The organism is Streptomyces sp. NPDC060027, from assembly GCF_042737005.1.
Classification (GTDB): domain Bacteria; phylum Actinomycetota; class Actinomycetes; order Streptomycetales; family Streptomycetaceae; genus Streptomyces.
In genome coordinates this window covers 1-56,640 of the sequence record NZ_JBHWVI010000016.1, presented here as the reverse complement: position 1 = coordinate 56,640, position 56,640 = coordinate 1, and the positions used below count along the sequence as shown (strand labels likewise).

The 56,640-nt window shown below is 70.6% G+C and carries 48 protein-coding genes, 1 tRNA gene, 1 other RNA gene and 5 pseudogenes; 29 read left to right on the top strand and 26 right to left on the bottom strand.

Going from position 1 to position 56,640, the window contains the following annotated elements; translation table 11 throughout:
• Positions 1-109: 109 nt before the first annotated feature.
• Positions 110-568 (bottom strand): cupin domain-containing protein, encoded by a 459-nt coding sequence (locus tag ACFWBT_RS06660; RefSeq protein ID WP_385696740.1) that lies wholly within the window; start codon positions 566-568, stop codon positions 110-112.
• Between the two features lie 81 nt (positions 569-649).
• Between ACFWBT_RS06660 and ACFWBT_RS06655 the strand changes: the two genes are divergently transcribed.
• On the top strand, positions 650-1,591 hold the full coding sequence (locus tag ACFWBT_RS06655) for an FkbM family methyltransferase (RefSeq protein WP_385696738.1): 942 nt from the start codon (positions 650-652) through the stop codon (positions 1,589-1,591).
• 105 nt (positions 1,592-1,696) lie between these two features.
• Here the strand turns inward: ACFWBT_RS06655 and ACFWBT_RS06650 are convergent, their stop codons facing one another.
• From ACFWBT_RS06650 to modA, 3 genes are all read right to left on the bottom strand, one after another.
• Positions 1,697-2,782 (bottom strand): ABC transporter ATP-binding protein, encoded by a 1,086-nt coding sequence (locus ACFWBT_RS06650; RefSeq protein WP_385696736.1) that lies wholly within the window; start codon positions 2,780-2,782, stop codon positions 1,697-1,699.
• 109 nt (positions 2,783-2,891) lie between these two features.
• Positions 2,892-3,785 (bottom strand): molybdate ABC transporter permease subunit, encoded by an 894-nt coding sequence (gene modB / locus ACFWBT_RS06645; RefSeq protein WP_385696734.1) that lies wholly within the window; start codon positions 3,783-3,785, stop codon positions 2,892-2,894.
• A 173-nt stretch (positions 3,786-3,958) separates the two neighbouring features.
• A complete protein-coding gene (gene modA, locus ACFWBT_RS06640; RefSeq protein ID WP_385696731.1) occupies positions 3,959-4,795 on the bottom strand; it encodes a molybdate ABC transporter substrate-binding protein in 837 nt (278 codons plus the stop codon).
• Between the two features lie 219 nt (positions 4,796-5,014).
• Here modA and ACFWBT_RS06635 point away from each other — a divergent pair, with 219 nt between their 5' ends.
• The gene (locus tag ACFWBT_RS06635; RefSeq protein ID WP_385696729.1) at positions 5,015-5,512 is read left to right on the top strand and encodes a molybdopterin-dependent oxidoreductase; all 498 of its coding nucleotides are present in this window, start codon (positions 5,015-5,017) and stop codon (positions 5,510-5,512) included.
• Positions 5,513-5,642: 130 nt separating this feature from the next.
• Positions 5,643-6,815 (top strand): NAD-dependent formate dehydrogenase, encoded by a 1,173-nt coding sequence (locus ACFWBT_RS06630; RefSeq protein WP_385696726.1) that lies wholly within the window; start codon positions 5,643-5,645, stop codon positions 6,813-6,815.
• A 63-nt stretch (positions 6,816-6,878) separates the two neighbouring features.
• On the opposite strand, the gene ACFWBT_RS06625 is transcribed toward ACFWBT_RS06630, so the two are convergent.
• Complete coding sequence (locus ACFWBT_RS06625; protein WP_385696723.1) at positions 6,879-7,274, bottom strand: molybdopterin-binding protein; 396 nt, start codon at positions 7,272-7,274, stop codon at positions 6,879-6,881.
• Positions 7,275-7,652: 378 nt separating this feature from the next.
• On the opposite strand from ACFWBT_RS06625, the gene ACFWBT_RS06620 reads away from it, so the two are divergent.
• Together ACFWBT_RS06620 and ACFWBT_RS06615 are read left to right on the top strand one after the other, a co-directional pair.
• A complete protein-coding gene (locus tag ACFWBT_RS06620) occupies positions 7,653-9,737 on the top strand; it encodes a molybdopterin cofactor-binding domain-containing protein (RefSeq protein ID WP_385696785.1) in 2,085 nt (694 codons plus the stop codon).
• A gap of 113 nt (positions 9,738-9,850) precedes the next feature.
• Positions 9,851-10,309 carry a (2Fe-2S)-binding protein gene (locus tag ACFWBT_RS06615; RefSeq protein ID WP_385696720.1) on the top strand — a complete coding sequence of 153 codons (459 nt, stop codon included), beginning with the start codon at positions 9,851-9,853 and terminating at the stop codon, positions 10,307-10,309.
• Between the two features lie 81 nt (positions 10,310-10,390).
• Here the strand turns inward: ACFWBT_RS06615 and ACFWBT_RS06610 are convergent, their stop codons facing one another.
• The 3 genes and pseudogenes from ACFWBT_RS06610 to ACFWBT_RS06600 all read right to left on the bottom strand — a co-directional run.
• Positions 10,391-11,755 (bottom strand): dipeptidase, encoded by a 1,365-nt coding sequence (locus ACFWBT_RS06610; protein WP_385696718.1) that lies wholly within the window; start codon positions 11,753-11,755, stop codon positions 10,391-10,393.
• A complete protein-coding gene (locus ACFWBT_RS06605; protein ID WP_385696715.1) occupies positions 11,752-12,189 on the bottom strand; it encodes a hypothetical protein in 438 nt (145 codons plus the stop codon). The genes ACFWBT_RS06610 and ACFWBT_RS06605 overlap by 4 nt, the downstream gene beginning before the upstream one ends.
• Positions 12,186-13,106: pseudogene (locus tag ACFWBT_RS06600) on the bottom strand (APC family permease); the annotation flags it as partial. The gene ACFWBT_RS06605 and the pseudogene ACFWBT_RS06600, both read right to left, overlap by 4 nt.
• Positions 13,107-13,493: 387 nt before the next feature.
• Here ACFWBT_RS06600 and ACFWBT_RS06595 point away from each other — a divergent pair.
• The gene (locus tag ACFWBT_RS06595) at positions 13,494-14,312 is read left to right on the top strand and encodes a hypothetical protein (protein ID WP_385696712.1); all 819 of its coding nucleotides are present in this window, start codon (positions 13,494-13,496) and stop codon (positions 14,310-14,312) included.
• A 46-nt stretch (positions 14,313-14,358) separates the two neighbouring features.
• Here ACFWBT_RS06595 and ACFWBT_RS06590 read toward each other — a convergent pair whose 3' ends face one another.
• A complete protein-coding gene (locus tag ACFWBT_RS06590; protein ID WP_385696783.1) occupies positions 14,359-15,804 on the bottom strand; it encodes a hypothetical protein in 1,446 nt (481 codons plus the stop codon).
• 318 nt (positions 15,805-16,122) lie between these two features.
• Between ACFWBT_RS06590 and ACFWBT_RS06585 the strand changes: the two genes are divergently transcribed.
• Positions 16,123-17,406, top strand: coding sequence for a molybdopterin-dependent oxidoreductase (locus tag ACFWBT_RS06585; protein ID WP_385696709.1), 1,284 nt, complete (start codon positions 16,123-16,125; stop codon positions 17,404-17,406).
• 370 nt (positions 17,407-17,776) lie between these two features.
• Here ACFWBT_RS06585 and ACFWBT_RS06580 read toward each other — a convergent pair whose 3' ends face one another.
• From ACFWBT_RS06580 to ACFWBT_RS06570, 3 genes and pseudogenes are all read right to left on the bottom strand, one after another.
• Positions 17,777-18,634, bottom strand: a complete 858-nt coding sequence (locus tag ACFWBT_RS06580) for a class I SAM-dependent methyltransferase (protein ID WP_385696707.1) — start codon at positions 18,632-18,634, stop codon at positions 17,777-17,779.
• Positions 18,635-18,873: 239 nt separating this feature from the next.
• A pseudogene (locus ACFWBT_RS06575) lies at positions 18,874-19,479 on the bottom strand (DUF2064 domain-containing protein); the annotation flags it as partial.
• 176 nt (positions 19,480-19,655) lie between these two features.
• Positions 19,656-20,354: pseudogene (locus ACFWBT_RS06570) on the bottom strand (glycosyltransferase family 2 protein); the annotation flags it as partial.
• 103 nt (positions 20,355-20,457) lie between these two features.
• Here ACFWBT_RS06570 and ACFWBT_RS06565 point away from each other — a divergent pair.
• Entirely contained in the window at positions 20,458-21,354 is an 897-nt protein-coding gene (locus tag ACFWBT_RS06565) for a response regulator transcription factor (RefSeq protein ID WP_385696705.1), read from the top strand.
• Between the two features lie 14 nt (positions 21,355-21,368).
• The gene (locus ACFWBT_RS06560) at positions 21,369-22,463 is read left to right on the top strand and encodes a sensor histidine kinase (protein WP_385696781.1); all 1,095 of its coding nucleotides are present in this window, start codon (positions 21,369-21,371) and stop codon (positions 22,461-22,463) included.
• A gap of 100 nt (positions 22,464-22,563) precedes the next feature.
• Here the strand turns inward: ACFWBT_RS06560 and ACFWBT_RS06555 are convergent, their stop codons facing one another.
• The 3 genes from ACFWBT_RS06555 to ACFWBT_RS06545 form a co-directional block, all read right to left on the bottom strand.
• A complete protein-coding gene (locus ACFWBT_RS06555; protein ID WP_385696702.1) occupies positions 22,564-23,565 on the bottom strand; it encodes an NAD-dependent epimerase/dehydratase family protein in 1,002 nt (333 codons plus the stop codon).
• A gap of 95 nt (positions 23,566-23,660) precedes the next feature.
• The gene (locus tag ACFWBT_RS06550; protein WP_385696700.1) at positions 23,661-24,008 is read right to left on the bottom strand and encodes a hypothetical protein; all 348 of its coding nucleotides are present in this window, start codon (positions 24,006-24,008) and stop codon (positions 23,661-23,663) included.
• Between the two features lie 332 nt (positions 24,009-24,340).
• Positions 24,341-24,685 (bottom strand): MerR family transcriptional regulator, encoded by a 345-nt coding sequence (locus ACFWBT_RS06545; protein ID WP_385696697.1) that lies wholly within the window; start codon positions 24,683-24,685, stop codon positions 24,341-24,343.
• 441 nt (positions 24,686-25,126) lie between these two features.
• Here ACFWBT_RS06545 and ACFWBT_RS06540 point away from each other — a divergent pair, with 441 nt between their 5' ends.
• Positions 25,127-25,501, top strand: coding sequence for a hypothetical protein (locus tag ACFWBT_RS06540; protein ID WP_385696695.1), 375 nt, complete (start codon positions 25,127-25,129; stop codon positions 25,499-25,501).
• A gap of 95 nt (positions 25,502-25,596) precedes the next feature.
• Here ACFWBT_RS06540 and ACFWBT_RS06535 read toward each other — a convergent pair whose 3' ends face one another.
• The 4 genes from ACFWBT_RS06535 to ACFWBT_RS06520 all read right to left on the bottom strand — a co-directional run bounded on the left by ACFWBT_RS06535 (position 25,597) and on the right by ACFWBT_RS06520 (position 28,644).
• A complete protein-coding gene (locus tag ACFWBT_RS06535; RefSeq protein ID WP_385696692.1) occupies positions 25,597-25,911 on the bottom strand; it encodes an SCO5918 family protein in 315 nt (104 codons plus the stop codon).
• Between the two features lie 70 nt (positions 25,912-25,981).
• A complete protein-coding gene (locus ACFWBT_RS06530; RefSeq protein ID WP_385696690.1) occupies positions 25,982-26,269 on the bottom strand; it encodes a CBS domain-containing protein in 288 nt (95 codons plus the stop codon).
• Positions 26,270-26,450: 181 nt separating this feature from the next.
• A complete protein-coding gene (locus ACFWBT_RS06525; protein ID WP_385696688.1) occupies positions 26,451-27,947 on the bottom strand; it encodes a DEAD/DEAH box helicase in 1,497 nt (498 codons plus the stop codon).
• A gap of 493 nt (positions 27,948-28,440) precedes the next feature.
• Positions 28,441-28,644: a cold-shock protein gene (locus ACFWBT_RS06520; protein WP_103550103.1), complete on the bottom strand. Its 204-nt coding sequence runs from the start codon at positions 28,642-28,644 to the stop codon at positions 28,441-28,443.
• A 758-nt stretch (positions 28,645-29,402) separates the two neighbouring features.
• Here ACFWBT_RS06520 and ACFWBT_RS06515 point away from each other — a divergent pair.
• Positions 29,403-30,032: a hypothetical protein gene (locus ACFWBT_RS06515; protein ID WP_385696683.1), complete on the top strand. Its 630-nt coding sequence runs from the start codon at positions 29,403-29,405 to the stop codon at positions 30,030-30,032.
• Positions 30,033-30,292: 260 nt separating this feature from the next.
• Here ACFWBT_RS06515 and ACFWBT_RS06510 read toward each other — a convergent pair whose 3' ends face one another.
• Positions 30,293-31,762, bottom strand: coding sequence for an integrin-like protein (locus ACFWBT_RS06510; RefSeq protein ID WP_385696681.1), 1,470 nt, complete (start codon positions 31,760-31,762; stop codon positions 30,293-30,295).
• Between the two features lie 462 nt (positions 31,763-32,224).
• Here ACFWBT_RS06510 and ACFWBT_RS06505 point away from each other — a divergent pair, with 462 nt between their 5' ends.
• From ACFWBT_RS06505 to ACFWBT_RS06495, 3 genes are all read left to right on the top strand, one after another.
• On the top strand, positions 32,225-34,504 hold the full coding sequence (locus tag ACFWBT_RS06505) for an Ig-like domain repeat protein (protein WP_385696678.1): 2,280 nt from the start codon (positions 32,225-32,227) through the stop codon (positions 34,502-34,504).
• Between the two features lie 931 nt (positions 34,505-35,435).
• The gene (locus ACFWBT_RS06500) at positions 35,436-36,116 is read left to right on the top strand and encodes an adenylate kinase (protein WP_385696676.1); all 681 of its coding nucleotides are present in this window, start codon (positions 35,436-35,438) and stop codon (positions 36,114-36,116) included.
• A gap of 748 nt (positions 36,117-36,864) precedes the next feature.
• Positions 36,865-37,404, top strand: coding sequence for a hypothetical protein (locus tag ACFWBT_RS06495; RefSeq protein ID WP_261709020.1), 540 nt, complete (start codon positions 36,865-36,867; stop codon positions 37,402-37,404).
• 361 nt (positions 37,405-37,765) lie between these two features.
• Here the strand turns inward: ACFWBT_RS06495 and ACFWBT_RS06490 are convergent, their stop codons facing one another.
• Complete coding sequence (locus tag ACFWBT_RS06490; RefSeq protein WP_354388036.1) at positions 37,766-37,957, bottom strand: hypothetical protein; 192 nt, start codon at positions 37,955-37,957, stop codon at positions 37,766-37,768.
• A gap of 465 nt (positions 37,958-38,422) precedes the next feature.
• Here ACFWBT_RS06490 and ACFWBT_RS06485 point away from each other — a divergent pair.
• Positions 38,423-39,148: pseudogene (locus tag ACFWBT_RS06485) on the top strand (tyrosine-type recombinase/integrase); the annotation flags it as partial.
• Positions 39,149-40,202: 1,054 nt separating this feature from the next.
• On the opposite strand, the gene ACFWBT_RS06480 reads toward ACFWBT_RS06485, so the two are convergent.
• The 4 genes and pseudogenes from ACFWBT_RS06480 to ACFWBT_RS06465 form a co-directional block, all read right to left on the bottom strand.
• A complete protein-coding gene (locus tag ACFWBT_RS06480) occupies positions 40,203-41,090 on the bottom strand; it encodes a DUF4157 domain-containing protein (RefSeq protein ID WP_385696779.1) in 888 nt (295 codons plus the stop codon).
• A 761-nt stretch (positions 41,091-41,851) separates the two neighbouring features.
• Positions 41,852-42,049 (bottom strand): annotated as a pseudogene (locus ACFWBT_RS06475) (GNAT family N-acetyltransferase); the annotation flags it as partial.
• A gap of 961 nt (positions 42,050-43,010) precedes the next feature.
• The gene (locus ACFWBT_RS06470; RefSeq protein WP_385696672.1) at positions 43,011-43,820 is read right to left on the bottom strand and encodes a hypothetical protein; all 810 of its coding nucleotides are present in this window, start codon (positions 43,818-43,820) and stop codon (positions 43,011-43,013) included.
• A 2-nt stretch (positions 43,821-43,822) separates the two neighbouring features.
• A complete protein-coding gene (locus ACFWBT_RS06465; protein ID WP_385696669.1) occupies positions 43,823-44,668 on the bottom strand; it encodes a sigma factor-like helix-turn-helix DNA-binding protein in 846 nt (281 codons plus the stop codon).
• A gap of 424 nt (positions 44,669-45,092) precedes the next feature.
• Between ACFWBT_RS06465 and ACFWBT_RS06460 the strand changes: the two genes are divergently transcribed.
• From ACFWBT_RS06460 to ACFWBT_RS06405, 12 genes are all read left to right on the top strand, one after another.
• The gene (locus tag ACFWBT_RS06460; protein WP_385696667.1) at positions 45,093-45,362 is read left to right on the top strand and encodes a DUF6284 family protein; all 270 of its coding nucleotides are present in this window, start codon (positions 45,093-45,095) and stop codon (positions 45,360-45,362) included.
• Entirely contained in the window at positions 45,359-46,213 is an 855-nt protein-coding gene (locus tag ACFWBT_RS06455) for a protein spdB (protein ID WP_385696665.1), read from the top strand. Before ACFWBT_RS06460 ends, ACFWBT_RS06455 begins: the two co-directional genes overlap by 4 nt.
• Positions 46,213-46,551: an RRQRL motif-containing zinc-binding protein gene (locus ACFWBT_RS06450; protein ID WP_385696662.1), complete on the top strand. Its 339-nt coding sequence runs from the start codon at positions 46,213-46,215 to the stop codon at positions 46,549-46,551. Before ACFWBT_RS06455 ends, ACFWBT_RS06450 begins: the two co-directional genes overlap by 1 nt.
• Positions 46,552-46,580: 29 nt before the next feature.
• Positions 46,581-46,799, top strand: a complete 219-nt coding sequence (locus ACFWBT_RS06445) for a hypothetical protein (protein WP_385696659.1) — start codon at positions 46,581-46,583, stop codon at positions 46,797-46,799.
• A gap of 15 nt (positions 46,800-46,814) precedes the next feature.
• On the top strand, positions 46,815-47,132 hold the full coding sequence (locus tag ACFWBT_RS06440) for a hypothetical protein (RefSeq protein WP_385696656.1): 318 nt from the start codon (positions 46,815-46,817) through the stop codon (positions 47,130-47,132).
• Positions 47,129-47,302, top strand: coding sequence for a pRL2-8 (locus tag ACFWBT_RS06435; protein ID WP_385696653.1), 174 nt, complete (start codon positions 47,129-47,131; stop codon positions 47,300-47,302). Before ACFWBT_RS06440 ends, ACFWBT_RS06435 begins: the two co-directional genes overlap by 4 nt.
• 97 nt (positions 47,303-47,399) lie before the next feature.
• The gene (locus tag ACFWBT_RS06430) at positions 47,400-49,517 is read left to right on the top strand and encodes an FtsK/SpoIIIE domain-containing protein (RefSeq protein ID WP_385696650.1); all 2,118 of its coding nucleotides are present in this window, start codon (positions 47,400-47,402) and stop codon (positions 49,515-49,517) included.
• 203 nt (positions 49,518-49,720) lie between these two features.
• Positions 49,721-50,185, top strand: coding sequence for a hypothetical protein (locus ACFWBT_RS06425; RefSeq protein ID WP_385696647.1), 465 nt, complete (start codon positions 49,721-49,723; stop codon positions 50,183-50,185).
• A gap of 86 nt (positions 50,186-50,271) precedes the next feature.
• A complete protein-coding gene (locus ACFWBT_RS06420) occupies positions 50,272-51,141 on the top strand; it encodes a bifunctional DNA primase/polymerase (RefSeq protein WP_385696645.1) in 870 nt (289 codons plus the stop codon).
• Entirely contained in the window at positions 51,134-52,615 is a 1,482-nt protein-coding gene (locus ACFWBT_RS06415; RefSeq protein WP_385696642.1) for an ATP-binding protein, read from the top strand. Before ACFWBT_RS06420 ends, ACFWBT_RS06415 begins: the two co-directional genes overlap by 8 nt.
• A 470-nt stretch (positions 52,616-53,085) precedes the next feature.
• The gene (locus ACFWBT_RS06410) at positions 53,086-53,304 is read left to right on the top strand and encodes an excisionase family DNA-binding protein (RefSeq protein WP_205069121.1); all 219 of its coding nucleotides are present in this window, start codon (positions 53,086-53,088) and stop codon (positions 53,302-53,304) included.
• A gap of 77 nt (positions 53,305-53,381) precedes the next feature.
• Positions 53,382-54,659, top strand: a complete 1,278-nt coding sequence (locus ACFWBT_RS06405) for a tyrosine-type recombinase/integrase (RefSeq protein ID WP_385696639.1) — start codon at positions 53,382-53,384, stop codon at positions 54,657-54,659.
• Positions 54,660-54,721: 62 nt separating this feature from the next.
• Here ACFWBT_RS06405 and ACFWBT_RS06400 read toward each other — a convergent pair.
• Positions 54,722-54,809, bottom strand: a tRNA-Ser gene (locus ACFWBT_RS06400).
• 71 nt (positions 54,810-54,880) lie between these two features.
• On the opposite strand from ACFWBT_RS06400, the gene ffs reads away from it, so the two are divergent.
• Positions 54,881-54,979, top strand: an RNA gene (gene ffs / locus ACFWBT_RS06395) — signal recognition particle sRNA small type.
• 107 nt (positions 54,980-55,086) lie between these two features.
• On the top strand, positions 55,087-56,640 hold a 1,554-nt coding region (locus ACFWBT_RS06390; RefSeq protein ID WP_385696637.1), incomplete at its 3' end, for a DNA polymerase III subunit gamma and tau.

Below are 56,640 nucleotides of genomic sequence, written 5' to 3'. Positions count from 1 at the left end.
CGCGCGAGTCGGTGCGCGGCCGGTCCTGCCCTCGGGTGATGCCCCTCCCGGGCGATCCGCAACCAACGACCTACGTCACAAAGCCGCCACACGTCCGCGCGTGGCCCCTTCAGCGCCCCGAGTCCAGCAGGTGGAAGTCGTCGTAGTCGAACCCGGGCGCCACCACACAACTGACCAGAACCTCCTGGTCGCCGGCCGGTCGGGCGGCCTGCCAGATGCCGCCGGGGACGAGGGCCTGGGGGCGTTCCCCGGCCTCGACACGGGGACCGAGACGGACGACTTCCGGGGTGGACTGGGGGGAGTTCCCGTCGCCGCCGAGCAGCACGTCGAGGGCACCGCCGCGGTGCCACAGCCAGAGTTCGTCGGAGCGGACGGTGTGCCAGGCGGAGGTGTCGCCCGGGGCAAGGAGGAAGTAGATGGCGGAGGCGGCGGCGCGGGGGCCGGGGTAGCCGTCGGGGTGGAAGGCCTGCGGCGCGGTCCAGGTCTCGACGAACCAGCCGCCTTCCGGGTGGGGTTGCATGTTCAGGGCTGCGGCCAGTTCCGGAATCCCGGTGTCAGAAGAAGTCACCCCCTGCCTGTACCACGCGAGTTGGAAGGGGTTCAAGCAACACCCGGTGGACACCCGGGTGAGTCTGGAAAGGTGTCGGTCATGGTGACCCTTCACAGAAAGCTGCTCGGTCTGCTTCCCCGCCTCGGGGTGCGGGTGCTGGATCTCGGAGCGGGTGCCGCGGTGGTCTACCGGCGCGGTGTGCGCAGACGCGTCGCGCTCGGCCAGGGCGCGGATCTGGTGCTCAGCGGACGGACCGCGGCCTTCCGGCATGTGCCGCTCGGTGACACCGGCGCCCGGCTGCTGCTCGACGAGAAGGGGACGGCGGCCGACGAACGCAAGTTCCAGCTGGCCGCCGCGGCCTATCTCTGCGGCCAGCACGTCACCGCCCTCCTCGACCGGTACGCGGTGAACTGCGTCTTCGACGTGGGTGCCAACTCCGGCCAGTACGGGCGCCAGTTGCGCCGCTTCGGCTACACCGGCCGGATCGTCTCCTTCGAGCCGACCACGGACGCCTTCGCCAAGCTCCGGCAGGCGGCCGAGGGTGACCCCGAGTGGCAGGTGCACCAGGTCGGTCTCGGCCGGGAGGACGCCACCCGGTCGATCCATGTCGGCTGGAACAGCATGAACTCCCTTCTCCCGCCCAGTGATTACGGCAAGGGGCGCTACAAGCGCTTCGCCAGGACCCGTACCGAGGAGATCGAGGTCCGCCGTCTCGACGGGATGATGGACAAGGCGCTCGCCGGGATCACCGACCCCCGCCCCTATCTGAAGATGGACACCCAGGGCTACGACCTGGAGGTGTTCGCGGGCGCCGGAGACCGGGTCGCGGAGTTCGTCGGGATGCAGTCGGAGGTCGCGACACTGCGGCTGTACGAGGGCAGCCCCCGGATGAGCGAGGCCGTCGCGGTGTACGAGGAGAACGGGTTCGAGATCTCCGGCATGTACCCGGTGACGCGGGAGCCGGCGACCGGGCGGGTGGTGGAGTTCGACTGCGTGATGGTCCGCGCGGCGGCCGTCCCGCCCGGCTCGTCCTGGGAGTAGTTCCGGGGGCCTGCGGTCCGGGGGTGCCATGGTCCGGGGTCCCGTGGTCCGTCGGCCTGGGTCTGGAGGTCCGTCGGTCCGCCGGTGCCGCGGACCGGACAGGGGCTAGGCCGGATAGGCGTGTGTCTGGGTGGCCTTCACCGTCGCCCAGACGCCAGCGCCCGGACGCAGGTCGAGTTCCGCCGCGGCGACCGTCGTCAGGTCGGCGGCGAGCGGGAGTTCGCCGGTGAGGTCCGCGCGGATCTGGTCGCCGTGGGTCTCCAGACCGCCCACGCGGCACTGCCACAGGTTGCGGGCGCTGGAACCGGTGGGGCGGTCGCGGTGGAGCGTGACGGCGCTCGGCGGGAACGCCACGAAGACGGGTCCGTCGAGCTGCTCGGTCGTGGTGATCGCCGGGCCCGCCTCCAGCCGCACGGTGTGGCCCTCGGCCTCGCCCCGGTAGAGGTTGAGGCCGACCAGCTGGGCGATGTAGTCGGTGCGCGGGCGGCGGGCGATGTCCGAGGGGCTGCCCTCCTGGACGATCCGGCCGTGCTCGACGACCACGAGCCGGTCGGCCAGCACCATGGCGTCCAGCGGGTCGTGCGTCACGAGGACGGCGACGGCCTCGAAGTCGGCCAGGTGGTGCCGGAGCTGGGCGCGCACGTCCAGCCGGGTACGGGCGTCCAGCGCGGCGAGCGGTTCGTCGAGCAGCAGCAGCCGGGGGTGGGTGGCGAGGGCGCGGGCGACGGCGACCCGTTGCGCCTGACCGCCGGACAGCCGGCGCGGTTTGGCCCCGGCGTGCTCGGCGAGGCCCATGCGCTCCAGCCACGTGGCGGCCTGCGCCCGCGCCTCGGCCTTGGGCACGCCCTGACAGCGCGGCCCGAAGGCGACGTTGTCGAGCGCGGAGAGGTGCGGGAAGAGCAGGTAGTCCTGGAAGACGACGCCGACGGGGCGGGACTCGGGCGGCGTGCCGTCCAGCGAGGCGCCGTCCAGCCGCAGTCGGCCGCCCTCGGACAGGGGGGTGAGCCCGGCCAGCGCCCGCAGCGCGGTGGTCTTGCCCGCGCCGTTCGGCCCGAGCAGCGCGACGACGTCACCGGGGGCGGCGGAAAGCTCGATGTCGAGGTGGAACGAGCCGCGCCGGACGACGAGACGGGCGTCCAGGCCCTTGTCGGACGGTGCTGCCGTGGCCGCCGGGGTCGCGTCCGCCGTCACGCGATCACCTCACCCTCGTCGCCGGTCACCCTCGTCCGCACTTCCGTCACCCTCGTCCGGACCTCCGTCACCCTCGTCCGGACCTCCGTCATGATCGTATGGCTGTCCGTCATGAGACCGCCGTCATCCAGCGGTCCCGCAGACCCGCGAGCACCGCGATCGACACCGCAAGCAGCACGAGGCTCAGGGCGATCGCGGCGGCGGGGTCGCTCTGCAGGGCCAGGTAGACGGCGAGCGGCATGGTCTGGGTACGGCCCGGGAAGTTGCCCGCGAAGGTGATCGTCGCGCCGAACTCGCCGAGCGCGCGGGCCCAGGCCAGCACGGAACCGGCGGCGATGCCCGGCGCGATGAGGGGCAGGGTGACCCGGCGGAACGCCGTGAAACGGGAGGCGCCGAGGGTCATGGCGGCCTCCTCGTAGCGCGGGTCGGCGGCCCGCAGGGTGCCTTCCACGCTGATCACCAGGAAGGGCATCGCCACGAAGGCCTCGGCCACGACCACCCCGGCCGTGGTGAAGGGCAGCGTGATCCCGAACCACGCGTCGAGCAACTGCCCGACGACGCCGTTGCGGCCGAGGGCCAGCAGCAGCGCCACACCGCCCACCACCGGAGGCAGGACGAGCGGCAGCGTGACCAGCGCCCGGACGAGCCCGCGTCCGGGGAAGTCGGTTCGCGCCAGCAGCCAGGCGAGCGGCACACCGAGCACCAGGCTCACCGCGGTGGCCGCCGTGGCCGAGAACAGGGACAGCTGGAGGGCCTGCCAGACCTCGGGCTTGGTCAGCTGTTCCGGCAGGCTGCGCCAGGGCGCCCGGACGAGCAGCGCGACCAGCGGGAGGAGCAGGAAGACGAGCCCGACGAGGGCCGGCAGCAGGAGGGGAAGCGGCGCCCCGCCCCGCATCCGGCCACCCGTCCGGCCCCGCGTCCGGTCGCGTCCGCGCCGCGGCCCACCCGTCAGGGTGTCGGCCGGGGCGTCGGACTTGTCGAGCGAGGTCACGGGATCACTCATGGCTTCAGGAGACGGGATTCGGGGCGTCGGCTTCAAGGGCCGGCCGCTCACGAGGCGGGTGCCGGCCCGTGGGCGCCGGAACCGGCTGCCGGGCGCCTGACGTCAGGAGCCCGGCAGTCAGGAGCCGGATGTCAGGTGCCGGATGTCAGGTGCCGGATGTCAGGAGGCGGATGTCAGGAGGCGGGCTGGAGGAACCCGGCCGCCGTCAGCACCTTCTGGCCTTCCGGGGACTGCACCAGCGCGATGAACGCCTTGGCCGCGGCCGCGTTGGGCGCGTCCTTGAGCAGGGCGATCGGGTAGTCGTTGATGGCGTCGGCCGACTCGGGGAACTCCACGCCCTCCACCCTGTCACCCGCGGCCTTCACATCGGTCTTGTACACGACCGCCGCGTCGGCCTCCTTCAGCTCCACCTTGGTCAGGGCGCTCTTGACGTCCTGCTCGTAGGAGACGGGGGTGAGCTTCAGCTCGCTCGCGTCCAGGGCCTTCTGCGCGGCGGCGCCGCACGGCACCGTCTTGTCGCACAGGACGACCTTGAGGCCGGACTTGGTGAGGTCCTTCAGGGAGGCGATCTTGTCCGGGTTGCCGGGCAGGGTGGCGATCTCCAGCTGGTTGCGCACGAACGTGGCGGGCGCGGTCGCCGCGTCGTTCCTGTCGGTCACGATCGCCATCGTCCTGGGGCTGGCAGCGGCGAACACGTCCGCCGGGGCGCCGCCCGTGATGCTCGCGGCGAGGGTGTCACTGCCGCCGAAGTTGAAGGTGACCTTGGTGCCGGGGTGGGCCTTCTCGAAGTCCTGGCCGAGTGTCGTGAAGCTCTCCTTGAGGGAGGCGGCGGCGAAGACGGTCACCGTGCCGGAGAGCTTCGCCGAGGACGACGACTTCGGCGTGCCCGAGGAGTCGGACGTGTCGTCGGAGGAGGAGCAGGCGCTCAGGGCCAGCAGCGCGGCGGCACCGACGCCGGCCACCCGCAGGGTCCGGGTGGTGCGGCGGGTCCGGCGCGCGGATCGGGTCATCACGGATCTACTCCCTCGGAAACTCTGAAGCCCGCTGAAGCCTCCGTCGTGCTCTTCAGTCATGGGCTCTCGTCCTGCGTACGCCGATCATACTTCCGCATATGCAAGCCGAAAGTCCCCTGTGGTATCGCATGAGCTGTGCGTACAGGCTGGGGATGTCCGCATGTGCGTTTGTACGGGACCGTCCGCTGGGTACGGTCTTCCGGGAGGTGCTGCCCAGTGAGCCAGTCCCTGACACAGCCGACGCCACCGGCTCCCCCGCTCGCGGAGCTAGCCCTGACCGGCGACCTCGCCCGGCCGGCCCGGCTGACCGTGCCCGACCTGTTCGCCTGGCCGCAGCGCCGGGTCCGGGTCAGCTTCGAGTGCGCCACCAGCGGCGTACGGCACCACGGTTTCCAGGGCCCGCTGCTGCACGACGTGCTGCGGGACGCCGGGCCCCGGTTCGATCCGGCCCGCCGCAAGGACCGGCTGCGCTTCCTCATCGCGGTGGCGGGCGCGGACGGCCATCACGCCCTGCTCACCTGGGCCGAGATCGACCCCGACTTCGCGGACGCTCCGGTGCTGCTCGCGGTCGGCATCGACGGCACCCCGCTGGACCGGGCGGGCCCGCAGCTGGTCCTCCCGCAGGACCGGTGCGGGGCCCGGCACATCAGCGGCATCAACGTCATCCGGGTGGACGGCCGTTACCCGTCCTGGTCCGCCGAAGGCCCCGGTTGACCCTCCGCGCCGCCCCGGCGAGTGTCCGCCCGGTGGCGTGGGGTGCGGGGCCGGCCGGTGCGGGGCGTGCGACGGGCCGTGACAGGGCGCCCGGTGTCTGCGAGCCTGGCCCGCCGACGGGAGGTGGCGCGTGCTGCTGCGTCAGTTGGAGTATCTGGTCGCACTCGCCCGGGAGCGGCACTTCGCGCGGGCAGCGGCGGCCTGCTTCGTCTCGCAGCCGTCGCTGTCCGCCGCGATCCGCCGCCTCGAACACGAGCTGGACGTGCCGATCGTGCGGCGCGGCAGACGGTACGAGGGGCTGACCCGAGAACTCGGCCTGCGCCGCTTCCTGGAGGAGCGCGGCCACACCCTCGTCGTGACCTCCGACAAGGACGGCGCCGGATCGGTCTTCGACCGTGAGCTGCCGGACGCGGACGTCGTGATCTCGCAGCCGTTCTGGCCCGCGTACCTCACCCCCGAGCGCATCGCCGCCGCCAGGAACCTGAAACTGGCGGTCACCGCCGGCATCGGCTCCGACCACGTCGACCTGGACGCGGCCATCGAGCACGGTGTGACCGTCGCCGAGGTGACGTACTGCAACAGCATCAGCGTCGCCGAACACGTGGTGATGACGACGCTCTCGCTCGTCCGCAACTACCTGCCCTCGCACCAGGTGGTGCTCGACGGAGGCTGGGACATCGCGGACTGCGTGGCCCGTTCGTACGACCTGGAGGGGATGCACGTCGGCAAGGTCGCCGCCGGACGGATCGGTCTCGCGGTGCTGCGGCGGCTCGCGCCCTTCGACGTGAAGCTCCACTACACGGACCGGCACCGGCTGCCGGAGGCCGTCGAGCGGGAGCTCGGGCTCACCTTCCACCCGACCGCCGCCGACATGGCCCCGCACTGCGACGTCGTCACCGTCAACGCGCCGCTGCACCCCGAGACCGAGGGCCCGTTCGGTGACGAACTGCTCGCCACGATGAAGCGCGGGGCGTACCTCATCAACACGGCCCGGGCCCGGATCGTGGACCGGGACGCGGTCGAACGCGCCCTGGTCAGCGGGCAGTTGGCAGGGTACGCGGGTGACGTCTGGTATCCGCAGCCGGCGCCCGCCGACCACCCCTGGCGCACCATGCCGCACCACGGGATGACCCCGCACATCTCCGGTTCCTCGCTCTCCGCGCAGGCCCGCTACGCGGCGGGCACCCGGGAGATCCTGGAGTGCTGGCTGGACGGCACCCCGATCCGCGACGAGTACCTGATCGTCGACGGGGGCGCGCTGGCGGGGACGGGAGCCCACTCGTACTCGACGACGGTCTCCTGACCTCGGCCGGGCGACGGTCTCCTGACCCCGGCCGGGCGACGGTCTCCCGAACCCGGCCGTTCCTCAGGTGCGGTCGATGTGCACGTTGGTCGACTTGACCCTGGCCGTGGCCTCCACGCCGACCTCCAGGCCCAGTTCCTCGACGGCCTCCCGGGTCAGCAGGGAGACCAGCCGGTGGGGTCCCGCCTGGATCTCCACCTGGGCCGCGACATCGCCGAGCTTGACGGCGGTGACGATGCCGGGGAAGGCGTTGCGGACGGACGTGGAGGAGGTGACGCCCTCCTCGCCGCCGGTTCCGGCCAGCTCCACCGAGAACGCGGCGAGATCGCGCCCGTCGATGAGCCGCCGTCCGCCCTCGTCCCGGTGTGTGGCCACCCGCCCGGCGTCCGCCCAGCGCCGGGCGGTGTCGGGGCTCACCCCGAGGAGCCGGGCGGCCTGGCCGATGGTGTAGGACTGCATACGCGCGACGATAGGCAGGCGGTCCTCGCACCTGCAAGCCGAACCCCGGGAGGGCGCCGGCCGCCCCGGGCAGGGCGAAGGCCCCCCGGACCGTCGCCGCCGTCAGTCGAGTCCCGGCCGCCCCGTGTCGCCGCCCGACCCCTGAACCGCCACGAGCGCCACGGCACTTGCCGCCACGACGCCGCCGGTCGCCCTGATCCTGCTCCGCTTGCTCATGGGGTCCTCCCCGTCCGCCATCCGGTCGTACGGGGACGCGGCAGACGCCGCATCCGTTCAGCGGGAACCTCACGGCCGATCCGCCCCTCCTACCAGTCGTACGCCCCCGGACGGCTCGGAGAGGAGCCTTCGTTGGCCCGTCAGCTGTCCCGCCGCAGATTCATCGTCCACACACTGGCCGCGTCCACCCTGACCGTCGCCGCGCCGCTCGGCTGCGACGCCTCCCCCGCGGAGGGCGCCGAGCCCACCGCGGAACCCTCCGACGTCCTGGTGACCGGCACCGACGACGAGATGCTGGTCCTGGAGGTCACCACGGCCAACAAGGTCGTCGTCCGGCTGCCGAGGGTCGAGGTCGGCCAGGGCATCACCACCGCGGTCGCCATGATGATCGCCGAGGAGCTGGACGCCCGGCTCGCCGATGTCGAGATCCCGCTCGCCGAGGCCCGGAGGCGCGGCAACCAGTTCACCGGCGGCTCGAACTCGGTCGGTTCGCTGTACGGGCCCGCCCGCGCGCTGGCCGCCACCGCGCGCGCCAAGCTGGTGACCGCCGCCTCCCGGCGCTGGCACCTGCCCCCGAAGACGCTGCGCACGCGGGACACCATGGTCGTCGCGCCCGACGGCCGTACCGCCACGTTCGGATCGCTGACCGCGGCTGCCGCCCGGATTCACCGGCCCGCCGTGTCCACCGACCCCAAGCCGGCCTCCCGGCACCGGGTGATCGGGCGGTCGACCTCCCGGATCGACGCGCGGGACATCGTGACCGGCAGGGCGAAGTACACCGGCGACCTGGCGGTGGCCGGGGCGAAGCCGACCGTGGTGGCCAGGCCGCCGACGCTCGGCGGGAAGGTCCGCTCGCTCGACGACCGGGCGGCCCGCGCGCTGCCCGGCGTCCACGCCGTCGTCAGGATCGAGGGAGGTGTCGCCGTCGTGGCGGACACCTTCCACCACGCCTTCAAGGCCCGGGACGCCCTGCGGATCACCTGGTCGCCGGGCCCGCTCGCGGCCCTGTCCGACGCGGCGGTACGAGCCCGGCTGCGGGCCGCGGTCCCGCCGCTCGGCACTCCGCCGCTCGGCACCCTCCAGGTGGGCGGCGAGTTCGAGTTCGCGTTCGTCGGGCACGCCCCGATGGAGGTGCTGACCGCGGTCGCGGACGTACGGGCGCACAGTGCCGAGATCTGGTTCTCCTCCCAGACTCCGATGGACGCGCGCGACACGATCGCCTCGGTGACCGGGCTGCCCGCCTCGAAGGTCCGGGTCCATGTCCTGCGCGGCGGAGGGTCGTTCGGGCGGCGGCTCACCTATGACGCCGCCGTCGAGGCGGCCCTCGTCTCCAAGGCGGCCCGCCGTCCGGTGAAGCTGATGTGGAGCCGTAACGACGACCTGCGGCACGGCCGGATGCGCCCGGCCAGTCACCACCGCATCCGGGCCAGCCACGCGGGCGGCCGGGTGGTGGCGTTCACGCACATGACGGCGTCGGTGAGCGAGTCGTACGACAAGCCGGGCGTCACCGCGCAGGGCGGTGTCACCACCACGGGCGCCCGGGCCGGCGGCCCGCTGCCCAGCGACAGCGGGCTCTACAACTTCGGCCGTGTCTCCGGCGATTCGGGATCGGTGGGCCTCGCCATGCCGCTCGGCGCCTGGCGTTCCGTGGACTCCGGGACCATGCGCACCGCGGAGGAGATCGTCGTCGACGACATCGCCCGGAGCCTCGGCCGGGACCCGGTGGCGTTCCGGCGGACCACACTGCGCGGCAAGGCGGTCAGGGCCGTGCTCGACCGGGCGGCTGACGCCGGACACTGGGGCCGGACCATGCCGGACGGGCACGCGCAGGGCGTGGCCGTGCACGAGGAGTACGGCTCCTGCGTGGCCTGCCTGGTCGAGATCGACGCCGTCGACCCGAGGAACCCGCGGGTCACCAAGGTCGTGATGGCCGCCGACGTCGGAACGGCCGTCAATCCGCGCGGACTCGAGGCCCAGCTCATGGGCACCGCGATCGACGGCATCTCCACCGTGCTCACGGCCGGCCTGCACCTCGACGCGGGCGCCGTCCGCGAGGGCAGCTTCGCCGACTTCCACTGGGCCCGTCAGCGGCACGCCCCGCTGCACTTCGAGGCGCACATCATGCCCTCCGGAGGAGACCCCGGAGGGGCCGGTGAACTCGGTGTCCCCGCGGCGGCCGGCGCGGTGGCCAACGCCTACGCCCGCGCGACGGGGACCCGCCCCCGCCGCTTCCCGATCAACTTCTGAGATCTCCTTCCGACCCTCCGACCGCTCCGCCCCTTCTTCCGAGACCTCCGTCCGACCCCCCTCCGAGACCCGTTAGAGGTGCAGGTACCGATGCCGCTCCGGAGAGAGTGCTGATGCCGTCCTACTCCTTCGTCCTCAACGGGAAGCAGGTCACCGTGGAGGCACCGGCGGACATGCCCCTGCTGTGGGTGCTGCGCGACCTGCTGGACGTGACCGGGCCCAAGTACGGCTGCGGTGTCGGTGTCTGCCGGGCCTGCACCAGCCATCTGGACGGCGCGGAGATCCAGCCCTGTGTCGTCCCGGTCGCGGACTGCGTGAACCGCGAGGTCACCACCATCGAGGGCCTCGCCGACGGCGACCGTCTGCACCCCGTCCAGCAGGCCTGGCTCGACTGCGACGTCTCCCAGTGCGGCTTCTGCCAGCCCGGCCAGATCATGGCCGCCGCGGCCCTGCTCAAGAAGACGGCGGACCCCACGGACGCGGACATCGACCGCATCGAGAACGTGTGCCGCTGCGGCACGTACTCCCGTATCCGCGAGGCGATCAAAAAGGCGTCCGCGCAAGGCGGTTGAGGGAGTCGCGCGCAGACCGGAGGGCGGGATCACGGCCGTACGGCGGCGGCCGTGATCCCGTGCGGAGGGGTCGTGCCGGGGTCAGCGGCCACGGCTCCCGGCGGCCGCGTAGGCGCGCAGGAAGAGCGCCTCGACCTGCGCCATGTGCTCGATCTCGGTCGGGTCGACGCTCTCGTTGGGCGCGTGGATGAGGCAGCGGGGTTCCTCCACGCCCATGAGGACGATCTCGGCGCGAGGGTAGGTCTCGGCGAGGACGTTGCACAGCGGGATGGAGCCGCCCTGGCCGAGGAAGGCCATGGGCTTGCCGTAGACCTCGTTCATCGCGCGGCCGAGGGCGCTGTAGGCGGGGCCGTCGGTGGCCGCCCGGAAGGGGGCGCCGGCGCTCTCGTCCTCGACGGTGACCCGCGCTCCCCAGGGCGCGGCCCCGGTGAGGTGCCGCGTGAGGGCCGCGCGGGCCGCCACCGGGTTCGTGCCGGGCGGGACGCGCAGGCTCACCCGGGCCCGTGCGGTTGCCGGGACGGCGGCGGCGGAGCCGACCACGGGAGGGCAGTCGATGCCGAGGACGGTGACGGCGGGGCGGGCCCACAGCCGGTCGGCGACCGTGCCGGTTCCGGTGAGCCGGACGCCGTCCAGCACCCCGGCGTCCGCGCGGAACTGCTCCTCGTCGTAGCCGACCCCCTCCCAACCGCCTTCGCAGTCCAGGTCGTTGATACGGGTGGCGCCGGTGGCCGGGTCGCGCAGGGTGGCGAGCAGCTGGATCAGCGCGGCGAGCGCGTCCGGGGCGGGACCGCCGAACATGCCCGAGTGCACCTCTCCGGCCAGCGTGTCGACGGTGACGACGACATTGGCGAGGCCGCGCAGGGTGATGGTGGCGGTGCCCGTGCCGACCTCCGCGTTGCCGGTGTCGCACACCAGCAGCGCGTCGGCCAGGAACTGCTCCGGGTGCTGGGCCACGTACTGCTCCAGACCGCCCGTGCCCTGCTCCTCCGACCCCTCGGCGACGAACTTCAGGCCGACCGGGATGTCGTCGCCGAGCGCCCGCAGGGCGGTCAGGTGCATCACGATGTTGCCCTTGCAGTCCGCCGTGCCGCGCCCGTACCAGCGGCCGTCGCGCTCGGTGAGGGTGAAGGGCGGGGTGGTCCAGGCGGTGTCGTCCAGCGGCGGCTGCACGTCGTAGTGGCAGTAGAGCAGGACGGTGGGGGCGCCGGGCGGCGGCGGGCGGTGGCCGATGACGGCGTGGCTCCCGTCGGGCGTCTCGGCGAGGTGGACGTCGTGCAGCCCCGCCTCGGTGAAGGCGTCGGCCACCCACTGTGCGGCCCGGTGGCATTCCCCGGGCGGGTACTGGCGCGGGTCGGCCACGGACGGGATGGCGACCAGCTCGGCCAGGTCCGTCTTGGCGCGCCCCATCAACGCGGTGACCTTCGCGGCGAGTTCGGACACGGTCACCGCCTCACCGTGTCGTCGGTCTTCAGGTCGTCGAGCTTGTCCTGGATCTTGTCCAGCTTCTCCGGGCAGTAGATCTTCAGGATCGTGGCCTCCGCCTTGAGTGCCCTGCCGTCGCCGATGACGGGCCGCTGGCCGACGAAAGCGGCACCGTTCGACACGTTGATCTTCCACAGGGCCGACTTGAGGGCGCTGGCGGGGTCGTCGCAGACCATGCCGCCGTCGGTGCCCAGGAGGCCCGCGATCAGCTCGGTGTCGGGGCGGGGAAGGCCGGCCGCCTCGGCGGCGTCGGCGAGTTCGTTGGCCTTGCTCACGGCCTTGCTGTTCGCCGTGATGGTCGCGTAGCGCACGATTCCGATCACGACGAACGTGAGCAGCACGACGATCGCGCCGATGTAGATCCACTTGTGCTCGGATGCGAACCGGGTGGGACTCATGCGCCCGCCTCCTCCTCGCGCGCGGCTTCCGTCTGCCAGCTGGGCTTGCGGAACTTCAGGAACGCCCACGGGATCAGCAGGCCGAGGATGCCCAGACCGCTGCCGATGATGACGACGTACACCAGCACGCTGCCGCCGCCGAACTGCGAGGGCGGCACGAAACCGATGACCATGGCCGCGGCCGAGGCCAGCAGACCGACGACGCACAGCACGTTGAGGGCGGGGACGCGGTAGCCGCGCGGGTGGTCGGGCTGGTTCTTCCGTAGCCGCATCGCCGCGACGAACATCAGCAGGTAGACGATGAGATACACCTGCGTGGTGATCGTCGAGAAGATCCAGTACACGTTGGAGACGTTCGGGATGAACGCGTAGCCCAGCGCGATCACGGTGGTCACGACACCCTGGGTCACGAGGATGTTCTGCTGGACGCCGAACCGGTTCAACTGCTGCAGGAACGGCGGCAGATAGCCCTCGCTGCGGGAGATCTCCAGCAGACCCTTGGACGGTCCGGCGAGCCAGGTCAGCATGCCGGCCAGGGAGGCGGAGATCAGCATGACCGCCGCGATCGGCGTCATCCAGCCGATGTCGAAGTACGAGAAGAACGCGTCGAACGCCTGCATGACACCGGCGGTGAGGCTGGTCTGGTTGGCGGGCACCACCCAGCTGATGGCCAGCGCGGGCAGGATGAAGATCAGCAGGACCAGGCCCATGGCCAGGAACATCGACTTCGGGTACTCCTTCGCCGGGTCCTTCAGCGACGACACATGGACGGCGTTCATCTCCATGCCGGAGTACGAGAGGAAGTTGTTGACGATCAGCACGAGGCTGGCCAGACCCGTCCACTGGGGCAGCAGGTGGCTCGCCGTCATGGGCGCGGCCGAGGGGTTGCCCTGGGCCAGGAAGACCATGCCGAGCACGCGTCAGCCAGGTGAGTCTCGGCGCCGCCGGGATCACGGCCGGCGCGGTGCGTGCCGCCGGCCGTGGGGCGTCCGCGGGCATGTCCATCGAGCTCATCGGACCCCTCCCTGTTCATGGGTCGAAAGCGATGAGCCAAGCCTTCGGGCGGGTGAGCGTCGACGCGCGGCGGGGGAGCCGTCCGGGTGAGCCGTGGGTGGTGCGGCGGGTGAGCGACCCTCGTCCGGCCGGTGGGCGCCGAGCGCTGAAGTGTCCGGGAGGGAGCGCCGAGGAAGCCGGACCGCTACGCGGTCATGATCACGCCCTTGATAGCCTCCCCCTCCCGTCACCCGAACGCATGTACGCCCGGGGGCGGTTCCGTATCGCTGACGCGCGACGAAGAGGCGTGAATGAACCCTGGCAGACGAACCGGCGCCGTGGCAGCGCTCGTGGGGGCCCTGGCGCTCTCCGCGCTGACGGCCCCGCAGGCACAGGCCGCGAGCACCGGCATCACCGTGTCGAACGTGGTCGTCAACAAGGGCCTGCCGATCGTGGTGGGCACCTCCGACGAGAAGGAGCCGCCGGTCACCTTCGACCTCACCCTGCCGTCCGGCTACACGGTGGAGGGCCCACTGAGCTGGGCGGCCGACCCCTTCCTCTACCACGGCACCACCGCGGCGGCGGGCGCCGACGGCGGGGGTCTCTACATGGGGAGTTACACGTGTTTCGAGGCGGCCGACGCGCACAAGGCGCACTGCGAGGGCGAGCTCTACATCGACCCGCGCTACGACCTCGACTCCAACGGTGATGCCACGACCTGGAAGATCGGGCTGGCGTTGAAGCTGTTCAAGTCCAACGACCAGCTGAAGGCCGAGGAGTACAGGACGGCGCCCGGCACCGTCTCGGTCAGGCGCTGGGCGAAGGCCACGGTGAACGCCTCCCCGGAGCCGGTGGCCAAGGGGAAGACGATCACGGTCACGGGCAGCCTCACGCGGGCGGACTGGGTGAAGCACAAGTACGTCGGCTACGCCGGAGTGTCGGCGAAGCTCCAGTTCCGTCCGAAGGGCGGCTCCACGTACTCCACCGTGAAGACGGTGACGTCCGGTTCCACCGGAGCGCTGAAGACCACCGTCACGGCGAGCACCGACGGCTACTGGCGCTGGTCCTTCGGCGGTACGTCCACGACGGGCACGGCCACCTCGGCCCTCGACTTCGTCGACGTGAGCTGACGATCGGCGGTGGGCCGGCCCGGAGCACCCGGGGCCGGCCCCACGCTCACCAGCCCGTCAGCAGAAGGTGGTTGAGGAGCAGGGCCGGGACGGCCTGGGCGACGAGCCAGGCGCGCGGCCGGGGAAGGAACGCCGCCGCCGGGAGCATCCACAGCGCGAACGGCAGCCAGATGCGTTCGGTCTCCGCCTTGCTCATGCCGGAGAGATCGGCGACGAGCAGGGCGAGCAGGGCCGCGATCACGAGGACCGCGAGCCGGGGGGCGGGCATCCGGTCCTCCGGTACGGTCCTCCGGTCCTCCGGTGCGGTCTTCCGGTCCTCCGGTGCGGTCTTCCGGTCCTCCGGTACGGGAGTCGACCGGACCCGTACCGGCGCCGCCGCCATCCGCAGGGCCGCCGCCCCCGCCCTCCGCAGCCCCGCCACGGTCGCCGGCCCCACGATCAGCACCGTGCAGGCGAGATTCGCCCACACCCAGTAGCCGTACGGCCGGATGCCGCCCGCCCCTTCGTAGTAGCGGGTGACCAACAGGCGATACGCATCCCACCAGTTGAAGCCGAGAAGAGTGAACACCATTGGTACGACGGTGAGTCCGGCCAGCGTGTACGGGAGCGGGCGGAGCCGGGGGCGGCAGCCGAGCAGCAGCACCGCGCAGCCGATCACGGCGATCAGGGTCAGCCCGTACGAGAGGTACGCGGTGAGGCCGAGGAGGAGCCCGGAGGCGAGGCCGGTCGTCCGCGGCCGGTGTCCCGTGACCGCGAGGGCGAGCAGGGCGAGGGCCCAGGCGGCGACCGCCGCGAAGTAGCCGTCCGCGGAGGTGCCCATCCACACGGCCGCCGGGGCGAGGACGAGGAAGGGCGCGGCGCGTCGGGCCAGGGCCTCCCCGGCGAGGACGCGCACGGTGACGAGCACCGCCACCGCCGCCGTGGCCCCGACGGTGACGCACCAGACGCCCGCCCAGGCTCCGCCGCCCAGTCCGATCCGGTCGAGGAGGACGAAGGTGAGGGTGGCCGCCGGCGGATGTCCGGCGATGTGCGGGGGCCAGTGGTCGGGGGAGTGCAGCAGGATGTGGTGGGTGAAGTCCCGCAGGGCGGCCGGGATGTCATGGAAGCGGTCGACCGGGGAGATGACCCGGAGATACTCGTAGCGCGTGGTGAGACGCCGGGCCACGCCTCGTTCCCAGCCGTCGATCAGCGCGAGCGAGAACGTCCACACCGTCGCCGTGCCCCACACGGCGGGCAGCAGCCGTCGCCAGGACAGCCGGGCGGCGAGGAGCGGCCCGTACGCCACGACGGCGACGGCCACGGCGACCGCGGCCGCGGTGCCGGGCCCGACATGCGGCCCCCAGTGCCCGTACAGCGGCGCGGCGCCGACGAACAGCGTGCCGTCCCGGTGCTCGATGACATGGCCGACGACCGCCGCCGTCAGGACGAGCAGCGCGGCGGCCAGGGCCGCGGACAGGTCGCGGCGGATGTCCGGGCGCCGGTCGCCCAGCAGCGCGCGGGAAAGGTCCGGGGAACGGGCCTGGGAGCGGGCTCGGGAAAGGACCTTCGACAGGGTCCGGGAGGAAGCCCCTGGAAGGCCCTGGGAAGGAGCCCGGGAGGAAGTCCCTGGTGGGCCCTGGGAAGGAGCCCGGGACGGAGCCCGGGGAGAGTCTCTGGGGTGCTCGCGAGGCAGATCGCGGGGGAGGTCGCGGTTCACCCCTCGCACGCTAGGCCGGGCGGCTCGGGCAGGAGCCGCCACTGAGGTGGACGTCAGAGTTTCGTCATGGTTTGAGAACCCGTTCGGAGGGTGCCCCCGGCCTACGGTCGGGGCATGCCACGGTCTCCCTCGTCACCCGCGTTCTGGCGCAGCCCGCTGCGCGGCCCCTGGTTCACCTCCGTGCTCGGCGTCGTGCTGCTCGTCGGGATCACGGTGCTGTTCGTGACCGGGCTCCTGTCGTACGCCGCCTACAACCCGGACCTCTCGCCGGTGAACGACAAGACCCCCGACAAGGGGATTCTCGGGTTCTACCTCTTCTCCTGGCCCACCGATCCGCCCTGGCTGTACCGCCTCACCCAGGGTGTCCACGTCACGCTCGGACTCGCGCTGATCCCCGTCCTGCTGGCGAAGCTGTGGTCGGTCGTGCCGAAACTGTTCGCGCTGCCGCCGGCCCGCTCGCTCGCGCACGCCCTCGAACGGCTCTCGCTGCTGCTGCTGGTGGGGGGCGCCCTCTTCGAGTTCACCACCGGCGTGCTCAACATCCAGCTCGACTACATCTTCCCCGGCTCCTTCTACACGCTGCACTTCTACGGAGCCTGGGTGTTCATCGCGGCGTTCGTGACGCACGCGGTCCTGCGGGTGCCGACGGCCCTGCGCAACCTGCGCCATCTGCGCGGTACGGGCCCGCGGCCGGGTGAGGCGAGCCCGCTGCCCGGCGAGGGGGAACCGGCCCGGCCGGAGGACGAGTTGGTGTCTCCGGACCCGCTGCCGCCCACCGTCTCGCGGCGCGGGGCCCTCGGATTCGTCGGAGGCGGATCCCTGCTCCTGGCCGCCACCTCGGCGGGCCGGAGCTTCGACGGGCCGCTGCGGGAGACGGCGCTGCTGACCCCGCACGGCGGCGCCGAACCGGGCTCCGGCCCCACCGGCTTCCAGATCAACAAGACGGCCGCCTCACGCGGCATCACCGCCACGGAGACGAGCGACGAGGCCTGGCGCCTGGTCGTCACGGGGAAGGGGCGGACGGTCCGGCTGAGCCGCACCGAACTGCGCCGACTGCCGCTTCACAGCTCGGCGTTGCCCATCGCCTGCGTCGAGGGCTGGTCGACGTCCGACCAGTGGTGGCGGGGCGTACGGCTGCGGGACCTGGCGGGGCTCGTCGGATACGAGGAGGACGCGGCCCCCGACGTGCTCGTCGAGTCGTTGCAGCGGCACGGGGCGTTCCGGATGGCCGCCCTGCGCGACAACCAGGTGCGTGATCCGCGTTCCCTGCTCGCCCTGTTCGTCAACGGCGAGGCCCTGACCCCCGATCACGGCTACCCGGCGCGGGTCATCGTCCCCGCCGCGCCCGGCGTGCTGAACACCAAATGGGTGGCCCGGATGACGTTCGGAGACCTGTGATGCGACGACCTGGACGGCGAAACCGGACCGGGACGCGGCGGCCGGCGTCCCGGCGGCCCCTCGGCCGGGACCTGATCGGCAGCCCCTTCCAACTCCTCCTGCTGGCGTGCACGTTCGCGCTCGCGGCCTACGCGGGGGTGCGGCTGCTCGCGGACGACTGGTTCGGGGTGGCGCTCTGGTTCGTGGGCGCGGCGGTGCTGCACGACCTGGTGCTGGTGCCGCTGTACGCCGGCGCGGACCGGGCTGTCGCGGTGTCGCTGGACGCGGCCGGCCACCGGGACCGGACGGTCTACGTCCGCGTGCCGGCCGCCCTCTCAGGCCTCCTGCTGCTGGTGTGGTTCCCGCTGATCAGCGGACAGGTGGCCGACCACTATCGGTCGGCCACCGCCCTGCCCGGCGACACGTTCCTGGCCCGCTGGCTGCTGATCACGGCGGTGCTGTTCGCCGGGTCCGCGCTGGTGCTCCTGCTGCGGTCCCTCCGGGCGTCCCGCCCCGGGCCGTTGCGCAGGGCCACGAAGGAACGTCCGCCCGCCGCCCACTGAGCGTCCGCGCGCCATCCGGCGCGCGCCGCGTGCCGGAGCAGGGCCGGGGTGCCGAGCCGGGCCCACGGGAAGGCGGCCCGGTCGGCCGACGGGCGCTGGGCGTCGGCCTCGTGGTCGGCCTCGGCCGCGCTGTCGTCGGTGTGCGCGGCGCGGACGATACGGACGTCGACGCGCTCGTCGACGTCCGCGCCCGCGACGGTCTCGGCGATCAGCAGACCGCCCGGGGCGAGGAGCTGGGCCGTGCGGCGGAGCAGGGCGGCCGGGTCGCCGCCGATGCCGATGTTGCCGTCGACGAGGAGGGCGGTGCCCCAGCGGCCCTCACCGGGGAGCGGCTCGAAGACCGACCGGTGCAGCGCCTGCCCGCCGAGTCGCAGGGTGCGGGCGACGGCGGCCTCACTGACGTCGACGCCGAGTGCGGGCCGTCCTCGCGCGGCGAGTTCCGCCACCAGCCGTCCCGGTCCGCATCCCACGTCGAGCACGGCGCCCTCGCAGTACGCGAGCACCTGGAGGTCCACCGCGTCGGCGTGTGCGCACCAGCGCTCCACCTCCAGGGGGAGCAGCCAGCCGTCGGTCCGCCGCAGAAACAGCGGCCCCCGCCCGGTGCCCAGCGCGTCGGCGTAGGGATCGGCGCACCAGGACCGGGCACCGCCCCCGGTCGGCGCGGTCGTCCCGGGTGTGCCGTTCATCGCCCGCCACCCCGCCGCCCGGCGACCGGGCCGGTGCCGGGTCCGGCGGCCTGCGCGGCGTCGAGCCCGGCGGCCTGCGCGGCCTGCACGGCGTCGAGTCCGGCGGTGAATCCGGAGGTCTGCCCGGCCGTCGGTCTCGGGGTGGGTCCCGCGGTTCCTCCGGGGACCTGCCCCGGGACGGGCCCGGGCGCTTCGCCCTCGGACGGCCGGGGAGCTCGGACGGCCCTCGGTCCCGCCGTCGCCCCGAGCCGTCCCAGCTCCGCCGCGAAGAACCCCTCGGGCGCGGTCGCCGCGACCGCCGTCGCGTCCGCGGCCGTGTCGACGTCCCGCAGACGGGGCAGATCCCGTACCCGCAGCCCGGCCCCGACGAGGCGCTCCCGCTGCACGGCACCCGTCGTGGGTGTGGACATCGGGACGCCCCGCGGCAGCTCCGGGTCGGGTTCGGCGAGGCCCAGAGCCCAGAAGCCGCCGTCCTCGGCCGGTCCGAAGTACGCGTCGCAGTCCGCGAAGTCCACCGTGAGGAGGGCGGGCGTCACCTGGGGCGTGTCCATGCCGATGAGCAGCGCGGGCCCGTCGCAGCCCGCGAACGCCGCGGCCAGCCGCTCGTCCAGCGTGCCGGCGCACTGTCGTACGACGTCGAAGCCCGCCGGAAGCCAGGGGCCGGGCGCCCCGTCGAGCACGAGGACCCGGCGCCGCGCGGGCGTCGCCGCCACCGTGCGCAGGGTGTCCACGAGGGCCGCCTCGGCGAGCGTCGCCGCCTCTCGGGGAGTGAACGGCGGCGTGAGCCGGGTCTTCACCCGCCCCGGCCGCGGTTCCTTGGCGATGACGAGCAGGGTGACGCTCACTGGACGGTTCCTCCTCGGGACGGTGCGGGTGCGGGTGCCGGTGGCGGTGGCGGGACCTGGGCCGGGGTCTGGGCTGCCGCCGGGACTTGGGTCTGGGGTGTGGCCCGGTCCTGGGGCTGGGTCGCGGTCCCGTCCCGGTCCCGGTCCTGGGGCGGGGCCGGGGTCCGGGCCTGTGCTCCGGAGGGCGTGGGCGGCTCGGCCAGGACGCGGCGCATGTCCCGTACCGCCTGCCAGGTGCCGCGCCAGGTGCCGGTGACCTTGGAGACGCCGGTGCGCGGCAGATAGGGCACGTCGTGCTCGGCGACGCGCCAGCCCGCGTCGGCGGCGCGGACGACCATCTGGAGCGGATAGCCGCTGCGACGGTCGGTGAGCCCGAGGCCGACCAGCGCCTCGCGGCGGGCCGCGCGCAGTGGCCCGAGGTCGTGCAGGCGCAGGCCGGTGCGGCGCCGGAGCATCCGGGCCAGAGCGATGTTGCCCGCACGGGCGTGCGCGGGCCACGCGCCGGGCCCCTGCGGCCGGCGCCGGCCGAGCACGAGGTCGGCCTCGCCGGCCCGGACCTCCTCGACGAACGGCAGGAGCAGCGCCGGGTCGAGGGAGCCGTCGCAGTCGCAGAAGCAGACGATGTCCGCGGTGGCGGCGGTCAGCCCGGCGTGGCAGGCGGCGCCGAACCCGCGCCGTGCCTCGCGCACGACGGTCGCGCCGAGCCCGCGGGCCAGTTCCGCGGAGCCGTCCGTGGAGCCGTTGTCCACGACCAGCGCGCGCCAGCCGGGCGGGACCCGGGAGAGCACCCAGGGCAGGGCGCCGGCCTCGTTCAGACAGGGGAGGACCAGGTCGACGTCCGGGTCCGCTACGGGAGAGGTGGTCACGGGCTTCACCCTACGAACGCGAAAGGGATGAACCGGACTTCATGTCCTTACGAAACTCGGACGTCGGTGCCGACGAGCCGCGCCTGACCGGGCCGGGTGGGACGCTGGACGCATGCATCAGCCGCACGAATCCCCAGGTGCCGGACCTGCCCCGAGCGTGAACGGGGGGCCGGGATCCGCCGCGGGCCCACACCCGGGGGCCGCGCCGAACCCTCACCCGGGGGCTGTCGGGAGCCCTCGCGGGGAGGCCGCCGTGTTCGCTCACTCGGAGAGCACCCGGGTCCTCGTCGTGGACGACGACCCGACCGTGGCCGAGGTCGTCTCCGGGTACCTCGACCGCGCCGGGTATCTCGTCGACCGCGCCGCGGACGGCCCCGCCGCGCTCGGCCGTGCCGCCTCGCACCGGCCCGACCTGGTGGTTCTCGACCTGATGCTGCCGGGCATGGACGGCCTGGAAGTGTGCCGACGGCTGCGCGCCGACGGCCCCGTGCCGGTCATCATGCTCACCGCGCGCGGCGACGAGGACGACCGGATCCTCGGCCTGGAGGTCGGCGCCGACGACTACGTCACCAAGCCGTTCAGCCCGCGGGAACTCGTCCTGCGCGTCGAGTCCGTCCTGCGCAGGACCCGGCCCGCCGCCACCGCGCGCCCGCTCCACGCCGCCGGTCTCACCGTCGACCCGTCGGCCCGCCGTGCGACCAAGGACGGCACCGAACTCGCCCTCACCCTGCGTGAGTTCGACCTCCTCGCCTTCTTCCTCCGGCACCCCGGCCGGGCGTACGCCCGCGAGGACCTGATGCGTGAGGTGTGGGGCTGGGACTTCGGCGACCTGTCGACGGTCACCGTCCACGTACGCCGGCTGCGCGGCAAGGTCGAGGACGACCCGGCCCGACCCCGGCTGATCCAGACCGTGTGGGGAGTGGGCTATCGCTTCGACGACACGGAGGCGGCGTCCCGTCCCGCCGCGGGACCGGCCCACCCCGCGCCCGAGGAGAAGGTCCGCCCGTGAACGACATACTGGTCATGGCCCTGTTCGCCTTCCTGGGCGCCGCCGCGGCCGGGCTGCTCGGGGCGGGCGCGCTCCGGCTGCTCCGGCGCCGCTCGCTCACCGCCTCCCTCGCGGTCGTCGCCGCCGTGGCCGTCTGCGCGATGCTCGCGGGCACGCTGGCGGTGGCGTGGGCGATGTTCCTGTCCCCGCACGACCTGAGCGTGGTCACGACGGTCGTCGCCATGGCGGCCGTCGTCTCGCTGGCCACCGCGGTCCTGCTGGGCCGCTGGGTCGTGGCCGGCAGCAGGGCGCTGACCCTCGCCGCCCGGTCCTTCGGCGACGGCGGCGACTTCGCGGCCCCCGAAGGCCCGGCGACCGCCGAACTCTCCGCGCTGAGCCGCGAGTTGGCGATCACCAGCCGCAAGCTGGCCGAGTCCCGCGACCGCGAGCGTGCGCTGGAGAGCTCGCGCCGCGAGCTCGTGGCCTGGATCTCGCACGATCTGCGCACCCCGCTCGCCGGGCTGCGCGCGATGTCCGAGGCACTGGAGGACGGCGTGGCGGCCGACCCGCACCGCTACCTGCGCCAGATCCGTACGGAGGTGGAACGCCTCAACGACATGGTCGGCGACCTCTTCGAGCTCTCCCGCATCCACGCGGGCGCCCTCGCCCTGTCCCCGTCCCGCGTCTCCGTGTACGACCTCGTCGGCGACGCCCTCGCGGGAGCCGATCCGCTGGCGCGCGAGCACGGGGTCCGGCTGATCGGCGACCGCGTCGAGCAGGTGCCCGTCGAGGTGGACGGCAAGGAGATGAGCCGTGTGCTCGGCAACCTCCTCGTCAACGCGATCCGCCGTACGCCCGCCGACGGCACGGTCGCGGTCGCCGCGCAACGCTCGGACGTCGGTGTCGTCCTGTCGGTCACCGACGGCTGCGGAGGCATTCCGGAGGAGGACCTTCCGCGTGTCTTCGACACCGGCTGGCGCGGCACCCACGCCCGCACGCCACCCGCCGGAGCGGGGCTCGGACTCGCCATCGTCCGCGGCATCGTCGAGGCCCACCAGGGCAGGGCCGCCGTCCACAACGTCCCCGGCGGCTGCCGCTTCGAGGTCACCCTCCCGACGCCGAGGGTGTAAGGACCCCCCTGCCTCTCAGCCCCTCTTGCCCCCTACCTCTCAGCCCCTCTTGCCCCGGCCGGCCGGGGCGTTCGGTCCCCGGAGTTGGTTCTCCGTCCTCTCAGGCCGGCTCCCCGCGCAGCGGCGCTCCCGCGAACTCCCGCATTCCCTCGGTGAATCCTGTGTCCGCCTTCCACCCCAGTTCGGCCCGCAGCCGGGCCGAGTCCGCGGTGATGTGCCGTACGTCCCCCAGCCGGTACTCCCCGGTCACGACCGGCCCGGGTCCTCCGTACGCGTCCGCCAGGGCCCGCGCCATCTCGCCGACCGTACGAGGCTCGCCGCTGCCGGTGTTGTAGACGGTGAGGGCGCCCTCCCGCGAACCCGCCTCCAGGGCGGCCACGTTGGCGGCGGCGACATCCGACACATGGACGAAGTCCCGCCGTTGTCCTCCGTCCTCGAAGACGCGGGGGGCCTCACCGCGGGCGAGCGCGGACCGGAAGAAGGAGGCGACGCCCGCGTACGGGGTGTCGCGAGGCATCCCGGGACCGTAGACGTTGTGATAGCGCAGCGACACCGCGGAGCCGTCCGTGGACCGGGCCCACGCCGCCGCGAGATGCTCCTGGGCCAGTTTGGTCGTCGCGTACACATTGCGCGGGTCGGCGGGCGCGTCCTCGCCCACCAGGCCCGGCGTCAACTCCGCGCCGCAGCGCGGGCAGCGCGGCTCGAAGTGCCCCGCGTCCAGATCGGCGACGGTTCGCGGCCCCGGCCGCACCACCCCGTGCCGCTCGCACGCGTACCGCCCCTCCCCGTACACGACCATCGACCCGGCGAGCACGAGCCGCCGTACCCCCGCGTCCGCCATCCCGGCGAGCAGCACGGCCGTACCGAGGTCGTTGCGCGAGACATATTCGACCGCGTCACCGAAGCCGACGCCGAGGCCCACCATCGCGGCCTGGTGGCACACCGCGTCGACGCCGTCCAGCGCGTCCGTGACCGCCTCGGCGTCCCGTACGTCGAGCCCGTCCCGCAGGTCGAACACGACCGCCTCGTGCCCCCGCGCGCGCAGCGCCGCGACGACATGACCTCCGATGAACCCGGCCCCGCCGGTAACCAGTACACGCATGACCCGAACGCTAGAACCGTCACCCCGTCCGGCGGCATCACCGCGCCCACCACGTCACCGCTCCGTAAGACCTGGGGCGACGTGGCGGCGCGTGCTCACATGCGCAGCAGCCGCTGGGTGATCTCGCGGTACTGCCGCAGCGCGTGGCGGAGTTCATCGGCCTGGGTCTCGGGGTCCTGGCCGTGCCAGCCCTCGTGCAGGGCGTGCCGGCGTTCCGTGAGGGCGCTCATGAGCTGGGCCGCGGCCTCGTCGAACGCCGTCTCGGCCTCTTCCAGCGCCTCACGCGGGTTGTTCGCGAACGTGTTGAGGGCGTGGTTGAGCCGCTGGGTGAGTTCGGCCCGCTCGTCCGATCCGAGCAGCGGCTCCGGGCCCGGCGTACGGCGCCCGGCGGACCCGGGCTGCTTGTCCGCGGGCTGCTGGGCGCGTGTCTGGTCGTACATCATCGTGGGCCACTTCCTGTACGTCGTACCGGCCGGGCGCGCAGGGCGATCCGGTGGCGACGACCGGGGGTGCCGATCGGTGCTGACGATCGGGTGCTGACGGTCGGGTGGTGACGTTCGGTCGGGGCGTTCCGGAAGGGGCGTCACCGCGGTGATCACGGTCACCGGAGGCGTGGTCTGTACACCGGCTGTCAGTCAACGCCGGGCGACCCCCCGTGTCAACGCGATCCCCGACCGGGTCGCGGACGCACCCGACCGAGGTATGCCGATCGGGATGTCGGTCCGGCCGCGCCGATGCCGCGCGGGCGGGGCGGCCGGGGCGACCGTGGGCGCGGTCAGCCGACGCCGGATCCGTCCGGTGCCGCCTGCGCGGCGCGCCGGTACTCGGCGTTGATGCGCTGGGCGTCTTCGAGCTGGTCCTCGAGGATGACGATGCGGCAAGCGGCCTCGATCGGGGTTCCGTTGTCGACGAGTTCCCGCGCGCGGGCGGCGATCCGCAGCTGGTAGCGGGAGTAGCGCCGGTGCCCGCCCTCCGAGCGGAGCGGGGTGATCAGGCGGGCCTCACCGATGGCTCGGAGGAAGCCCGGCGTGGTGCCGAGCATCTCGGCCGCCCTGCCCATCGTGTACGCGGGGTAGTCGTCGTCGTCGAGACGACCACTGAGTGGAGTGTCCGCTGTCATTTCACCTCGTTATGGCACGCGTCGAGGGGCCCTGGTGCCGTACGGCACCAGGGCCCCGAAGGAAATTGAACACCATCCGCCGGCTCTACTGCGGAGCCGACCGTCTGTTTCCGCTACCGGGCCCGAGCGACGGGCGGGTGAGCGGGGATCGCGTAGGCGTGACCTGGAACCACCTTCCATTCCGGGCTCTTGCGGCACCCGGGCCCGGACACGTCGCGGGCCGGGCGATCCTGATGGCGTCTGCTTCCTCCGTCCGTCCGCTGGATCGATCCCGTTCGAACCGGTACCGAACTCCGCCGGCTCGACGATGTCTGCACAAGAAACCCTAATCACGCCGGCGGTCGATGTCTACTGTGGCAAAGATAGATTTCGCATGGTTCGAGGCATAGAAATTCTGTGGCACGCAGCGACCGGCGGGAGCGCTGAATAGAATGGGTTTCCATGTCGAACCCTGACGAGCTGCTCGTTGACATCTCCGCCATGGTGGAGTCCGGGCACAGCACTCAGATGTCGTTGACCGTGATCGTCGGTGGTGCCGTGATCACCGGCCGGCTGGCTCCCGAAGCGGTGTGGCGGGAGCGGGTGTCGGAGGTCCTGAAGGACTCGGACCGCCTCGGCCCGTTCTCCGACGTCTTCGCTCCCGGCCGCGCGGCGGAGCGGGGCGACCGTGCCGGAGCGCCGACGCATCTGCACTTCCATCTCGCCCGCATCCTTCAGGGCAGCGTCGGGATTCCCGAGACCGGCGGGATGTACCGCGTCGCGATCAAGGACGTCAGCGCCTGGACCGTGGGCGACTTCAGGTACTCCGACCAGTGACGCGCCAGGAGGGCTTCGCCCGGTGACACGCGATGAGGGCCCCGCCGACCTGTGTCGGCGGGGCCCTCATGGTGTCCTGATCTCGGCGGATGTCCTCAGAGTTCGAGCGGGGCGGGGCTCCCGAGCAGGGCCGAGGCGTTCTGGAGCGGGCTGAGCGCGCGCGGGGGCGCGGCCACCTCCGGGGTGCGGCAGGTGAAGCCGAGGCGGGCCATGGCCCGGGTCACTTCCCCGCTCGTGAAGTCGCGGCGGTCCTGGCGGGTGATGACCTCGCCCACCTGCTTGACGGGATAGTGGCAGCGGCCGATGATCACGGACTCACCCGTGATGGGCTCGGGCTTGATCCCCTTCATCGATTCGAGCACTCCACTCTTGGAGAGGTCGAACGGGAATCGGGCGATGACACAGCGCATGTTGCCTCACAGGTAGCGGGAGAACGGGCCGAGCGGGTCCGGGGCCGAGCGGCCGGGGACGGCGGGACGCTCAGCTGGAGAGGGCGAGAACGCCCTGGGTACGGCGGAGGCCGAGGACATCACGTACGCGGACCCGGTCCGAGTACGCGGAGCCGGCGCGGAAGGCGGCGAGCTGGGCCTCGGTGACCGAGTCCGTGCATTGGTCGTCCTCGTCGCAGACGAGGAGATACCCGACACCGGCGCCCGCCATGATGGACAGGGCCACCTCGACGGTCATGTCGCCACGCACCCGCGGCCCGGACGCGTCCCTCAGGTCGACGGCGACGGCCGGGACGGGTCCCGCGGAAAACGGCTGCATCTGAACGAGCGTCAAAGGGTGCCTCCTGCGGGGTGAGTGCGGTGGAGTGTGCGGCGACCGGTCGCCGGTCCCCGCACACCGCTCACCGGCGAAGGGGACCGGCGACCGGTGTGTCGGGGGCCTGAGCCGTCGGGCCGGAGCCCGGCCACGGCTGGGCCCCCGGCCACTGCCGGGTCCCGGACTACTGCTGGGCCGTGCGGTGCGCGGCGGTACCGGTGGACCGGCCCTGGCCGGGGCGGCCACGCCGGCCCCGGGAGGAGGCGGAGGCGCCGCGGCGGGGACGCTCCGTCACCGGCGCGCGGATGACGACCGGCACGCCCGAGGGGGCCTGGGCGCCCGTGATGCGGCTCAACTCTTCCTCACCCGAACGCACTTGACTGGTCTGCGGGGTGATGCCGGCGGCGGCCATCAGCCGGGTCATGTCGCGGCGCTGGTTGGGCGTCACCAGGGTCACGACGCTGCCGGACTCGCCGGCACGGGCCGTACGGCCGCCGCGGTGCAGGTAGTCCTTGGGGTCGCTCGGGGGATCGACGTTGACCACGAGGTCCAGCTGGTCGACATGGATGCCGCGTGCCGCGACATTGGTCGCCACCAGCACCGTCACATGCCCGGTCTTGAACTGCGACAGGGTCCGCGTGCGCTGCGGCTGGGACTTGCCGCCGTGCAGGGACGCGGCGCGGACGCCGCTGTTCAGCAGGTGCTCGGTCAGCCGGTCCACCGCGTGCTTGGTGTCCAGGAACATGATCACCCGGCCGTCACGTGCCGCGATCTCGGTGGTCGTCCGGTGCTTGTCCGCCGCGTGCACGTGGAGGACGTGGTGCTCCATCGTCGTGACCGCGCCTGCGGACGGGTCGACGGAGTGGACCACAGGGTCGGTCAGGTAGCGACGGACCAGCAGATCGACGTTGCGGTCCAGCGTGGCGGAGAAGAGCATCCGCTGCCCCTCCGGACGCACCTGGTCGAGCAGCGCCGTGACCTGCGGCATGAAGCCCATGTCGGCCATCTGGTCGGCCTCGTCGAGGACGGTGATGGCGACCTGGTTCAGCCGGCAGTCGCCCCGCTCGATGAGGTCCTTGAGCCTGCCCGGAGTCGCGACGACGACTTCGGCCCCGCCGCGCAGGGCACCGGCCTGCCGGCCGATCGACATCCCGCCGACCACGGTGGTCATCCGCAGCCGCAGGGAACGGGCGTACGGGGTGAGCGCGTCGGTGACCTGTTGGGCCAGCTCCCGGGTCGGCACGAGGACCAGGGCCAGCGGCTGCCTGGGCTCGGCGCGCTGCCCGGCGGTACGGGCCAGCAGCGCGAGGCCGAAGGCCAGGGTCTTGCCCGAGCCGGTGCGGCCCCGGCCGAGTACGTCACGGCCCGCCAGGGTGTTCGGCAGGGTCGCCGCCTGGATCGGGAAGGGGACGGACACGCCTTCGTGGCCGAGCGCCGCCAGCAACGGCTCCGGCAGGGCGAGATCGGCGAACGCCTCCACGGCCGGCAGAGCGGGCGTGGTCGTCACCGGCAGTGCGAACTCGCCTTGCGGAGAAGCCTGCTGGCGTCCGTAGCTCTTCGACCGGCTGGGAGCGCCGGACCGGCCGTTGGAAGCGGCACCGAAGCGGCTGCCGCCCCTCTTGGCGCCGGCGCCCTCCGTGCGGGTGCGGGTGAAGCGATCGTTCGAGCGCGTGCGGTTCATGCGGAACCTTCCTTGACCGGGCGCGTATCAAGGAATTCCCGCAGCGAATGAGCAGCGCAGAGAATCGCGAGAACGAGCCGAATTAAATTCAGCACCGAATCGGATCGGTGCAGAATTCTCGCGGGATGTGGCGCCTGAGAAACGGCGATATCCCGGGATGAAGAGCAATGACGGGGGTGAAGAGGAATGGGGGGTCGTACGCAGGACCGGAGCAGGCCAGGAGCGGGAACAGGCCGGACGTGGAGCAGGGGGCCAGGATCGGACCGGGCGTGGCTCAGGAGCAGATCATGCGTGGACCGGGCGTGGATCTGGAGCGGCGTCGACGGCAGGAGGTCAGGAAAAGAACCGGAATGGTCACCCTGAAACCCGGAAGCGCGGTCGCGGGTCGAACTCACCGCGGACTGCCGGGACGTCTGCGCCGAGCGCCGAAAACGCGGCGAGCCGGGGCCCGCACCCCAAGGTGCGGGCCCCAGCTGCGCCGTGCGTATCAGCGTCAGGCGGAAACGATGTTCTCCGCCGTCGGGCCCTTCTGGCCCTGCGCGATGTCGAAGGAGACCTTCTGGCCTTCCTGGAGCTCACGGAAGCCGGAGCTGGCGATGTTCGAGTAGTGGGCGAAGACGTCGGCGCCGCCGCCGTCCTGCTCGATGAAGCCGAAGCCCTTTTCCGCGTTGAACCACTTCACGGTGCCTGTAGCCATGTCAATTCTCCTTCGGGACGGTGCTCGGGATCCGCACTGTGCGGACTCCGCGTCGCCGTGATGATTACCCCGCCGGAAAATGACCGGATACAAAAGAACACCACCCTGCAGGACAGGGTGGATGCTCACAAGTTTTTGGGAACCACAACTGCAACTGGAATCGACAGTAGCACGGCACGATCGATTGTGCGCGGCCGGAAATTTCACTCCGCCTGTCGATCAAGAAATCCTCATCGCGCCTGGCGTCGATTTCTTACGTCGCCGCCACAGATATTGGATCGCCCGGGTCGCAGCGTTTCTGCCCGGGGATCAGGCGGCGCAGTTCGGAAAACGTGCCGACAATCGAATCCGCGTCGACACGGGTGACGCGGCCGGCCCCGCCGCTCTCGCCGGTCCTGCCGCTCTCGCCGGTCCTGCCGCTCTCGCCGGTCCTGCCGAGGCCCGCCGGTCGGACCGCCGTGCGTCCACCCCGGACTCGACCTGCTCCCGGGACCGGCCCGGACCCGCGCCGCACGGGCCTCCCCCCCCGGGACCCGGCCCGGACCCGCGCCGCGCGGCGGTCGTGGTGGTCACCGGTGGGGCGGCGCCGGCACGGCACGTATGCGGAATCGAGACCGTTCCGCATGCCTCTCTTCGCAACTGCCGGGCCGTGTCGTGCTGTCCTGTGGGGCAGAGCTCACGGCCGCGTGCACGGTGGCCGTAAGCCGTGGTCACGCGGGGCGTGACCGTGACTTCGTCGGTCGAGAAAAGGATGGGTCATGCCCGGTCTCAGACGTACGTCGGTGATAGCGCTGGCAGGCGGAATCATGCTGTTGACGGGATGCCAGGACGCGTCGAGCGGTTCCGCCGCGGGCGCCGCCTCCTCTCCGGACGCCTCCGCCTCGGCGGACGTGCGGGCGGACGGCTCGGCCCCGGCCACGACACCCTCGTCGCGTTCCGCCGGCACGCCCGCACCGTCGCATGTCTCCGCCACCCCGGTCCGGGCCACGGAAGCCGCTCCCGCCGCGACCAGCCACGCCCCCACGGCCGTCCCCGGCTGCCGCAACCTGGCCGCGGGCGGCGAGGTGAAGGCCGCCGTGACCCGGGCGTACCGGCAGACAGTCCACTTCGCGCACATCGAGCCGGTGCCGCACGGCTTCTTCTACGGCCAGTGCGGCACCGTCCGTTACGCCGCCACCCGCTTCCAGCCCTTCGACGGCGCGACGTACGAGGAACTCGTGGGCATGCAGGACGAGGGCAGTGCCACCAAGTACTTCCGCGACTCCGGCGGCGGCTGGGTCCAGGTCGGGAGCGACGGCTTCCCCGCCGAGCCGCACGGCTGCGGAGACATCCCGGCGATTCCCGCCACCCTGGCCGCCGCCTGGAGGAACTGCGCGGTCGCGCACTGAGCCGCCCGTGCGGCCCTGGTCACAGGCGCCCGGGAGCCGCGGAGTCCGCGGTGGTCCGGGTCGGCGTGGCCGTCGTCGCCGCGTAGGGCGGGGTGTCCTGTTCGCAGGTGGCACCGACCGGCGGGAGCGCCGCCGAGGAAGTGCCGGACCGCGTGCCCGCCGACGCAGGCGCCGGGATCGTCCAGCGCGGTGTGGCCGTACCCCTTCGGCAGCGCGGTCGCCTCTTCCCGTTCCTTTCCGTTCGGTCCTGCCGGTGGTTGTCACTGGCTGCTGAGGTACCTGCCGTACGCGAGGGCGCCCGACGGGGAGGGCAGGCCCAGCTCGGCGGGTGTGAAGGCGGAGGAGCCGTTGGCGCTCGCCCGGGGCAGCAGCCACACGCCGCCCGAGCCGGCGTTCTCGCCCGGGGAGCCGACCGCCATGTCCGCCTTGCCGTCGTGGTCGTAGTCGCCGGTGGCGACGGCGGCGCCGAAGGCGTCGGCGGCCTCCGCCACGCCCGGCACGCGCGGAGTGTCCTGCTGGTACCCGACGGAGTGGCCCTCGCCCCGCGCGTCGACGAGGCCGGTCGGGCCGCCGAACAGGAGGGTCGCGGCGCCGGCGCCGGCGCCGGCGCGGGGGCCGGCGCGGGTGCCGATCGCCTCGCCGGGGGCGCCGGCGATCAGGTCGTCGCGGCCGTCGTCGTTGCTGTCGGCGACGGCGAGGGCGGCGCCGAAGCGGTCACCGGCCTCCGCGACGCCCATCACGCCGACCGTGTCCTGGTTGAGGGTCTGCTGCCGGTAGCCGAAGCTGCCGGGTGTGGCGTTGCCGTAGTGGACGTGGATGCCGCCGCCCTCGGCGATCTCCTCGGGGCCGCACGGGTCGTCGATGTTCTCGTCGGCGATCTCCCGGCATTCGCCGAGGGCCAGGTCGTCGTGGCCGTCGCCGTCGAAGTCGCCCGCGGCGAGGGCGGAGACGCCGGCGTTGTCGGTGTTCCAGGTGTTGACCATGGCGTGCCCGGTCGCGTCCCAGGCCCACAGGCGTACGTGCGACTGGGTGAAGGGAGTCGTCGTCCAGTACCCGATGGCCAGGTCCGCCGTGCCGTCCTCGGTGAAGTCGCCGACGGCGAGGACGGGGGCGTGGCCGCCCATGGGGGCGGTGACGACGGTGGTGTGGATACCGTCGGCGGTGCGCAGGACGACCTTGTCCTTGCCGCCGATCACGATGTCCCTACTGCCGTCGCCGGTCAGGTCGGCCGAGGCGACCGCCAGGCCGAACGCGGCAGACGCGGAAGGGCCGTTGAGGACGACGGAGCCCGGGCCAGGACCGCCTCTGGCGCCGCCCACCGCGACGACCGAGCCGGCGTCCGTGCCGCGGCCGGTGACGTCCTCGCCGGGGGCGCCGACGAGGAGTTCCGCGACGCCGTCGCCGCTGGTGTCCACCAGGGCCACGGAGGCGCCGAAGCGGTCGCCCGTCTCGGGGGTGCCGGGGACCTCGGGGGTGGCCTGGCTGACGCGGATGCTGCCGTGGGCGCCGATTCCCTTCGGGCCGCCCCGGACGATGTTGACGTAGCCGGCCTTCGCCTTGCCGTTGACCGTGCCGTCGGGTACGCCGACGGCGAGGTCCGCGTACCCGTCGGCGTTGAAGTCGCTCACGGTCTGCGCGGGAGCGGCGGCCGCGGCCGGAAGGGTCAGCCCGGCGGTGGCCGCGGCGACGACGGTGGCTGCTGTGGCGTACGTCCGTATCCGTGTGCGCACGGGGGCTCCAAGGTTTCCGAGGTGTGGAGTTCACCTGTGGGACGGCCGGAGGGCACCGAGGGTTGTGCCGGCGAGGGACAGGACGCGCGGGCGCGACTTCGCGGGGCGCGACTTCGCGGGGCGCGACTCCGCGGGGCTCGGTCGCTTCCCCCGTCCCCGTCCACGTCACCGTCCCCATCACCTTCCACTGCGACGGAACGCCCTGGGCGCGCATGATGCCGCCGGCCGTGTGAATTTCGCCAACTGAGCTGGAGAGGACGGGACTTCGCCGTGGGAGGAGCCCCGGTCCGCCCGTCGGCCCGGGGCCCCTCCCACCCCCGGAATCTTCACTTCCCGCGCACAACCATTCCGGCGGCTCCGTTGTCACACCCGTGTCACAGGCATCCGAAACATGCCGCGCCCGGTGCCCTCCAACCTCCGGTGACGCGCGGCCTCCCACGGCTCATGGGGGTTTGAACCACCTTGCGCAACCGCAGAATCTCGACCGCGACGGCACTCGCCGTCCTCTTCAGTTCCGTGGCGCTGACGGGCCTCGGGTCCACGGCAGCCCACGCCGACGGCCACGCCGTCCTGCCCGTCGCCTCCGTCGCCGACGTCGTCGTGGACAGCGTGCACCAGCGCGTCTTCGTCAGCGACCGGACCGGCGGCAAGGTCGTCGCCACCGACTACAGCGGCAACGTCGTCGGGACGCTCGGCTCGCTGCCGGAGGCCGACGGCCTGGAACTCTCGGCCGACTCGCGGACGCTGTACGTGGCCGTCGCGGGCAGCGACGAGATCGCGGCGATCGACACGGCCGACCTCACCGAGTCCGCGCGGTACTCGACCGGCAGCGCCGACGCCCCGACGACCCTGGCCCGCACCGGCGGGAAGCTCTGGTTCGGCTACGGCACGGCGGCCAACGGGAACATCGGCTCCCTCGACCTCTCGGGCCCGGAACCCGTCCTCGCCGTGGCCCAGGACAGCGCCAACCGCTGGTACTACGCGCCCCGGCTGGCGTCCAACCCGGCCGCCCCCGGTGTGCTGGCCGCGGGCGTGCCGGGCCTCAGCCCCTCCGCCGTGGCGACCTATGACGTCTCCGGCCCGGACGCTCCCAGGCTCATGGCCCAGGACCAGGCCGGCAGCAACCTGCGAGACCTCGCGGTGACCCCCGACGGCCGGCAGGTCGTCACGGCGAGCGGCGCACCCTACGAGCACCAGGTGCTGTCCACCACCGACCTGAAGAAAGTCGGCAGCTACCCGACCGACGCCTACCCGAACGCCGTGGACATCGCCGCGGACGGCACCGTCGCCGCGGGCATCGACGGCTCCTACGAGCCGGACGTCTACATCTTCAAGCCCGGTACCACCCAGCCGCTCCGGAAGTACGACTTCGCCGACACCGGCAGCGGCACCCTGGTTCCGGACGGCCTGGCCTGGGAGCCGGACGGCAACCACCTCTTCGCGGTCACCGGCAGCGGCAGCACGTACCGCCTCAACACGCTGAACGCGCCGACCAAGGCCGCCACCACCGTGACGCTGAGCGCGCCCGCCACGGTTGTCCCCGGCAAGTCGCTGACCGTGACGGGGAAGGTCAGTGGTGGCGATGCGCTGCCGGCCGGGACGTCGCTGACGGTCACTCGTACCGATGCGCAGTCGCCGTCGGGCAAGGCGCTGGCTCCGGTGACGACGGGCGAGGACGGGACGTTCTCCTTCACCGACACCCCGTCGGTCGAGGGCGACGCGAAGTACGCGGTCTCCTACGCGGGCGACGCGAGCCATGCTCCGGGGTCCGCCACGCGGACCGTGGCGGTCACCCGCAGCGCCACCACGGTGACGGTGAGCGCGCCCGCCACGGCCACCCGCGCCAAGTCGCTGACCGTCACCGGCAAGGTCGCCAACGCCGACGCGCTGCCGGCCGGCACGGCACTCACCGTCAAGCGCACGGACCTGGAGTCGCCCTCCGGCAAGGCGCTGGCCTCGGTGAAGACCAAGGCGGACGGCACCTTCTCCTTCACCGACACCCCGTCGGCCGGCGGCGACGTGAAGTACGCGGTCTCCTACGCGGGCGACGCGTCCCGTGCCGCGGGTTCGGGCTCCGACACGGTGGCCGTCTCCCGGACCGCCACCACGCTGAGCCTGAACAACAACGGCAAGGTGTACTCGTACGGCAAGGACGTCACCTTCACCGCGCACCTGGGCACCACCTACAAGAACCGCACGGTGGAGATCTGGGCCAACCCCTACGGCTCGGACAAGCCCGACGTCCTGGTGAAGAAGGCGACCGTCAACTCCAGCGGAAACGTCTCCGCCGTGGTGGACATGAAGCGGGACACCACAGTCACCGCGGTCTTCGCCGGTGACGCGCGCACCGCCCCGAAGTCGGTCAAGGCCACCGCGTACGCCGAGGTGAGTGTCTCCACCTCTCTGGCGAAGTACTACAAGACGGGCAAGGTCAGCGCGAACTCCTCGACGTACTACTGGTACCGCAAGGACGCCGGCCCGCTGTTCACCACCACGATGAGCTACTACTCGGGCCGCCACCACCGGCTGGACCTCGACGTCTACGTCCAGGGCCAGTGGCACCGCGGTTACGAGGAGTTCTTCGAACTGGGCACCGACGGCAAGAGCGTCATCGACCTCGGCTCCTCCGACGAGGCGGGCCTCCGTGTCCGCGTCCGGTCGGCCTACATCAACGACTCCTCCGGCGACAACGTCAACTCCACCACCTACAGCTCCTGGAAGTACATCTACTTCACCAACTGACCTGCGGCCCCGGGCCGTCGGCGGAGAAGCACCGAGCCGCCGTCGGCCAGGGCTTCTGAGAGGGCGGCTGTGACGGGGAAGCCGCGTCGCAGCCTGAACGAACTGTGGCAGCCGGGACGCGTTGGCGTACGCGTGTCCCGGCTGTCTGAGCCGGCCCCCACCGCCGATGCTCGTCATCGCGGTGACAGGGGCAGTGGATGTCAGCCGCGGAACAAGTCATTGCATGCAATAGAGCCCGACATAAGCCTTCCCGTCCCACGGCTTTCCTGCAAGGACGAAAGCCGTGTAGCTCATAACCCGTACAGCTGGAAATGCGGCGGTTCAATTCGATCAATTCGGGCTGAACCGCCGCAGGCGCCTGCATTTACGTAGCGATCTGGAGACCAGGGGCCGCGTCGGCCAGACGATTCACACTCGATCTGGCGCGAGAGCTGCACGGCCGGGAGACCGTGCCACGCCCCCTCGATCCGCAGCAGGGGCTGGACGGTCGCTGGTCGCTGGTTGCTGAGGTCTGCGGGGCCGTTCAGTCGCGCGGCCGGGGTCAGTAGCGGTCGGTCACGGTCGCGGTGGTTGCTGTACTCCGCTGCTGTACCGCGGCTCTCACTTCGCGTCCCGCTCCAAGAGCAGGCTGATCGATCCGTCCTCAAGAAGGATTGATGCCCCTTCAAGTGCGGACCATCCTTGCTTGCTTGCTTGCTTGCTTGCTTGCTTGCTTGCTTGCTCGCCGCGCTCGCGCACCGGGCCGACAGCGCCCGCACCCATTCGGCATCCCGGGGCACGCCACGGAATACCTGGGGACCCAGGTGCGAAGACCCCACGGTGCCTATCATCTTCTGGAATGCACAAAGGGCCTTCTGCGCAGTCACGACGCCCAGCTACTTCGAATCCTGTGATTGACCCTGGTCACGCATGACGAAGGGACACCTCATCGATGCGCATCCTCCTGCTCGGGCCGCCCGGAGCCGGCAAGGGCACGCAGGCGGTGCGCCTTGCCGCGCATCTGTCGATCCAGCACATCTCCACCGGTGACCTGTTCCGCGAGCACATCGACCAGGGCACCGAGCTCGGGCAGAACGCCCACACGAACATGCGCGCCGGCCTTCTGGTACCGGACGAGGTCACGATCGGGGTGATCAAAGAGCGCCTTGCCCGCCCGGACACCGAGCACGGATTCCTGCTGGACGGCTTCCCCCGCAACCTTGCCCAGGCGGAGGCGTTGGACGACATCCTGGCCGATTCGGAGTCGACGCTGGATGCCGTGATCGACCTGGAGATTCCCGAGGCCGAGGTGGTCAGGCGGATCGCTGGACGACGGCTGTGCCGTCGGGACCGCGAACACATCTTCCACGTCGACCACAGCCCGCCTGAAGTGGCAGGAGCCTGCGACGTCTGCGGCGGTGAGCTGTACCAGCGCGATGACGACCGCGAGGCAACCGTTCGTAGGCGACTGGAGGTCCATCGCAGCGCGACGGCGCCGGTCGTCGACCACTACCGGGCCCCGGGTCTGGTGACCACGATCTCGGCCCTCGGCCAGGTCCAGGAGGTCCTGGACCGCGCGCTGGTCGCGATCGGCCAGGGCCAGGTCGATGCCTCCGGCGCGTCGAGCGGTTGACCCCTCCGCAGGGAAGGTGCGAGGCGGTCGTCCCGCCGCTCGCCGCAATGTGCCCACAGCCGGGATCGGCGCCCCTCCATCGTCCCGGGGCGCCGAATGGCTCCGCACCCACCCCCCCCTCACAACCTTCTGATCCGTAGCTCTGTGTAGAGCGGTCACGAACGGTCATACCGGCCGCGCCATGGCCTTTCGAGGATGTTGCCGGGCTGGGACGGTTACTGGAGTTGCTGTACTTCGCTGCTGTACCGCAACCTCAGGGCCTCATCCTTATCAGGCCGATCACGGCGGCTAGAAGTGCTTGACCCATCGGCCTTCTGCCCGGACGGCTGGTCCCGTGAGGTCAGCCGCTGGTGTCAGACGTTAGCGATCGACTTGACAGTCCGATTCCGGATCAGTACCGGGGCTCTTCAGCCGGTCTCGGACAAGCAGCAGCACGATGATCACGGTGACTAGCTGGGTCGCCGAGTCGAGCGCTGCTGAGAGCGCTGGCGATTTCGTGGACCGGTCATCAGTGAACAGACGGCCATGACGTCCCACCGGAGAAGAGCTGCTGGTGGAGGGTTCTGTGGCATGTTGAGCTCACTCCTGACCAGGCGTAACGGGGGCCAGTACCCGAACCATCGATCGGGCATATGCTGCCGCCGATCACGTGCGGGAAGCCTGAGGGGGGCGTGTCATGGGTGCTGAAAGAGCGACGAGCGGTCGAGCCGTTTCGGACGGGGTGAACGAGGCTTTGTACCTGGATGACGTGAACGATACGGAGCGCGGCGGCTCCGCATTGCGGCGGCGTCTGTCCTGTCTGGTGGTCGCGGTGGCGATCCTCGCCCTGATGGCGGGCGGCTTGGTCTGGCTGTTCCGGGACGAGTTGTTCCATCCGTTCGGGGACGCCCGAGCTTGTGAGGGCAGCGACACGCAGCTGCCAGGCCTGATCGGCGCCGGGGGTGCACAGATTCCCGCCGGTGCTTCCGACATCCACTACTTCACCAGGAACGGCAGCGCTGAGGTCACCTTCGTGAGCAACCAGATACCGGATTACCTCCACCGCGCGGGGATCCTCCCGGATGGCAAGCCCCTGTTCGACGAGAAGTACGGCACCAAAGGGGTCGCCGATGACGAGATCGAGCTCCCCGAGGGTCTGTGCGGGTCTCCCCTGCGGGGCCCTGTCTGGATCTACCACTCCACAAGCGCCACCGGTTCGAGCGTCAACGTCATGGTCGAGGTCTCTCCCACGCTCCGCGACGATTTCCGCTTCCCGGCCCGCACAGTGGTCACCTACAGCCTCTCCTGACGCGCACTCGGAGCGATCTCCTTACGCGCGTCTGTGGATCATGGACGGCGCTGCGAGGGCTGTCTCTGGCCGACTTATTGCCCTGACGAAGATTGTTTCGTCGCTGAGCGCGCAGCAAGATCACTCCTCCGGCACGCGCCGCTTGCCCACGCGGTCGGTGGAGTCAATGGGTGAGCCAAGCCGCACACGGACTTGAAAACCGTCGTGGCGCGAGTCACCGTGGGTTCAAATCCCACACCCACCGCAGGTGAACGGCCCCTGACCGGGTAACTGGTCGGGGGCCGCTTCCGTGTCCGTTCACCGTGATCGCCCGCTGTTCCCCGAGGTTCACTGCTCGATCGGGCACGGGAGGGGCACGCTTCTAGTCGTCGAGCCATGGGCCTCGGGTGATTTGTTTGTGAAGTCGCTCGTCCAGGCAGCTCAGGTGGGCCCAGACGAACTGTGTGCTCTGTTCCCCGGCCCGCGTGATCTCCAATGTGACGCCATCACCGGAGTGGCCGACATCGGTGGTTTCCATACAGAACGCGCAGCTCACGGGCTCCTTGATGTTCATCTGGTGAATGTAGCCCGCGGTGTGCAGATCGAGTTGGGTGGAGGGCTTGGACTGCTACTGCGGGCCACCGACCTGTCGGCCTCCGCCGACTACCCACCCCTACTCCCATCCCGTCTGCCGTCGACCCACACACCGTGGAGCGGGCGTGGTTCCTGGCGTCCAGGTGGAGCGCGCCACTGTACGAACGACCTGGACGCCAGGGGCCGCGTCTGCTCGGCTCTGCCTGGGTCGACGGCAGACGGGATGGGAGTACCCCGCGCACGCCACACTCGGCCGGCACTCGCGAACGGCGCCCCCGCTATCTCGGAGCCTGAGCGCCCCCGCCGGAGGCATGTTCTGATCGGCGGACTCCGTGGCCGGGTCTCTACTCGTGGGCCGTCGCTTGCTGCGGCCCCAGGGGCCGACCCCGGCGCCGAAGGCGCAGAGGGGTCGGGCTGGGGCCAGCCCGTGCTCGCGCGGGCACTTGAAGAGGAGGACATCGAGCCGTTCACGATCGAGGAGGTGCAGAGCCTGCTCGTCGAGGCGGCCAAACTCCGCAACAGCGCGCGTTGGGTCGTAGCCCTGGCGCTGGGGCTTCGGCAAGGGGAAGCGCTCGGGCTCCACTGGGAGGACGTCGACCTGGACGCGGGATACGTCCGCATCCGAAAGAACAGACTTCGGCCCAAGTACGCGCACGGCTGCGCTGGCGATTCGTGTGGCCGGAAGGCGGGCTACTGCCCGAAGCGGGAGCAGACCCGGCGTGAGCACAAGTCCACGAAGTCACGGGCAGGGCGTCGCACCATCGGCCTGCCCGATCCGCTGATCAAGATTCTCCGGCAGCATCAAGAGGTCCAGGAGCGCGAGCGGATCGCGGCCGGTGCGGACTGGGAGGGCAAGGGGTACGTCTTCGCCTCGCCGATCGGTGGACCGCTGGGCCCGAACACGGACTTCCACGTCTGGAAGCGGCTTCTCCTCGATGCGGGCGTTCGTGACGGGCGCCTCCATGATGCTCGCCACACCGCGGCGACCGTGCTCCTGATCCTTGGCGTCCCGGACGTCGTGGTCGACGCGATCATGGGATGGGAGCCCGGGGGAGCGGCCCGGATGCGCGCTCGGTACATGCACGTCACGGGGCCGATGCTCCGGAAAGTCGCGCAGCAGGTCGGACGAGCCCTCTGGGGGCCGCCCGGAGCCGAAGAAGAAGCCGACTGAGACGGAAACTGAGACGGACAACGAAGAAGGGCCCCACCGCAAGCGGTGGGGCCCTTCGACATCGTGCCCGGTGAGGCACTGGCGGAGGATACGAGATTCGAACTCGTGAGGGGTTGCCCCCAACACGCTTTCCAACTGTGCGCGCAGCGGTACGTGGCTGTTCACGGACGTTCGCGCAGCAGCTCAGAGAGTGTGCGCGTACGCCGGCGGACAGCGACGTACGCGGGCGAACTGGACAACGACCAGGACAACGACCAGGACAACGAGATCAGGTCCGTGGGACAACACCGACGAACTCAGCCCCCTTGTGGTTGCTGATGATGAAGTCGAAACCGTGGCCATCAGCGCAGGTCAGTTCCACACTGACGAATCCGCCTCTGGTCCCGAGGGGGCTGCCGTGACTGTCCCGGTCAGGGTGGACCGTAACCGCCTCGTGGTCGGGACCATCTCCCTGCTCCACCTCTGCGATGCCGCACGCGGGGCACTTGACTTGCCATTGCATGCTCCACGGTCCGCTCTCGCGCGGCGCTGGAACGAGGATTCCATCGTGACTCTGAGGCACGCTTCCCTCCAGACAGGTTGGTCCCATCCATGACAGCCGACGGGCGGCTGGCACGCAGGACTTTCATCTGATCCGTAGGCGGGTGCGCCACCCACGGACGGCCTCTGATCGGTAGCTCAGACGTGAAGATGAGCCGCGTCCGCACCTCGCCACATCCGCCGCCGTTCGCGGTTGTACGCCAATGTTGATGTCACCGGCTGATGTCAACCGCCGACGGGGCCAGCCGGACATTCGGTCGTCGCCCACGCGGATCCGAGTACTTAACTCACCCCGGAGCCGTTCCACTTCCCCCAGCCTCACACCACAAAGATGCCCACCACCAGCACGAGATCACTCGACGCAACGAAGCACTATTGGACCGCTGAAGCACGAGTGGCCTCGGCTATTGAGCAGGAGAGCCGCGGAAAATTTCCGGGGCTCTTTGCGTTAACGGAGTCCTCTCGTTTTACAGCTCCGCCCGGCGTAATACGACAGAACGTCCCGGCATCGATATTACGGAACGACATCTACCTTGTCGCCGATGTTGAGGTTGTCGAAGAAGGTCTTCGCTGCCGTCGGGGACAAGTGGACGCAACCATGCGACTCGCGCGCCAGGCTGCCAGCATGGAATCCCAATAGTGGCCCGAAGTGCACGTAGTGGGGCATCGGCGCCGGCTTGTGGGTCACCGGGTCCTTGTAACTGCTGCTGAAATGGATCGCATGCTTACCGATGACGGTGAAATGTCCTACTGGTGTGGGATTGGTCTTGCGTCCGCCCAGCGCCGCGACCTCAAGCTGGACGACCTTGCCCGGCTTGAGCAACCAAGCCCGCCGTGCCGAGATGGAGAAGCACGCACGGGCGTCATTCCGGCACTTGGCCAGCACTGGCGCGGTCGCCAGCGGCTTCTTCTTCGTGGTCGTGGCGGCGTCGCGCTGGAGCCCCTGAACTCCTGGCAGTACCCGTCCGGTGATACGGGCCCGGCCGCCGCTTGATACCACTTCGGCCGCGCTGTGCGCTTCGCGCTCGAGTGCCTCCGAGGTCACGACCGGCACAGCGCCCTGCAGGTGGCCACCAGGCGTCATCTCCTGCTGGACCACGTGGGCCAGTTCATGGGCGATTGTCTGGTCTCCCTCACTGCTTCCGGGCCGGTACCGGCCGGTCCCGAAGACGACGTTATGGCCGACGGTGTAGGCAAGGGCACCCAGTGCATCGGCAGATCGTGCGGCACGTCCATCGCTGTGGACGCGTACCCCGCTGAAGTCACGGGAGAAGCTGTGTTCCATCCGTGAACGGACGGAAGGCTCCAGTGATTGACCGGCGGAAGCCAGGACTTCTGCGACCGGCGGTGGCGCAGTCGGCGGCGGGGTGGGACGGGTGATCCGAGGAGGCCGCGACAGCATCTGCAAGGCCATGCCGCCGTGGGCTGCGAGAGGCGGGGTAAGCAAGGAAGGAGCGGGATAATCGCTGTGGACCTTCACCTGAGTGAAGTCGGCGGCGGACGCCACAGGCGTGGAGGAGGGGCGTTGGAAAGCCGGTCTGGCAGGAGGGGCCTGGTCGCCGGCCGAGAACGTCGGGCGACCGGGTCGCAAGTGGACAGGGGTTGCGGGCCTCGCCGGTGAAGCCGTCACGACCGGCTCGTGCCGCTCTGCCGATGCCCGCGCATGGAGGGTCATCGTCGACCACCTCTCCCACTCGAGGCCGTGCGGGTCTCATCTTCCGACCATCCCCTCACACGCTTGCAAGACGTGCCATTCCGGTACCCGTCTGGCCTACAAACCGTGGGTCCACCCTCGCCCGGAGGCGGGGTCGTTGACCGGTTGGGCGCAGCGTCCCACCCCACCGCGGGCCCCGGCCGAAGCAGACCGCTCGCGGCGCGCAGCTATCCGGATCACCCTCAGGGCCGTCAGCCGTTTCCGCATCCGACTTCTACCTGTCCGATCAGGCCGGCTGAGTTTCAACTCCACCTTCCGCCCGTCGCGGAGTTAGTGCCAGTGGTGACCTCTGGAGCTTCCGGTAAAGCTGACCCACTGTGGCGCTGAGGGCATGCAATCGTCGCTCACCAGCCTGCCAATTACTCATTCGGGTGCCGAGTCTGGAAGGAGCCCACGATCCTTCGCTATTACCCCGGATCTGCGCAGGTCAGGGCTCATCTCCTGCGTTATCACGCAGCGAATCGGAGTCGTTCGGGAGCGGGTGCCCGGTCTGTGAAACCGTGATCGGCGGACCGTGCCGCCCGTTGCGCAAGCCACCCGGAGACTCGGGGTCCGCCGTTCACAGCCGCACCCTCGCGGACGGTTCGAACGTGCCTGAAGCCGTGCGCGAGGTAGTACCGCTGGAGCCCCTCGTTCGTTGTCCAACTGTGCGCGTGGCGGTTCAGAGGCGTCCGCAGAGGTTCAAACGGCAGCTCAGCTGGGGTGCGCGTACGAAGGTGAACGGCGGCGACTGTCAGCGCACTGGACAAGGACCAGGACAACGAGTGGCGCGGAGAGAGTCGTCCCGCTACGGAGGCTCGATCTATCGCTCGTCGCCAGAATCACCCCCCCTACCCCCTCCATCCCGACAGAGCCACACGGCCAACGGGACCATGGCCGCGACCACAACGGAAGACGTCTCAATCGGAGCGCCAAGCTCGGGCACGAAGAGAACGAGAAGAACGACCAGCAGACCGATTCCGCCAAGGCCTCCCGCAATCAGTCCTCGCGAACGTACCCAGCGACGCTGTCGGGATACCGCATGAGGACTCTCGGGGCTTGAAGCTTCAGTACCAGTCGGTAGTGTCATTGATGACCTGCTCTCTGCAAGGACTAGGTCAGGGCGGCTCCCGTGCCAGCGGGGGCCGCCTTTTTTGCGGCCAAGCCACCCCGTCGATGGCAATAGTGACAGCGAGTGATCCAGCCGCCAATCTGCTTATCCACACCCTCTGTGGATAAGCCTCCTATAACTGTGTGCAACCATCGATAATCTGTGCACGACCCGGTGGATAGAGCGGTGAATAAGCCACAGGCGGATCCACAGAACGTGGCCTGAGCTGCGGCTTTCGCGTTTACACATTGTGGAGAAGAAAAATATTTCCTAGCAGACCAAGATCGCACCAAGTAAGCACGGAGGGATACGTTCCACTCCCGCATCTCCCGACTGCGGAACACCGCGTAAGGGGCTTGGTGTAGCTTCACCTATAACACCTATCGACTCACTCCATCCTTGGAGCCCACATCCCACTCGCCCTAGACGAGTGGTTCTCGTCCTGCGCTCTTGGAAACGCGAATGGCCCCGCCTGACGGCGGGGCCATTCGACGGGGTCGACCTGCACTCACCAGGCACTATCCCCACTGGCAGAAGGCGACGGAAGCGTCATCCCCTGACTTGTAGCGCGGCCATCGTTGCCCCCGGGGGTCTGTGGCCTCCACCTTCCGGACGGTGTCGATCAGCTCTCGCGGTCCCCCAGCTCGAAGCGTCGCAAAGACCTCGGGCCAGGTCGACTGGGCGTAGTCCGTCACGAGACAGGCAGCACCATCGGACAGTACGGCAGCGGCACGCACGTCGACGGCACGAACCGTGCCTGTCACCGCGTGTTCTGCCGCTTCAGGGGTGGCCGCTGCGACCCAATAGCCAGCCGCCGTGTTACGGATCTCCCGCTGCGCGAGCACCAGGTTCCGCAGTGCCTCTTTGTGCTCTGTTGTATGAGTCTCCTGCTGGGCGACTTCGGCCTTCAAGTCGGGAAGGATTTGATCCACCCGGAGGTCGGTGATCACGGAAAAGCCCTGATGGCCTTCGAGCACGATGGGGGAGTCTGCCAAGACGAGGTGATCGAACGACCCCCCTCGCTGCCGGAGGATCGCAACCGTCGCCGAGGGCGTGCCGGGATTGCCGAGATCGCATTCAGGGTGCAGCGCCGCTACCCCTTCGAGGGCACCTGCCAATCCGGCCGTGAGCGTGGTCTCCGGATCGGCCAGCGAGGCGACAAGCTGACTGCCGAGGCGCCCGACATACCAGGGCACACCGTGGCGACATCCGGTGTCCAGGCCCGCCGTGCTTAGTCCGTCCAGCACGACGGCAAGAGTCGGCGTTCCGGCCACCCAATCTTCATTGGGAGCGGCTCCACCAGGTTGGGTGTCGATGGCGACGCGCATGCTCAGCCTTCGTGTCGGTACAGCGGGGTGATGCGTCGACTCTCCTGCACTTCTAGCGTCTTCGGGTCGTAACGGCACGAAATCAAGGTGGAGAACCTGCGTGTGCGGACCTCTCGGTACAGCTCTGCCAGGTTGTTCTCCAGGAAGTGGACGACCCCGCTCGCCCCTATGGCGTGGATGCCGGCGATGTAGAGGAACGTCCCCTTGCCGTCCAGGCGAGGGAGACGCCCCAGGTAACCAACGTCGCCGTCCGACCCGTCTTCATCGAAGGGGGACCGGTACTTCTTCCCGGCCACCTGGTCGATCAGGTGCCACGCCGTGTCCTTCTCAAACCGAAGGCTGTCGTCCCCTTCGAGTACCTGCGCCACGATCGGGGAGCGTCGCGGACCGCAGATGACGACGTGGTTGTCCCGGTTGAGGTTGACGATTCCAGTCGGCGGAATCACTTCGTACTGCGCGTCAAGCTTCATGCCAGTGACCAGTTTGCGCAGGTGTTCGAAGTTGTTCAGGTCCTCGCGGGTGACAACCTCGCTGGGGTTCTGATCAGGACCTTTGCCCGCTTCGTACATGCCAGCAACCGACACCGTGACCATGTCCGTGCCGAAGAACGCGCGTTCCGGCGGCGGGCCGGCAGACGCGAGCTGGCCGACGCGCCCCCGACTGACCCCGAGTCGTTTCGCAATCTCGGCTTGCGTCATGCCCGAGGCCTGGGCCTCTTCGATCGCTTCCCGGCGGATGCGAGACAGCTCATTCACGTGGCTCTGATACCGCGCCATCAGGTCGATTGAGGCTTTAGCGCGGTCAACGGGGTCCGTGATCCCAGAGACCTTCTCCATGTCGTCCTGCATGTCTCTCCCAACGTCGCCTAGGGGGGCTATCAGACTCTATCGCGAGAGGGGGTTGCGCGCAGCCGGGACTTTGCCTACGGTACCTAACAAGCACGACGGCAACCCCCCCTAAGCAAGCGGAGGGGATGTCCATCGAGGCTGCTTGACCTGCACTAACAGCGTCTGGAGGAAAGCCCGCGAGGGTGAGTACGAAGAGAGCGCCTGTGCCTTTAGAACTCAACAGCGTGCCGATCCAGCCGCCTGCACACGGGCGGTCGATGGGTCGATGTAGACGCAAGTGACGCGTCCTCCGGCATCTCGATACGTAGTGCCAGAGGTCGTTGCTCAACCGAACAGACCACAACCCAACAACGGCGCGCGGCCCCGGTGCTGGAACACCGGGGCCGCTGTTCGGGCCGTTCACCTTGCAGGGAGAACACGACCCATGAACCCCATCGTTACTGTTCAGGACGTTGTTACCGCGTTCGCCGACTTCATGGAGCCGACGGATGCGGAGCTGGACGCGATCGAGCAGGAGATGCCCGTCATCACGGCGGAGATCGACCTGCTCGACGCGCAGATCATCACCCTGGACCACACGCCCACCGAGCTGGACGCGCGGCGTATCCGCCGGGCCCACCGCCGGGTGCTGACCGCCCGGCGTGAGTTGGCCAACCGCGCCGCCACCGTCGACACGGCGGGGGGTGCCGCGTGAAGGCCAAGACCGTACTGCCCGCCGTCGCGATGACGGCGGTGTCCATGGTCCTCACCTTGGCCGTGGTCATGATGTGGCTGGGCGCGGCGATGCCGTGGCCGGTCGCCCTGGTCGTCGGTCTCGGGATCGACGGCGGATGGCTCGCAACCCTGGCCTACGAACGCCGCCTCGCCGCGCAGGGCGACCACTCCGACGCCGTGGCGGCGGTCGGCTGGTCGTTCGGCCTGGTCGCCACCGGCGTCCTGATCGCCCACGCGCTGACCGCTGAGGCGGAGACGGGCGCATGGCTGGCGGTGGCCTGGCTGCCGCTTGCGGCGAAGGCACTGTGGCTGGTGCACGGGTTGTGGGAGCGGACCGCGCTCACCCCGAAAGCGCTGACCGCCATCACCGGTATCCAGCAGGAAGCCCGCGATGAAGCGGCCTTGGCCCGTGCCCGACTGCGGGCGGAAGCGGCCACCGAGGAGACCCGGCTGACGGCCGTGACGCAGGCTGGCGCGCGCGTCGCCCGCGTCCAGGCCGACACCGCCAAACGGCTCTCCGATGCATGGTCGACGCTGGAGGCAGCCCGGTCCGGCGAGGACACCGGAAGGGCCTTGACCAGCGTGACTCACCGCGTCACGCCCGACGTCACACCCCGCTGGGAGCTCCCCATCTGGGGACCGACAGAGCCCCTTACCGCACTCGAATCTGGGCCCGCCCTCACCGACGCCGAACTTGACGCGGTCGTGGACGAGATCCGCACCAGTCGCGTTCCCGCCCTGTCCTACCGGGAGTTGGCCACCCGCTTCCGCACGGCCGGCCACTCCGCGTCCGAGGTCCGCCTGCGGGCGGCGTGGAAGCGCGTGGCGTGATGGCAGCGCTGCCGGTGCTCCGGTGGCGCCTCGCCCCGGACGGCTACGCCACCCGCCGCCAACTCCGGGCCCGCGGACTACGCCCCGGCGGCCAGGCCGTGGCGGCGCAGCTCGAACGACCGCGCCGCCGCCGCGGACCGCTGGTCGCCTACCTCTACCGGATCGATCTGGCCCGGCCGGTGCGCCCGATGACGGCCGCGAAGTGGGCGGCGCTGGCCAAGGCCAACGCCGCCCGCCGCACCTGCCCGACCTGCCGCCGCGATGCCGGATACGTCATCCCCGCCTCGCTCGGGACCTGCGTGCCCTGCGCCTACCCCGACGACCAGCGCGCCGCCTGAACACCCCGACCACCTCTTGGAGTTTCGCTGTGACCAGCACCAACGCTGCTCCGAGCACCATCGACTACGCGTGGCACGCGCACGTGACCGTGCCCGGTGAGAGCCGCGCGTTCGCCCGCGGAACCGTCACCGTCCCCATCTCCTTCTGCTGGGACCGCGTCACCCGTGAAGTCGCCGCATGGCTGCGAGCGCAGGGCTCGACCGTCCAGCTCGCCGACATTCATCTCATCCTCGCCCCGCGCGCCTGACCGGAGGGATCGACCATGTCCAAGCCCAACACTCGCCGCCTTGACCAGGCCATCCGCGAGACGAACCGCAAGCTTGAAGCCGTCCGCAAGGGCGAGCTGTGGCCGCTGACCGGATCGGAGCGGCGCCAGATGCTCGCCGCGCTCGCCGGCGGCTCCTACCGGGTCCTGCGCGGCAAGAGCACCGGCCGCGCGGACAACCGGATCGACTCCGTCTCCACCTCCGCCGAAACCCGGCTCATCGCTGAGATCACCGCGTTGCAGGTAGAGCGGCAGCGACTCGTCACCGAGGCTGCGCAGGCCAAGGCCGCGAAGAAGTCCTCCGGCTGGTGGTGACCGTGGCCAGCCTGAACACGCCTCCCGGTGAGTGCCCGCAGTGCTGGCAGCACGCCCACGACCCCCGCGCCCACCGCAACCTCCGCCCCCGCGAGGACTGCCCGCAGTGTGTGGACCACATGGTCAACGGCCACCCCAACATCACGCCCAAGAAGTCCCGCTGGTGGTGACGCGCACCCGCGCCGCCGCTCGCCTCGCACCACCCCGCACAGCCCTCCCCCTTTCGCCTTCACCCCGGACACGGGGCAGTCAGGAGTGTCTCCAACCATGAGTGACAACGTCGTTCACCTGCACAAGAACACCGAACCGGCTCCCGAGCCGGCCACCGTGACCACGCTCACCGTGGTCCCCGAACCGGCACCCGCCGCACCCGTCCCGCTGTGGGTCCGCTCCGGACGCGCCATCCGTACAGCGGTGACACACGAGGCCACCAAGACCACCGCTCGCGCCGTTGCCCGGCACACCCTGTACGTCGCCGGCGGAGCGAAGATCGCGGCGAAGCGGACGTGGGACGGGCGGACCGCGTCCCGGTACGAGCGGATGTTCCGCGCGGCCGAAGCCGTCGGGAATCACGAGATGGCTTCGGAGTGGGAGGAGCGCGGGCAGCACTTCCGTGAGGCCCGGCACCGCCGCCGCATGGACCTGCTCCACTCGCCCGTGGACGCGGCCAAGGGCGTCGCGGTGAGTGCCGGGATGGGTGTCGGGTCGCTGGTCACCCTCGGAGTTGTGATGGCGATCGCGACGAAGGACGTCACGCAGGTCGTCACCCCGTTAATGGCGACGATCGACTTCATCAACCTGCTCATCACCATCGTCCGGGTGGTGTGGGGACCGGCTCTCGCGATCGGGCCCTTCCTGGCCCTGCTCGCACTGTGGGCGATCGGCAGCAAGCAGCAAGCCGCACCGGCATGGGCCCTACCCGAGAACGTCCGCAACAGTGAGGGTGAGCCGATCACGCCGTCGATCGTGGTCAAGGCCCTGCGCGACCTCGGAGTGCCCGCCCTGCGCAACGCCATCAAGGAGATGGGGGACGCCGGCGCGAGCATGCTCGGGCCAATCCGGATCGCGGGATGCGGCGTGGAAGTCGACGTCACCCTGCCCTCCGGGGTGTCTACGAACGAGGTGCAGGGGAAGCGGCGCAAGCTCGCGGAGAACCTGACCCGGCACGAGCACGAGGTGTTCATCACCATCCCGGAAGCGGCCCGCACGGTCCGTCTGTGGGTCGCCGACTCCGGTGCACTGGACGAGCCGATCGGTCCGTCTCCGCTGGTCACCGACGAGACGATGACCGCCGACTACGCCAAGGGCCGCGCCCCGTGGGGTCAGGATCTGCGCGGTGATGCTGCCGCGTTGTCCGTCTACCAGCGCCACCTTCTGATCACGGGCCTGTCCAACCAGGGCAAGACCGTCGCCCTGCGCTCCCTCGCGCTGTGGCTCGCACTCGACAAGTCCGTCCAGTTCCTCATGGGCGACCTCAAGGGGATCGGCGACTGGGCCATGTTCGACGGCCTGGCCACCACGTTGATCCAGGGCCCGACCGATGAGCACGTGATCCAGGTCACCGAGATGGTCGAAGGCGCCGTGGGCGAGATGAACCGCCGTCTGATGGCCCCGCCCGGCACCGTGTTCCCCGCCCTGATCGTTCTAGTCGATGAGGCGCAGGTCGCGTTCATGTGCCCGGTCAAGGACGAGGACGGCCGTTTCTACGGCGGCTCCAAGGCCACGTCCCGGTACTTCATGGCCGTCCGGAAGATCCACAACCAGGGCCGTGCCGTCAACGTGCTGATGTGGCAGGGCACGCAGGACCCGACCGATCAGAACCTGCCCAAGCTGGTCCGCGAGGGTGCCCACACCCGCGCCTCGCTCGCGCTGGGTACCGAGTCGCAGGCTCGGATGGCGCTGGGTGACAAGGCGGTTGACGGCGGGGCCGCGCCGAACCTGCTGCGTCCGGGCCTGGACCAGGGAACGCTCGTGGTCGCGTCGTCGGGCATCGACATCCCCAAAGGGCAGTCGTCCATCACGGTGCGCACGCACTACGTCGACGACGACGCGGCCAAAGTCATCACCGCCCGGGCCAAGGCCCTGCGCGACGGAGTCACCACCCTCACCGTGATCGACCGCGGTGAGGACCGCGACCCGCTCGCCGACATCGCCTCCGTCATCGGGGACGCCTCACGGGTCCGCACCAAGGACGTCCTCACGCGGCTCGCCACGCTGAACGAAAAGGCCTACGGCGGCTGGTCATTCCTCGACCTCGCGCGGGTGTTGGACGACGCCGGCGCGGAGCCGCACAAGTCCGACGGCGTCATGGTCGTCAGCCGCGCCCGCGTCACTCGCGCCCTCGCCAACCGCGACGCGGACGGTTCCGCTTCCGCCGACGGATGACAGGGAGCCAGCCCCTCCCGGGTCAGGGAGGCAGGGAGAACTCCCTGAACCCCTCCCTGACCCGCCTCCCTGGCCCTGAGCTGCACAAATGATCCATCAGGGAGGCAGGGAGGCACCGCAGGTCAACCCCTGAAACCCCCTCCACAGCCATCCCGCAAGGGGGTGGCTCCGCCTCCCTGACCGCGCACCGGAAGGGATTCCGCATGTACCCCGAACACCCCACCCACAACCACCCCGCGACCGCCGTCGAAGTCCACCAGCCCGTGCCACTCGCCCCCGCCGTGATGGCGCCGATGCCGCTCGTGCCCGTCCAGCCGGGCAGCATCCCGACCGTGACAAGCGTGGTCCTGCCCGACGGGCGAGTCGTCACGGGCTACGCGATCAACCCCGTCCAGCCCGAACCGCTCGCGGCCAAGCCAGCCGTGTCCCGCACGGCGGTGAACATCGCCCTTGGAGGCGTTGGGTTCGGCGCGGTGTGCGGAGGGCTGCTGCTCCTGACGACGTTCATCGCCGCACTCACCGCGCTCATCACCCAACTGATCACCCTCGCCGCCGTCATCTTCGGCGGCTGGATCGCCGTACAGATCTTCAGCGCTGGCGGCTCCAAGGGCGGGACCACGGTCAACATCCGCAAAGCCGTGATCAAGCGCAACCGCTTCTACAGCTAGCTACGCCAAGGGCGACCCCCACTCCGCCAAGAACCGGGGCCGCCCTTGCTGTCCAGCAACTCATCAAGGAACTGGAGACATCCAGCATGACGCAACCAACCGACATTCGGCGAGAGCACCTGCCTGCCGCTCTATCCCTGGCCACCTCCGGCTTGCCGGTGCTGCCCTTACGAGTAGGGAAGGTGCCGTTCGGAAACTGCCCGGCCTGCGCGCGGAACACGTGCGGCGGCCGGCCGAACATGAGGACCCCCGGACCGTGCCTCTGCCCCTACCCGTGCCACGGTTGGGCCGCCGCCACCACCGACCCCGGCGTCATCAACTCCCCGACGTGGGCGTCGGCGTGGCGGAGTGCTGCGACGCTCGCCTATCACCCCGGCGGCGCCGGGGTGACCGTGGTCGACCTGGACGACCCCGCCGCCATCCAGTGGGCCCGCGAGACCCTGCCCGCCACCCGGACCGTGGCCACCACCCGGGGCGAGCACTGGATCTACCGGGGCACCATGCCATCCGCCAACGCCGTACGGTCCGGTGTCGACATCAAGTCCCTTATGGCGTACGCCCGTTGGCTCGGACCCGGCACCGGAGCCACGGCCGCTCTCACTGGCGCTGTGCGCGCCCTTGCAGTAAAGGAGCCGTCCACCGCTCACAGGGCGCCCCAGACGCTCTCAATTCCCTTGGGTGGCCAACGGGAGAAGTGCCCGCACCGAACACCGGCCTACCTCGAACGTGGCATCGCCATGGCGGAGCAGCGCATCACCGAGGCGTCCAGCGCGGTGCATGCCACCGCGTACCGGACGTTCCTCGCCGTGCTGTCCACGCACGGCCGGTGCGGCTGCCTCACGGAAGGGCACATCGCCCGGCTGTTCACCGCCGCGCAGGCCAAGGGCGAATCGGCCCGGCACTGCACGGACGCATGGACCAACGCCCTGACCACGTTGGGACTGAGCCATGTCTGAGGACGACAAGACTCCCGCCCGCGAAATCATCACCGACTACGCCCAAGCCCACTTCCGATACTTCCGCACCTCCGACGGAACCGTGTACGCGCAGCACAACGGCCATCCCGTGGCCCGTCCCATCCGCTCGCAGGGCACCACGGGCAGCCACCGCCAAGAACTCATGGTCGGCCTGTTCAAGGACGGGATCGGCGTATTCAACGGGACCGCGCTCAAGGAGGCGTTGGACTTGATCGAAGCACTCGCGCTGACCGAGGACGTCCAGGCGGTGCACATCCGCGTTGCCCCTGGATTCGACGGAGCGACGTGGCTGGACCTGGGCCGCAACGACGGCCAGTCCGTCCGCATCCACCCCACCGGCTGGGACATCCTCACCCCCGACCCGCGCGAAGTCTGCTGGCGCCGCACCCAGCTCACCGGCGAACTGCCCCTGCCGGCCAAGGACACCGACGGCAAGGGCATCGACCTGCTCATGCGGCTGTGCAACTTCGCCACCGCGGAGACCGAATGCCTGGCCATCGCCTGGCTCCTCGGCTGCCTGGAACCGTCCGTGCCCGTTCCCGCGCCGTTCCTCACCGGCCCGCAGGGCGCGGGCAAGTCCACCGGCGGGCGGATGCTCGTCCGGATCGTTGAGGGGATGAGCGGTGACCTGCGCCGGGCACCGAAGGACGAGGAGAACCTGATCGCAGCGGTCGCGGCCGGATGGATCACCGCCCTGGACAACCTGTCCCACCTGACCCCGGAACTGTCCGACGCCATGTGCTGCATCGTCACCGGAATCGAGAACGTCAAGCGTGCCCTGTTCACCGACGGCGACGTGTTCCGCGTCGGCTACCGCCGCCCCCTGCTCCTCACCGGCATCGACGTCGGCGTCATCCGCCCCGACCTCGCCGAACGGCTCCTGCCCCTGCGCCTGGAACGGCCCCGGGTACGGCGCACCGAGGCCGAACTGTGGGCGGAGTACGAACAGGCACTGCCCATCGTCCTCGGCTCGCTCCTAGACCTCACGGTCAAGGTGCGCGCCGTTGCAGCGGAGACCCCCACCGACCTGCGCATGGCGGACTTCGCCCGCCTGTGCGCGCAACTCGACGCGGCCACCGGCCTCGGAGCTCTCGCCGCCTACCGGGCGAGCCTGGACGACCTGAACGACGACGTAATCGAGGGCGACCTCCTCGCGCAGACCGTCCTCAGGCACGCCGGCACCATCGCGCCGGGCGCCGCGCAGCAGATGACGTCCACGGAGTGGCTGTCCTGCCTCAGCAACCTCTACAGCGGCGACGACTGCCGTCCCCTGCCCAAGGGGTGGCCGACCACGGGCAAAGTCCTCTCCGACCGGCTCAAACGCCTCCAACCGACGCTGGCCGCCCGGGGCGTCCTCATCGACTCGGGCCGCACCAAGGCGGGCCGCTACCTCGAAATGACCCGCACGGCCGCCCTGGCCCTGCCTCCGCACGAGCAGACGCGGGCGTTCTGACCCGCGATCCGCACGCTCAAGCGAACAGCAAGAAGAGCACCAGCGACGGCGAGGCGTGCTCTTCTTGCTGTTCGGCGGAACGCCGCCCCAAGGTCGCGCCGCGCAGCGGCTCCTTCTTCACTCTGTAAGGCGCACCGAAGTACTACAGGCAGCCCCTTCTTTGTCCTAAGTAGGAAGACGCTGCGTCACCTGCGTCACCCGAGCCGGAAAACGGCCGCTGACCTGCGGCAACAGCGGTGACGCAGACGGCTAGCTCTGCGTCATCCTGCGTCACCTGCGTCACCCGATGACGCAGCCGATGACGCACCGGTGACGCAGCCCCGATCCGCCGCGTCACCCAAAACCGCAGGTCAGAGCGCCGAGTGACGCTGGTGACGCGGTGACGCAGAAATCCGAACCTCGGACAGACGCGGGCTTCCAAGGAGATCCGCGATACCAGCCGCAGCCCACCTCGAAGGAGTGCCCCACCCATGGACACGCCTCAGTTTCGTGAGGTCGATGACCCCACGTTGGTGTTGTTGACCGTCGAAGAGGCCGCACGACGCCTCCGAATCGGCCGGACCACCTGCTACCGACTCATTCGCAACGGCGAGCTGGAATCCGTCCCGGTAGGCAGCCTGCGCCGGATTCCTGCCGAGGCCCCCGGCGAGTACGTGGCTCGCCTTCGGGCCCAGCGGCGAGCTGCCTAACCCCCTCTCTTTCGGAGCGTCACCCGATGCCGGGTGGCGCTCCGACCTGCATCTATGCACTTCGAAGGAGCCCGCTCGTGGCAGAGGACAAGAAGCGCACGCGCCGCGCGAACGGCGAATCGGCCATCTACTTCGGCAAGGACGATCGTTGGCACGCTCGCGTGCCCATGGGCTACAAGGAGGATGGGACGCCCTACCGGCGGCATCTGACCCGGCCGACGCGTAAGGAACTCGTGGACGAGGTCCGGCGGCTTGAGAAGCAGCGCGACGAGGGTTCGGCGCGTCAGCCCGGCAAGCCATGGACGGTAGAGAAGTGGCTCCTGCACTGGGTCGAGAACATCGCCAAGCCCGTCATCAGTGAGAACACGTACGACGGCTACGAAGTGGCGGTTCGCGTGCACCTCGTGCCCGGTCTCGGGAAGCACCGCATCGACCGCTTGGAGCCCGAACATCTGGAAAGCCTGTACCGCCGGATGCAGAACAGTGGGAGCAAGGCCGGTACGGCTCACCAGGCGCATCGCACCATCCGGACCGCCCTCGGTGAAGCGGCGCGGCGTGGTCACGTGGCGAAGAACGCCGCCGCGTTGGCGAAGCCGCCACGGATGGAAGAGGCGGAAGACGAAGTCGAGCCCTACTCGCTGGTAGAGGTGCAGAGCCTGCTGCTCGAAGTAAATAAGCGTCGGAACAGCGCTCGCTGGATGCTGGCTCTGGCGCTCGGTCTGCGGCAGGGCGAGACGCTCGGTCTGCGCTGGTCCGACGTCGACCTGGACAACGAGTACCTCAAGCTGCGCCGGAACCGTCTGCGCCCCAGGTACGAGCACGGATGCCCGGACGCCTCACCCTGCGGCCGGAAGGCGGGGTACTGCCCGGACCGGGTGCAGGTCCGGCGCGAGACCAAGAACACCAAATCCCGAGCGGGCCGCCGCGCGGTACCGCTGCCCGGCCCGCTGGTCGCCATGCTTCGCTTGCACGCGGAGGCGCAAGCGCGCGAGCGAAAGACCGCCGGGAATCTGTGGACCGAGTCGGACTACGTGTTCACCCGGGCGTTAGGTGGCCCGCTAAGCCCGAACACGGACTATCACGACTGGAAGCGGCTCCTGGCAGACGCGCGGGTCCGGGACGGCCGGCTCCACGACGCCCGGCACACCGCCGCCACCGTGCTCATGCTGCTCGGTGTCCCGGCCCGCGTCATCGACCAGATCATGGGTTGGGAGCCGGGCACGTCCGCTCGGATGCGGGCGCGGTATCTCCACGTGCCGGACGCCATGCTCAAGGACGTCGCCCGGAAGATCGCCGATGCGATCTGGGGACCCTCGACACCCCTTGTGGACAAAAACCAGGACAACGAGGGCTGAGGACAACGAAGCAGGGCCCCACCTTGCGGTGGGGCCCTGCGACATCGTGCCCGGTGAGGCACTGGCGGAGGATACGAGATTCGAACTCGTGAGGGGTTGCCCCCAACACGCTTTCCAAGCGTGCGCCCTAGGCCACTAGGCGAATCCTCCGGGGCAAACAATACAAGACGTTGAGGAGTGCTCGCGAACTCGTTCCCGCCCCGGGGATCCTGTACTCTTTGCGGAGCCCCTCACGTGGCGCTATCTGACTGAACTCCCCCAGGGCCGGAAGGCAGCAAGGGTAGGTTGGCTCTGGCGGGTGCGTGGGGGGCGCTTGCGTTTCCGGAAGAGCCGCCGGCCCGCTCAGGGACGGGATGCCGCCGGGGTCGCGCCCGGGATGCGCTCAGGGCGGTCCTTGTTGTCAGTGGGCGCCTATACGCTCGTAGGCGTGTCGTCTCTCGCGCTGTACCGCCGCTATCGCCCGGAGTCGTTCGCCGAGGTCATCGGGCAGGAGCATGTCACCGACCCGTTGCAGCAGGCGCTGCGGAACAACCGGGTCAATCACGCGTACCTGTTCAGCGGTCCGCGCGGGTGCGGCAAGACCACGAGCGCGCGCATCCTGGCCCGCTGTCTGAACTGCGAGCAGGGGCCCACGCCGACCCCGTGCGGTGAGTGCCAGTCCTGTCAGGACCTCGCCCGCAACGGCCGGGGCTCCATCGACGTCATCGAGATCGACGCGGCCTCGCACGGTGGTGTGGACGACGCCCGTGACCTGCGGGAAAAGGCCTTCTTCGGGCCCGCGAGCAGCCGGTACAAGATCTACATCATCGACGAGGCCCACATGGTCACGCCGGCCGGTTTCAACGCGCTGCTGAAGGTCGTCGAGGAACCCCCGGAGCACCTCAAGTTCATCTTCGCCACGACCGAGCCCGAGAAGGTCATCGGGACGATCCGGTCGCGGACCCACCACTACCCGTTCCGGCTGGTGCCGCCCGGGACCCTGCGCGAATACCTGGGTGAGGTCTGCGGGCAGGAGGGCATTCCCGTCGCGGACGGCGTGCTTCCCCTGGTCGTACGGGCGGGCGCGGGCTCCGTGCGTGACTCCATGTCCGTGATGGACCAGCTGCTCGCGGGTGCCGCCGACGCCGGTGTGACATACGCCATGGCGACCTCGCTGCTCGGGTACACGGACGGCTCGCTGCTGGACGCCGTCGTCGAGGCGTTCGCGGCGGGGGACGGCGCCGCCGCCTTCGAAGTGGTGGACACCGTCATCGAAGGCGGCAACGACCCGCGGCGGTTCGTCGCCGACCTGCTGGAGCGGTTGCGGGACCTGGTCATCCTGGCGGCCGTTCCGGACGCGGCGGAGAAGGGGCTCATCGACGCTCCGGTCAACGTGCTGGAGCGCATGCAGGCGCAGGCCGGGGTGTTCGGCGCCGCCGAGCTGAGCCGCGCCGCCGACCTCGTCAACGACGGGCTGACGGAGATGCGCGGAGCCACCTCACCGCGCCTCCAGCTCGAACTCATCTGCGCGCGCGTCCTGCTGCCCGCCGCCTACGGGGACGAGCGGTCCGTCATGGCCCGGCTCGACCGTATCGAGCGCGGGGTGAACTTCTCCGGCGGCGGAGCGGCGCCCGCCATGGGCTACGTGCCCGGACCCGAGGCGCACGGCGCGGTGCCCGTCCCGCAGGCCGGACCGGCGGTTCCTCCCGGAGGCGGCCCCGCGGCGGCCCGTGCCGCGGCTCGCGGAGCCGGACAGGGAGCGGGGCAAGGGGGAGCCGGCGCGAGCGCCGGGGCCGTGCCGGGAGAGACGCCCGGGACATCCGCTCCCGTCGCTCCCGTCGCTCCCGTAGCCCCCGTAGCCCCCGTAGCCCCCGTGGCACCCGCGGCGTCCGTGACCCCTCCGGCCGTCCCGACGGGCACGCCCGCCCACGCTCCCGTGGCGCCCGAGCAGCCCGCGGCCCCGGCCGGTGCCCCCACGGGGGCCGCGCCCGGTGCCTGGCCC

Coding starts and splice junctions, on each gene's coding strand:
- ACFWBT_RS06655 (WP_385696738.1), top strand. CDS start 650: ATGGTGACCCTTCACAGAAAGCTGCTCGGTCTGCTTCCCCGCCTCGGG.
- modB (WP_385696734.1), bottom strand. CDS start 3,785: ATGAGTGATCCCGTGACCTCGCTCGACAAGTCCGACGCCCCGGCCGAC.
- modA (WP_385696731.1), bottom strand. CDS start 4,795: ATGACCCGATCCGCGCGCCGGACCCGCCGCACCACCCGGACCCTGCGG.
- ACFWBT_RS06625 (WP_385696723.1), bottom strand. CDS start 7,274: ATGCAGTCCTACACCATCGGCCAGGCCGCCCGGCTCCTCGGGGTGAGC.
- ACFWBT_RS06615 (WP_385696720.1), top strand. CDS start 9,851: ATGCCGTCCTACTCCTTCGTCCTCAACGGGAAGCAGGTCACCGTGGAG.
- ACFWBT_RS06605 (WP_385696715.1), bottom strand. CDS start 12,189: ATGAGTCCCACCCGGTTCGCATCCGAGCACAAGTGGATCTACATCGGC.
- ACFWBT_RS06595 (WP_385696712.1), top strand. CDS start 13,494: ATGAACCCTGGCAGACGAACCGGCGCCGTGGCAGCGCTCGTGGGGGCC.
- ACFWBT_RS06585 (WP_385696709.1), top strand. CDS start 16,123: ATGCCACGGTCTCCCTCGTCACCCGCGTTCTGGCGCAGCCCGCTGCGC.
- ACFWBT_RS06580 (WP_385696707.1), bottom strand. CDS start 18,634: ATGAACGGCACACCCGGGACGACCGCGCCGACCGGGGGCGGTGCCCGG.
- ACFWBT_RS06565 (WP_385696705.1), top strand. CDS start 20,458: ATGCATCAGCCGCACGAATCCCCAGGTGCCGGACCTGCCCCGAGCGTG.
- ACFWBT_RS06560 (WP_385696781.1), top strand. CDS start 21,369: ATGGCCCTGTTCGCCTTCCTGGGCGCCGCCGCGGCCGGGCTGCTCGGG.
- ACFWBT_RS06555 (WP_385696702.1), bottom strand. CDS start 23,565: ATGCGTGTACTGGTTACCGGCGGGGCCGGGTTCATCGGAGGTCATGTC.
- ACFWBT_RS06550 (WP_385696700.1), bottom strand. CDS start 24,008: ATGATGTACGACCAGACACGCGCCCAGCAGCCCGCGGACAAGCAGCCC.
- ACFWBT_RS06545 (WP_385696697.1), bottom strand. CDS start 24,685: ATGACAGCGGACACTCCACTCAGTGGTCGTCTCGACGACGACGACTAC.
- ACFWBT_RS06540 (WP_385696695.1), top strand. CDS start 25,127: ATGTCGAACCCTGACGAGCTGCTCGTTGACATCTCCGCCATGGTGGAG.
- ACFWBT_RS06535 (WP_385696692.1), bottom strand. CDS start 25,911: ATGCGCTGTGTCATCGCCCGATTCCCGTTCGACCTCTCCAAGAGTGGA.
- ACFWBT_RS06530 (WP_385696690.1), bottom strand. CDS start 26,269: ATGCAGCCGTTTTCCGCGGGACCCGTCCCGGCCGTCGCCGTCGACCTG.
- ACFWBT_RS06525 (WP_385696688.1), bottom strand. CDS start 27,947: ATGAACCGCACGCGCTCGAACGATCGCTTCACCCGCACCCGCACGGAG.
- ACFWBT_RS06520 (WP_103550103.1), bottom strand. CDS start 28,644: ATGGCTACAGGCACCGTGAAGTGGTTCAACGCGGAAAAGGGCTTCGGC.
- ACFWBT_RS06515 (WP_385696683.1), top strand. CDS start 29,403: ATGCCCGGTCTCAGACGTACGTCGGTGATAGCGCTGGCAGGCGGAATC.
- ACFWBT_RS06500 (WP_385696676.1), top strand. CDS start 35,436: ATGCGCATCCTCCTGCTCGGGCCGCCCGGAGCCGGCAAGGGCACGCAG.
- ACFWBT_RS06490 (WP_354388036.1), bottom strand. CDS start 37,957: ATGAACATCAAGGAGCCCGTGAGCTGCGCGTTCTGTATGGAAACCACC.
- ACFWBT_RS06480 (WP_385696779.1), bottom strand. CDS start 41,090: ATGCTGTCGCGGCCTCCTCGGATCACCCGTCCCACCCCGCCGCCGACT.
- ACFWBT_RS06470 (WP_385696672.1), bottom strand. CDS start 43,820: ATGCGCGTCGCCATCGACACCCAACCTGGTGGAGCCGCTCCCAATGAA.
- ACFWBT_RS06465 (WP_385696669.1), bottom strand. CDS start 44,668: ATGCAGGACGACATGGAGAAGGTCTCTGGGATCACGGACCCCGTTGAC.
- ACFWBT_RS06460 (WP_385696667.1), top strand. CDS start 45,093: ATGAACCCCATCGTTACTGTTCAGGACGTTGTTACCGCGTTCGCCGAC.
- ACFWBT_RS06450 (WP_385696662.1), top strand. CDS start 46,213: ATGGCAGCGCTGCCGGTGCTCCGGTGGCGCCTCGCCCCGGACGGCTAC.
- ACFWBT_RS06440 (WP_385696656.1), top strand. CDS start 46,815: ATGTCCAAGCCCAACACTCGCCGCCTTGACCAGGCCATCCGCGAGACG.
- ACFWBT_RS06430 (WP_385696650.1), top strand. CDS start 47,400: ATGAGTGACAACGTCGTTCACCTGCACAAGAACACCGAACCGGCTCCC.
- ACFWBT_RS06425 (WP_385696647.1), top strand. CDS start 49,721: ATGTACCCCGAACACCCCACCCACAACCACCCCGCGACCGCCGTCGAA.
- ACFWBT_RS06420 (WP_385696645.1), top strand. CDS start 50,272: ATGACGCAACCAACCGACATTCGGCGAGAGCACCTGCCTGCCGCTCTA.
- ACFWBT_RS06415 (WP_385696642.1), top strand. CDS start 51,134: ATGTCTGAGGACGACAAGACTCCCGCCCGCGAAATCATCACCGACTAC.
- ACFWBT_RS06410 (WP_205069121.1), top strand. CDS start 53,086: ATGGACACGCCTCAGTTTCGTGAGGTCGATGACCCCACGTTGGTGTTG.